The organism is Bacillus sp. COPE52 (assembly GCF_003355115.1).
GTDB classification, from domain to species: Bacteria; Bacillota; Bacilli; order Bacillales; family Bacillaceae_G; genus Bacillus_A; species Bacillus_A toyonensis.
In genome coordinates this window covers 3893639-3951309 of record NZ_CP031292.1, presented here as the reverse complement: position 1 = coordinate 3951309, position 57671 = coordinate 3893639, and the positions used below count along the sequence as shown (strand labels likewise).

Sequence of the window (57671 nt, the reverse complement as noted above, 5' to 3'; positions counted from 1 at the left end):
GAATGACAACATTTTCTTCTTCTAAAATACGCAATGCTTCCCTTAAAGTAGCTCTACTTACGCCAAGTTCTTTCGCTAAATCAAACTCTGATGGCAGCTTTTGTCTTTCTTTGTAAGCCCCATCTTTAATTTTTTCTTTGATGTGATCAATCACCCGTAAATATAGGTGACGACTATCGGATTTTACTGACATAAGACTCCCCCGCATTTCAATTATTCGACCTCTGATGTAAGACTTCTTTTCTCTTTTTTCAACTTACAACATAGTAAACATGACTAATCACTAAAAATAAACACAATTGTCGAATAAATATTAATAATTTTTTTAGATAAAATTTTCACTCTTTACTGCATAAAAAAAACTTTGCACCATAAACATTCCTCTTTTCGAGAAAAAGTTCGGCACAAAGATCCCTTACATCCTTTGTTACACACTTTTCCCCTCATAGTCTAGCAATTCATGGTTGCCAGGTAGAAACTTATGGACCTTATCTCCAAGATTATATGAGGCAGTGATTCTTTTCGAAGTAATCTTACCACTTGCTCTCATACGTGTCAACAAAATTTAACATTTTTCTACAATGAATATCGAACATTTATAAAAAGGCACACTCATAGCATTCGTATTCTAAAGAATCGACTTGAATGTAAGCCCTTTCTTTCTTGTTGAATATAGTATATAACAAAAACAGTATATAAAAAAGCCTAATTGCAAAAACAATTAGGCTTTTTTTAAGAACTTTTTTCTTGTACATCATTAATGAGCACTTCTCTCGGTTTACTACCCTCATATGGACCTACTACACCGTTCATTTCCATTGCATCAATTAGACGAGCAGCTCGCGTATAACCTACTCTAAATCTACGTTGCAACATAGAAACAGACGCTGTTTGCATTTCCACTATGAGCTGAACTGCTTCATCGTATAATTCATCTTCAACTTGCTGCTTTGTCTCAGGGACATCTTGTGGAATCATATCCTCTTGATATTGTGCTTTTTGCTGCCCAATAACATATTCTACAACTCTCTCAACTTCATCATCTGATAAAAATGCACCTTGTACACGAACAGGCTTTGATGCACCAATTGGTATAAATAGCATATCTCCACGACCTAGCAGCTTCTCTGCGCCACCACCATCAAGAATTGTACGAGAATCCGTTTGAGAAGATACAGCGAATGCAATACGTGATGGAATATTCGCTTTAATAACACCTGTAATAACGTCAACCGATGGGCGCTGCGTTGCAATAATTAAATGAATACCAGCCGCACGAGCCATTTGTGCCAAGCGCATTATCGCATCCTCTACATCCGACGAAGCAACCATCATTAAATCTGCTAACTCATCCACAATTACTACAATATACGGTAATTCAGGTTGTTTCGCTTCCGATTGATTATTATGCGCTTTAATATAATCGTTATACCCTTCAATATTCCGCGTACCACTATGAGCAAACAACTCATAACGGCGTTCCATCTCACTTACAACCTTTTTCAAAGCTTGCGATGCTTTTTTCGGATCAGTTACAACTGGTGTTAATAAATGGGGCACACCATTATATACATTTAACTCTACCATTTTCGGATCGATCATCATTAATTTTACTTCATGCGGTTTTGCACGCATTAAAATACTAACTATAATCCCGTTAATACACACACTTTTCCCACTACCTGTCGCACCGGCTACTAGTAAATGGGGCATTTTATTTAAACGGGCCAATACAGCTTCACCTGTAATATCTCGTCCAAGACCAATTAACAACTTCTCTTCTGGATGATTATTAGCCTTAGAGTCCAGCACTTCCCTAAGTGTTACCATAGAAACTTCTGAGTTCGGAACTTCAATCCCTACAGCTGATTTCCCGGGAATAGGCGCTTCAATACGAATGTCTTTCGCAGCTAAAGCAAGCGCTAAATCATCACTTAAACTAACAATTTTACTTACCTTTACTCCCATATCAGGATACACTTCATACTTCGTAACTGCAGGACCTCTGTGTACTTTTGTCACTTTCGCTTTCACACCAAAACTTTGGAATGTACGTTCCAATTTACGAGCATTTTCATAAATTTCCGCATTTTCATTTGTAACTTGCTTATTTTTTGGGAACTTTAATATATCAAGCGAAGGAAGCTTATAATCTTTATTTTCAACATTTGAAAATTGCATCGGTGGGGCACTTGTTTCCGCCTCTAAAGATTCCACAATTTTTTCTCCACGCTTTTTCTTAGGCTCTTCAATAGGTGGAGCTTCTTCAATAAACGGTGAAGTAATTGGATCTGTTACATGTTCTTCTTCCATCCGTTTATCCTCTTCTTCATTTACAGGATAATTCTCAGTGAAATTTGAAATAATGGGGGGATCAATTTGCATCTCTTCCATCGGCTCAATCACTTCTTCTTGCTCCACAGCACGTGCGTGTCTTGAACTTCTTGTTGTTTTTTTCTTTTCTGTTTGTTCAGCAATCCTTTTTGATCGCCAATCTTTATAATCCCCTTGCATAACTTGAAATTGACTTCTAAGAATTCTACCCACCGGGGCAAGAACTTCTCCAATATGCTTATTTGTTATACAAAGTATTCCAAGAATAACTAAAATAATTCCAATGATATAGGCTCCTACTTCATCAAATAAGAAGTAACATGTTGCGAACATGAGCGCACCAAACATCCCACCGCCTAAGTGAACGCTATCTGGCCCTTTTTTCATTTCAAGAAAGAAGTTATCTTTCGTACTCACAATAACAGAAGTATTTTGCACTGCTCCATCTTTCGTAAGAAGGTTAAATAATGTAATATGACTGAACATTAATATCGCCAATACAATTAAATAAAAACCGATTAACCGTTTATTTAAAAGGTTCGGCCATCCACGTTTTATAACAAACGAAACCGATAAAGCTATTACACCTAACACACCAATTATGTACCACTCACCAAAGAAGAAGCGAAAAAATAACACAAACGATTTCCCTACAACGCCTAGCTGTAAAATCGTAATGATTGAAAGTGCAAAAAGAGCCAAACCGACGATTTCATAATATAGAGTTGGCTTTATCGTACGTCTTGCCTTTGCCTTCGTCCCTCTTTGCTTTTGTTTTGCCATTTCTTCACCTCGTGTTCTACATATAAATAAGGACAACCTCTAAAAAAACTCTACTTATATGTCTGTTTTCTCTATTCTTTCAGGTCTTTATCTCTTCTATTTTTACACTTCTTGTAAAATGTTAAATAAACAGAAGAAAGCAGCCCCCTACTCATGGCTGCTCAACCGTCTTGTTTTTTATATTATACCATAGCTTCTGAACAAAATCCTTCTTTTTGCTAAAAGGTTATTTTCTGACCAGGCTCATACTCTAAGTAGTGAAATGGATTCGTACTTAACACACGCACAATAGAATAACACCCATGTTCTTCTTCAGAAACCATTAATTCAACACCATGTATATTTACAACTTTTTGACTTTCACATTGCGAATAATCGGCAGGGTATACAAGTTGCTCTGGCATAATTGTATATAGAATCATTGTAGCATCGTTCCTTCTGCATTATCATCTGCGCGAGCCTCTATTAATTCGTTTAGTTTTTGAAGTGCACTCCCAATGCCACCCACATCATCAATAAGACCATACTTCACTGCATCTCCACCAATTACATTCGTCCCAATATCTCGGGTCAAATTCCCTTTCGCAAACATAAGTTCTTTAAAACGATCTTCCGTTACTTTCGAATGTTTCGTCACAAATCGAATGACTCTTTCTTGCATTTTATCCAAATACTCAAATGTTTGCGGCACACCTATAACAAGACCGGTTAAACGAATTGGGTGAATCGTCATCGTCGCTGTTTCTGCAATAAATGAATAATCAGTCGAAACTGCAATTGGTACACCAATCGAATGCCCTCCGCCTAAAACAAGAGATACCGTCGGTTTCGAAAGCGAAGCTACCATCTCAGAAATTGCTAGCCCTGCTTCAACGTCTCCTCCAACTGTGTTTAATATTAAAAGCAAACCTTCAATTTTCGGATTTTGCTCAATCGCGACAATTTGCGGGATAATGTGCTCATATTTTGTTGTTTTATTTTGCGGTGGCAACTGAACATGACCTTCCACCTGTCCAATGATTGTTAAACAATGAATACGTGATTCATTCATTTGCGGCACATTCGTTTGTCCAAGCTGTTGAATTTTCTCCACTATTGAAGCTTCTTTCGGAGCTTCTTTCGGAACTTCTTTCGGCCCAGCTTCTTTTTCTTCATTTGTATAACGATCACGTTCTGTCATATCGCATCCCCTTTCACTCGTATATAACTATTATTTCTTAAGTTATAAATTTCATTCGATAGGGTTTAAAAAGAAAAAAGATCACCCGTAAAGGTGATCTTTTTTACACTTCCATAATAATCGGTAAAATCATAGGTTTTCTCTTTGTCTCTTCGTACAAGAACTGCCCTAATAATTCACGAATATTTTGTTTTAACATAGACCATTCAATTGAATATTCTTTAATTGATTGCTCAACAATCATGCGTACAATCTCTGTAGATCGCTCAATTAATGCTTCTGATTCACGAACATATACAAAACCACGTGAAATGATTTCTGGACCAGAGATAATTTTCTTTTCATCTTTACCAAGTGTTACAACAACTACTAATATTCCATCTTGAGATAACATCTTTCTATCTCGAAGAACGATATTACCAACGTCACCTACACCTAATCCATCAATTAAGACATTACCAGCTTGCACTTTACCAACTAAGTTTGCTTCATTATCACCAAAAGCAATTACATCGCCTTTTTCTACGATAAAAATATTTTCTCTTGTAATACCTACATCTTCAGCTAAATATGCATGTGCTTTTTGCATACGAAACTCACCATGTACGGGTACAAAATACTTAGGTTTCATTAAATTTAACATTAGTTTTAATTCTTCTTGACTACCATGACCTGAAACGTGAACTTTTCTTTCACCGTAATAAATAACTTCAGCTCCAGCTCTAAATAACAAATCAATAATTTTCGATACAGATATTTCATTCCCCGGAATTGGAGAAGCTGCAATAATAACAGTATCACCTTTACGAATTGAAATTTGTTTATGAGCTTGCTTCGCCATTCTAGAAAGTGCTGCCATCGGTTCCCCTTGACTACCTGTCGTTAAAATAGCTACCTTTTTCTCTGGGAAGTTGTCTACTTCTTGTAATGAAATAACCATACCTTCTGGAACATCTAAATAACCAAGACGTCTTGCAATGTCTACTACTTTCACCATACTACGTCCTACTACCGCTACTTTTCTTCCTGTTTCGGCAGCCGCGTCAAATACTTGTTGAATACGATGTACGTTCGATGCAAATGAAGCAACGATAATACGACCTTCTGCACCGTAGAACACTTTAGAAATTTCTACACCAACTTCTTTTTCCGAACCTGTATAGCCTGGACGCTCAGCGTTTGTACTATCAGATAATAAGCAAAGTACGCCTTCATTTCCGATTTGTGCCATTTTCCCAAGATCTGCTCCATTATTTCCAATTGGAGTTTGATCAAATTTAAAGTCTCCTGTATACACTACAGCACCTTTTGATGTATGGAAACAAACACCAACAGAATCCGGAATACTATGTGTCGTTCCAAAGAATGACACTGTTGTAGTATTAAACTCTACTGTTGAATTTGAATCGATTGTTTTTAAGTCCACACGGCCTAACATGCCCGCTTCACCAAGTTTTTCTTGTATAAGTCCTACCGTTAATTTCGTTGCATACACTGGAATAGATAATTTACGAAGTACATAAACAATTCCACCAATATGATCTTCATGACCGTGAGTAATAAATAAACCTTTTACTCGCTCTTGATTTTCCACTAAGTATGTAATATCAGGAATAACGATATCAATCCCAAACATTTCATCTCCTGGGAACATTAATCCTGCATCTACAATAAAGATTTCAGAATCAATTTCAACACAGTACATGTTTTTCCCGATTTCACCTACTCCACCAAGAGCAAATACTTTAACAGACTCATTCTCTTTTCTCTTCATGTTGTTGCCTGGTTTAAAAATCTTGCAAACACTGATTTCACTAAAATTGTAGAGACACCAGGGGAAACTCTACAACCACCATATATTCACCGTCCAAGACGAATGTCCTTACCGTTATGCGATATCATGTCCTTGTATATTTTTTAAACCAGGTTTCACCTCTCTTTCATTATATAAATCAAATATCTTATTCGATATGATATGAAAATTTAATTAAATTATAATTTCTTCCAATTTTGCTAAGCATACCCGTACTAAGCTACTTAGCCATATTATACCTGATACAAGAAATAGAACACAAGTTAAATTATATGAAAGACTATATAAGAAGCTAAATTGAGGTTGTAATTTGCGAGGTTTTTTTCCACATACTACCTATTATTTTTTCTACTTATATAAGATATTAATGGAAAAATATACATGTGTGTTCTGTATATAAACATAAAACGCTATTCACTAAAAACACATGCTCTCTATAATCAATTTCTAACCAATATTATGCCGTCCCCTTCTTATTACACCTCGTTAACTATGCTATTTTTACCACTCACGTATATTTAATCTAAATAAAAATGACCTAGTTTCACACTAGGTCATTTCTTATTAACGAGGAATAGATTGCATTACAGATTGTAACGTTACTCTTTCTTCTTCTGTTAATGGAAGAAGCGGTAAACGTACAGAACCTACATCTAATCCAACCATTTGTAACGCTGTTTTTACTGGCGTTGGGCTTGGCGCCATAAATAATGAATCCGTTACTCTTACAAGTAATTGATGTAATTTTTGCGCCTTCTTAAACTCTCCCGCTTGGAATGCTGTAATCATTTCTTGCATTTCATTTCCGATAACATGAGATGCTACTGAAACGATACCTTTCGCTCCAACCGCCATAGCCGGTAACGTTAAACCGTCATCACCGCTGTATACTGCAAAGTCGTCCGCTGTTTTTTCAATGATTGCTGTCATTGTTAGTACATCGCCGCCTGCATCTTTAATCGCAACAATGTTTTCTATTTCTGATAAACGAACAACTGTATCAACGGAGATTTGTACAATAGATCGTCCTGGAACGTTATATAGCATAACCGGAAGTGGCGTGCTTTCAGCAATCGTTTTAAAGTGCTGATACATTCCTTCTTGACTCGGTTTGTTATAATACGGCGCTACTAGCATAACTGCATCAACACCAACTTCTGTTGCCTTTTTAGTTAAGTCAACAGAGGCATGTGTATTATTGCTACCTGTTCCAGCGATTACGGGCACCCTTTTATCGACAACAGATACGACATGGCGATATAACGCTACTTTTTCTTCTGAAGTTAATGTAGGAGATTCACCTGTCGTTCCTCCTACCACGATTGCTGTTGTACCGTTATCAATTAAATAATTTACCAATTTCGTTGTCTTTGCAAAATCGATATTCTCATTTATATCAAACGGTGTTACCATCGCAGTTGCAATTGTCCCAAAATCTATCATGGTCTCACTCCTTATTGTTCCAGTTGCTTTTCTTTTGAAAGCTCAAACGCACTATGTAATGCATTTACAGCCTCCACTAAATCAGTTTCTTTTACAAGAACCCAAATTGTCGTATGACTATCTGCCGATTGCAGAATTTGAATACCTTTTTCTGCTAAAGCTGTAACGATTTTCGCAGTAACCCCTGGGATTCCTGCCATTCCAGCTCCAACGATAGATACTTTGGCACAATGCTCTGTCACAATTGGCTCATATCCAAGTTGTTTCAACACTTCGACAGCACGAGCTGATACATTATCATTTACTGTGTAAGCTACACCAGTAGGAGAAATGTTAATTAAATCAACACTAATGCCTTCGTTTGCCATTTCTTTAAATACATGTTGTTGCAAATCATATGCCGTTTCTTTTGCAAGTACTTTAATTTGCGTTACGTTTGATACGTGGGCAATACCTGTAACAGGACGTTCTTCTACATCCTGCCCTTTTGTAGCACCATCGTATGCTGCAATAAGCGTACCTTCGCTATCAGAATACGTAGAACGTACACGAAGCGGTACTTTTGCATGCATCGCAATTTCAACCGCACGTGGATGAACGACTTTTGCACCTTGGTAAGCCATATTACAAATTTCGTTATACGTTACCGTTTGAAGATGACGTGCATCTTTTACAATACGAGGATCCGCAGTCATAACACCTTCTACATCTGTGAAGATATCAATAAATTCAGCATGAAGCGCAACACCTAATGCTGAAGCTGAAGTATCGCTACCTCCGCGTCCAAGTGTTGTCGTATCACCTTTTTTCGTTTGCCCTTGGAATCCTGTAACGACGATTACATCTAGATTTTCTAATTCTTCATGTATACGATCGCAATTCATTTCAACGATTTTTGCATTCGTAAAGTCATCATTTGTTACAAAACCAGCTTGTGCACCATTTAATGCCGCTGCTTTTATACCGTTCTCATTCAACATATTAGAGAAAACAATTGCAGAGATTAACTCTCCACATGATAATAATAAATCTTGCTCACGTTTAGAAATAGTAGATTCCTCTTGATTTACAAGACTTAATAACGTATCCGTTGCATACGGTTCACCTTTACGGCCCATAGCAGATACGACAGTAACTACTTTATATCCAGCAGCTAACGATTTTTTTATATGATGAAGCGCATGCTTACGTCCATTTTCATCACGTACTGATGTGCCACCAAATTTTTGAACAATTATTTTCATATTTTGCACCTTCTCTTAGCCGTTTACACTAATTGTAATTTTACTAAGCGCTCTGCAATTTGAACAGAATTCCATGCAGCGCCTTTTAATAAGTTATCAGATACGACCCAAAGATGGAATCCTTTATCGTTATTTAAATCTTTACGGATTCTTCCAACGAATACTTCGTTTTTACCTACTGCAGTAGCTGGCATTGGATATAACTGCTCTTCTGGATTATCTTGCAGAACAATACCTTCTGCATTTGCAAGTAAGCTCTTTAATTCTGCTACTGTTACGCCTTCTTTTTCTACTTCGATGTAAACAGACTCAGAATGCCCTGATACAACTGGTAAACGTACGCATGTTGCCGCTACTTCTAATTCAGGCATATGCATAATTTTTTTCGTTTCATTAATCATTTTCATTTCTTCAAATGTAAATCCATTATCTTGGAACTTATCAATCTGTGGAATCGCATTAAAAGCAATTTGGTAATGTTTTTTATCACCTGATACAGGTAAAACATTCGCCTTAGCTTCTTCGCCATTTAAGATTGCTTGTGATTGTTCATGAAGTTCTTCAATCGCTGCCGCACCAGCACCTGATACAGCTTGATATGTGGAAACGATTACTCGTTTTAAACCATATTGCTGACGAACTGGCTCAAGAGCTACTACCATTTGAATTGTAGAACAGTTTGGATTTGCAATAATACCATTATGTTCTTTTAAGTCGTTTTCATTTACTTCAGGTACAACAAGTGGCACGTTTTCTGTCATACGGAATGCACTTGTATTATCAACAACAATCGCACCGCGCTTTGCTGCTTCTGGCGCTAATTGTTTCGATACAGATCCACCAGCACTAAATAGTGCGATATCTACTCCTTCAAAACTTTCAGGAGTCGCCTCTTGAACTGTAAATTCTTCGCCTTTAAATACAAGTTTCTTACCTGCAGATCGTTTAGATGAAAGTAACGTTAATTTCCCGATTGGAAATTCTCGTTTCTCTAAAGTATTTAACATTTGTTCACCAACTGCGCCGGTTGCTCCAACTACAGCGACATGAAAAGTTTTTTGCTTTTCCATCACTATGCCCCTTTCTAGATACCAATCCTTCTATAACTTAGAATTAGAAGGAGTATACAATACCCCTTCTAATCTTAATAACGTTAATTTTATCATATTCTACAGTAAGAATGATGGTTTCATCAAAAATTGTCCGTTTTTTTTCGTTTTTTAATTCATATATCTGAATTTTTCTACGACAACCGGTTGCAATTGTTTTCCTTGTAGCGCTTCTAATACTGTATCTTCCAGTAGCTCCATACGAGCTACCATTGAGTTCGGTTTTTTCTCTGGTGCGTCTTGGCCGAATGGGACGAAGTAGATGTTTTTTGTGGCCATTAGGCGCATGAGATTTACCCCGTTTAATCCTAAAGCATCATTCGTCGAAACCGCCAATACGACAGGCTTACCATTTCTCAGCGTCGCTTTTGCTGCCATTAATACTGGAGAATCTGTCATTGCATTTGCAAATTTACTCATCGAATTTCCTGTTAGTGGTGCAATTACCATACAGTCTAATGGAATTTTAGGTCCTAGCGGTTCTGCGCCAACGATTGAATTAATTGCTTTAAATCCTGTTGTTTCTTCAATCTTTTTAATCCACTCTGCTCCCTCACCAAATCTCGTATTTGTTGATTGAACAGTGTAAGAAACAACGGGACGTACTTCTGCTCCCTCAGCAATTAATTTCTCTAAATGAGGCATCACTTCTTCATACGTACAATGTGAACCTGTAAAACCAAATCCAATTCTTTTCCCTTTTAAATTCATTCCCCATTCTCCTTTCTTGCTATTACGTCTTCTGCTAATAACTGAGAAAGAACGTTCGCTAAAATTTGTCCTGCTGTTTTCGGAGCAACAATCCCTGGCAATCCAGGTGCTAATAGCGCTTTAACTCCTCTTTTTTCTGCGTATCTAAAGTCGGTACCACCTGGTTTAGAAGCTAAATCAATTACTAACGTATGAGCTGGCATTTTTGAAATAACATTCGCTGTCACAACGAGATGTGGAATTGTGTTAATCACAATATCCATATTTCCTACTTCTTTCTCAATGTTTTGCATATGAAAAGGAGAAAACATCATCTCTGTAATACGTGCAATATGTTCCGATCGTCTTGCTCCAACTTTGACGTGGGCTCCTAATGATTGAAATGCTCTGGCAACACTCATCCCTGTTCTACCAAATCCTAAAACCATTACATTGGACCCATGAATTGTATAGTCGGTATGTTGAATTACCATCATTAATGTGCCTTCTACAGTCGGAATAGAATTGTAGATTGCCACATCATCACGATCAAATAATTTAACAAGTTTTCGGTTTGTAGTAGATACGAGATTTTCCAAGTAAGGCGTACCAATACCTGAATATATAGTAAAGTGTTCTGGTGTATTTTCAATTTGTTCTTTCGTTATAGAAACTTTTTCATTTGAAAAAATAGTATCTACTTCTCCTTTGGCATTTGTACCTGCAACTGGCAAAATGATTGCATCTACAGAAGTAAAATCTAAATTTTGTATACTTTCTTTTGCTGCCCCTGTGAAGCCATGATCCAACTGATCAAACCCTATCAATGAAAGTTTCGCATCCAATTCAACTAGTTTACGAATTACTTCTAGCTGCCTTGCATCTCCTCCTATGACAGCAATATGCATCTCAGTCAACATTCCCTAATTCACCTTCTTTTTCTGTCATTTATAAGAAAAGTGCCTACTTTTTCTTTTTCCTCCACATCATATGTAATGTACGAGTTTGAGGTGATTGAAAAACAAAAAGCACATATGATTTATCAGCTTTATATATACAAAAAAAAGACGGCCGAAATGGCCATCTTTCACTCCGAATTTGAATGTTCAGATATATCACAAAGTATCATGTCATGCCCCACTTTCTTAATATCTCTCCATTCCACCCTTACCTCTTGTTGTCCTTTTTTAAAACCTCCCCATTTTGTAACAGGTATGATAAGCGCTTGTATTTGTCCATCGCTCTCATTAATTTCTAAATCTAGATGCCCTAAAATCCCCATTTTTTCCGCTCTTTCTAAATCTACAATTTCTTTACCACTTAATTCACTTAATCGCATACACTCTCCCCCTACCGAATTTTCAATTTAAGTTATCCATTATTAGTACCTATTCTGTATGTCTAAAAAAAATAACCGTATCTCATTTAAAAGAGATACGGTTATTTTCGAGTACATCACAAAAATCAATTATAGTTTTATTCCTTTTGGAAGTTTTCCATCTGGACTAATAAGTGCAGCAGAGAATTCATCCGTAAACATATTGCGGATTAACTCATCTACATTTTGTTTTGTTACAGTGTTTACACTTTCAATAATCTCATCAAGTGAACGATGCTTACGAAGCAGCAATTCATTTTTACCGTTACGGCTCATACGACTATTCGTACTTTCTAAACTTAACATTAAGTTTCCTTTTAATTGCTCTTTACTATTCATAAGCTCTTTTTCTGTAATACCTGTATTTTTCAATGTTTCTAGTGTTTCTTGCATCGTTTCATACAGTGTATCTAATTGTTGGCTACCTGTTCCACCGTACAGTGTTAACATACCTGTATCTTCATAAGAAGAGTGGTAAGAAAATACCGAGTAAGCTAACCCACGTTGCTCACGTACTTCTTGGAATAAACGGCTACTCATACTACCGCCTAAAACGTTATTTAATACGATTAAGTTATAAATATCTTCGTGTCCCATTTGTAAGCCTTTATATCCTAAACATAAATGAGCTTGTTCTGTTTCTTTTTTACGTGCTACCTTATTAAAATGGAAAATTGGGCTATGTACTTGTTCACGGTTTGTTGTTCCTTCATAACTACCGAAATATTGCTCTACTGTTTGTAAAAATGCTTCATCAATATTTCCTGCAACTGAAACAACTACATTTTCAGGTGTATAATGATCTTTTATATATTGACGTAGTGTATCACCTGTAAACGTATCAAGCGTTTCTTCTGTTCCTAAAATAGGATATCCAAGCGGATGCGTTTCATATGTCGCTTTCGTTAACATATCATGCACAATATCATCTGGAGCGTCTTCGTACATTTTAATTTCTTCACATACGACATTCTTCTCTTTTTTCAGTTCTTCCTCATCAAATGTTGAATTAAAGAACATATCTGCTAAAACATCTAAAGCATATTTAGCATGCTCATCTAACACTTTTGCATAGTAACATGTATATTCTTTTGAAGTAAAAGCATTTACTTGCCCACCAATGCTATCAAATGATTCCGCAATTTCGCGCGCACTACGTGTTTCCGTCCCTTTAAAGAACATATGCTCTAAAAAGTGGGAAACCCCGTTATTTTTTTCATTTTCATTTCTTGATCCTGCATGGATCCAAATACCAATCGCAACCGATCTTACAGTTGGTATGTTCTCCATAACTATTCTTACACCATTTTTACAAGTATATTTTTTAATCAAAAACTTTCCTCCTACTACCAGTTTCTCTAAATTAACGCTATTATTTAATGATAACAAGTTTAAGGATGAATGTCATGCAAATGTATTTAATCCACACGTTTTTCATCCAGTAATTCTGTTATATTCCCCACTCTATATCCTTGTTCCTTCAATTTTGTAATCATTGTATCTAATGCTTCTGCTGTAGATGAAGTAGGGTGCATTAATACAATGGCACCTGAATGTATTTTTCTCATTACTCTCTGCAATAATACGTCTGGCTCTGGTCGCTTCCAATCAATTGTATCTACTGTCCACATAATCGTTCCCATTTGGAAATCATCTGCAATTTGTACGACTTCATCTCGAAAACTTCCACTAGGCGGGGCAAACCATCTTACTTTTTGATTCGTGGCTGCTTCTATCATTCGATTTGTTTTTTGTAACTGTTCTCGTATTTCATCAGACGATAATGTTTTCATATTAGGATGTGTGTAAGAGTGATTTCCAACTTCTTGATTTGCATCGACAATCATTTTTGCAAATCGTAAATTTTCTTTCACCCAACGTCCTTCCAAAAAGAAAGTTGCCTTCACATCATGTTTTTTCAATATCTCTAATATACGAGGCAAATACTCATTTCCCCATGCCACATTTATTGTTAATCCAACCATCTTTTTATTTGGATGTCCCCTATAAATTGGGGCTGGTGATAAATCTGCTAAATGGACACTCGGTGATACTTCCTTGAATTCAAGATGTTTTTGATCAAATTTCTTTAGCTTCTTCATATTGTTATAGGATGCTTCAATATCGACTTGTCTTCCATTATATCCAGGTGTTGCTTTCCATATCTTATCAATGATCGCATTTTGAGGTGCAATCTCATATTGTTTTGCATGTTTTTGAATTTCTTCATACAAGTTATCCTGTGCAAAAACGGAATAAGAGCCTAAACTGACATATAAAAAAAATACACATATGTATGCCAATATACGAACTTTCATATAAACCCTCCCATTAACTAAATAAAAAATATTTTTCTTCTTATCTTTGTTAATTTGAGCGTTATAATGAAAACTATACCTATACTGACATAAAAATATGTGTACATCATGTTTTTTACATAACAAAAAAGCCAGTTGAACTGGCTTTTACTTATTGCTGCTCTTGTTTGTTTTCTTCTTTAGCAGCTTCTTTTTCTTGCTCTTCTTTTAGCAATACTTTTCTAGATAGATTTACGCGACCTTGCTTGTCAATCTCGATAACTTTAACTGTAATTACATCACCGATTTTCACAACGTCTTCTACTTTACCTACACGCTCAAGTGCAAGTTCAGAAATGTGAACTAATCCATCTTTACCGCTGAATAATTCAACGAAAGCACCGAATTTCTCAACACGTTTCACTTTTCCTTCGTAGATTTCACCTACTTGTACTTCGCGAACGATATCTTCGATAATTTTCTTAGCTTTGTCATTCATTTCTTGATTTATTGAAGAAATAAATACTGTACCATCTTGCTCGATGTCAATTTTAACTCCAGTTTCTTCAATAATTTTATTAATTTGTTTACCGCTCGGTCCAATAACGTCACGGATTTTATCTGGGTTAATTGTCATTGTAATAATCTTTGGAGCGTAAGCTGATAATTCAGTACGTGGCTCTGCAATAACAGATAGCATATGATTTAGAATGTGCACACGACCAACTTTCGCTTGTTGTAATGCCTCTTCTAAAATTTCACGAGATAAACCATCGATTTTAATGTCCATTTGCAGTGCAGTTACACCTTGTGCTGTACCTGCTACTTTAAAGTCCATATCACCTAAATGATCTTCCATACCTTGAATATCAGATAAAATTGTGTAATGCTCACCAGATTTAACTAGGCCCATTGCAATACCAGCAACTGGAGCTTTAAGTGGAACACCAGCATCCATCATTGCTAAAGTACTACCACAAATACTTGCCTGTGAAGTAGAACCATTTGATTCTAACACTTCAGATACAAGACGTACTGTATATGGGAAATCTTTTTCAGATGGAATTACAGGCTCAAGAGCACGTTCTCCTAGTGCACCGTGACCAATTTCACGACGACCTGGTCCACGCATCGGTCTTGTTTCACCAACACTAAACGATGGGAAATTGTAATGGTGCATGAATCTTTTTGATTCTTCTACACCAAGACCATCTAAAATTTGCACATCGCCTAAAGCGCCTAATGTACAAATACTTAATGCTTGTGTTTGTCCACGTGTGAATAAACCAGAACCGTGTGTACGAGATAAAATACCAACCTCTGATGCTAAAGGACGAATTTCATCACCTTTACGGCCATCTGGGCGGATTTTTTCAACTGTAATAAGACGACGTACTTCTTCTTTTACAATTTTATATAAAATCTCATTTACTTGTCCTAATGTGTCAGCGTCAGCTTCCTCAGCTTCGTAATGCTCAATTACACGCTTTTTCACTACGTTGATTGCATCTTCACGTGCATGTTTCTCATGTACTTGAATTGCAGAATGCATATCCTTCTCAGCCATCTCACGTACAGCTTGGTTAAGATCAGCATCAACTTCATATAGTTTTATTTCTAATTTCGCTTTACCTACAGCTTGTACAATCTCTTCTTGGAATGCAATTAGACGTTTAATTTCGTCATGTCCAAACATAATTGCTTCTAACATTGTTTCCTCAGGTACTTGATCTGCTCCTGCTTCAACCATGTTAATTGCATCTTTTGTACCAGCTACAACAAGGTGAATATCACTTTGTTCTTGCTGTTCTACTGTTGGATTAATAACGAATTCGCCATTAATACGACCAACTGTTGCACCAGCGATTGGACCTTCAAATGGAATATCTGAAATTGATAACGCTAATGAAGAACCAAGCATAGCTGCCATTTCAGAAGAACAATCTTGATCAACACTCATTACAATGCTGACAACTTGTACTTCGTTACGGAAACCATCTGCGAAAAGCGGACGAATTGGACGGTCGATTAAACGACTTGCCAAAATTGCTTTTTCACTTGGACGACCTTCACGTTTAATAAAACCGCCTGGAATTTTTCCGACTGCATATAAACGCTCTTCATAGTTTACTGTAAGTGGGAAGAAATCTACATTTTTAGCCTCTTTTGATGCAGTTGCTGTAGATAGAACCGCTGTATCGCCATATCTTACTAATACTGCCCCGTTCGCTTGTTTTGCAAGCTGACCAGTTTCAACTGTTAGCTGGCGACCAGCTAAATCTATCGAGAAGACTTGCTTTTCTTGACTCATTTAAGTACCCCTCTCAATTTAAAGTATTCAATTCTTCTATGTAAATGGATAGTATATCACAATATTCTACCTCTAGTATTGCCGAAAATTAAGTAAGCTATAAAGCGTAGAAGATATATTTTTACCTAACAAAAAAGCGGGAATATTCCCGCTTCTTTGACTATCGACGTAAGCCAAGCTTTGTGATTAATTCACGGTAACGTGTGATATCGCTATTACGAAGGTAAGTTAGTAAGTTACGACGTTTACCAACCATCTTTAATAGACCACGACGTGAATGATGATCTTTCTTGTGAGTACGTAAGTGCTCGTTTAGAGTGTTAATTTGCTCCGTTAGGACAGCAATTTGAACCTCTGGAGAACCAGTATCAGTCTCATGAGTTCTAAATTGTGCAATGATTTCATTTTTACGTTCTTGTGTTAAAGCCATCCTATTTCACCTCCTATTAATTAAACCCCCAATTACCGAGCAAGCGTCGGTGAGTCGCAATGCCAAGCAATGGTTGTCATAAAGTACATAACATAGAATACTACTTTTCATTTGAAAAAGCAAGTATATTCTTTTCACTCGCAAAATATTCTTGTGCTGTTTTCTTATCTTTTGCGATTTGTTCAACTAGCTCATCAATACCATTGAATTTCTTCTCTTCTCTTATACGCATATGCCACTCAACTGTAACACTTTGATCATATATGTCTTTGGTGAATTCAAATAAGTGTACTTCAATAGATAATTGACGCTCATTTTCTTTAAAAGTTGGTTTATATCCAATATTACATACACCATCGTACCATTCATCGTGAACTTTTAATCTCACTGCATAAACACCTACAGGTGGCAATAAATACTCATCACTTAAACCTACATTAGCGGTTGGAAAACCAATTTGTCGTCCACGTTTATCGCCATGTACAACCGTTCCTCCCACTGTATAGGCTCTACCTAAAATAGATGGAATTTGTTCCATTTCACCATTTCGAATTAACTTTCGTAATGCTGTAGAACTTACCTTCTCTTCTTGAAATTCAACTTTTTCAATCACAGTTTGTGTAAACTCCCCTCTTGCATGAAATGGTAAAGTCTCCATCTTCCCTTTTCCTAAACGTCCATATGAATAATCAAACCCTGCTACTACATGCTTTACATTTAAACCAATAATATAATCATCTACAAATTGCTGTGGCAATAAACCTGCAAACGATTCATCAAATTTAATAACATATAATATATCGATTCCTAAGTTTTCGACTATTTTTTCTTTATCACGCATCGGTGTAATATACTCCACATGCGCTTCCTTTTTCCCTAAAATAACAGATGGATGGGGATGAAATGTCATAACTGCACTTTTATATCCGCGTTCATCCGCTATTTGTTTCGCAGTTCGAATCACACACTGATGCCCTAAATGAATGCCATCAAAAAATCCTAATGCCATTACAGTAGGTGGTAATTCTAATTTATTTTGTTCATGTGGATGAGTTAAATGAATAAGTTTCACGCTTGAATTCACCTTTTTCTGTAATAATCCTTCCAATAATTCATTATAGCTTTAGTTCTTGATTATTCACAAGTACTTTCATTGGCTTTAGCATACCAGGGTGTTTTGGATGATGCTCATAAATCGCTAAGCAACGGTCATTTTTATCAAATACTGTAATGAATGGTGCTGTTATTTCTAATTCATTCTTTAAGAACATACCATTTTTTATTTTTTCTGCTTGCTTTTCATCTACAACCATTTTTGGGAATTTACTTAATGCTTCATCAATTGAAATGAAGATAGACTCTACTGTTCCATTTTGCACGTTTTCTTCAATTTCTTCAAATGATATGCAATCTTCTAGTAAAAATTCACCAGATGCCGTTCTTACAAGATGGGACATGTGTGATGGAAAACCTAGTTTTTCACCAATCATTACTGCTAGCGTTCTTACATATGTCCCTTTACTACACGTTACACGGAAACGGAATGAAATGTTTTCCCCTTCAAACATTTCACGGTCATCAAGTAATACGAATTCATGAATTGTAATGGTACGAACTGGACGTTCAACTTCTTGTCCCGCTCTTGCATATTCATATAATTTTTTTCCGTTAACTTTTACAGCTGAAAACATTGGAGGCGTTTGTTCAATCGTACCTGTTAATGCTGCGAGAACTCCTTCTACTTCCTTACGAGTAATACTACGATCTACATTTGTCGTTTTAACAACTTCACCAGAAGCATCTTCAGTTGTTGTTGAAAATCCTAATGTTACTTCACCTTCATATGTTTTTGTTTCACTCGTTAAAAACTGTGCAATCTTCGTTGCTCGTCCAACACAAATCGGTAATACCCCTGTTACATCTGGATCTAATGTTCCCGTATGACCAATTCGTTTCTCACGTAATATCTTTCTTAATTTAAATACACAATCATGTGATGTCATGCCTTTTGGCTTATGTAATAATACTACACCTTCCATATATGTTCACCTCATCATAATTCTTTCATAATAATTATCCAAACTTATTTTTCATTGAAAAAATGGATAGACAAATGTCTATCCATTATTCTTCACGTTTACCGTCTTTATTAATTTCATGTAAAAGTGTATCAATTCGATGACCATATCCAATAGACTCATCAAATTCGAAAGAAATTTCCGGTGTTTTACGAAGACGAATACGTTGGCCGATTTCTGAACGAATGAAGCCTTTTGCCTTCGCTAAACCTTTTAATGTACTTTCTTTCTGTTCATCGTCACCTAAAACAGAAATATACACTTTAGCGATTTGTAAATCTCCACTCACTTGCACATCTGTTACTGTAACAAATCCGACACGTGGATCTTTAATTTTACGACTGATAATGTCGCCTAATTCTTTTTTCATTTGCTCGCCTACACGGTTTGCACGTAATTTCATAACTCTTCACCTCATTCAGTACCATTCCAATTGTGTTATCGTACGTTCAATTTCAGGAAATGAATCGATGTACTCAAGTACACGATTCATTTCTTTTTCACAGATAACACGATTTGAGGATACGGAAACAATTGCAATTTCTGTACGTTGCCATACATCTTGATGCCCTACTTCTGAAACAGCTACGTTATAACGCTGCTTCACACGAGTGAGCACCCTTTGCAAAATTGCTCGTTTCTCTTTTAAAGAATGCACATCGTAAATCATACACTCGAATGAGAGTGAAGCGATAATCATCGCTTCACTTCTTCCATAATGTATGCTTCAATGATGTCCCCTTCTTTAAGATCATTATATCTCTCAATTGTAATACCACACTCATAGTTTTGTGCAACTTCTTTTACGTCGTCTTTGAAACGTTTTAACGTATCAAGTTGTCCTTCGAAGATTACTACGCCATCACGGATAATACGAACGCCACTATCACGTGTGATTTTACCGTCTATTACGTAACAACCTGCAATTGTTCCAACTTTTGTTACTTTGAACGTTTGGCGTACTTCCGCTTGACCGATTACTTTTTCTTCGAATTCTGGATCCAGCATCCCTTGCATTGCTGATTCGATTTCTTCGATTACTTTATAGATAATACGGTGTAAACGAACATCAACGTTCTCTAATTCAGCTGTACGCTTCGCATTCACATCAGGGCGTACGTTAAATCCAATTACAATTGCATTAGATGCAGAAGCTAAAATAATATCAGATTCTGTAATCGCACCTACACCAGTGTGAATGATTTTTACTTTTACGCCTTCAACATCGATCTTACGAAGTGATGCAGCCATTGCTTCAACAGAACCTTGTACGTCTGCTTTCACAATTAAGTTAATTTCTTTTACATCGCCCTCTTGGATTTGTTGGAATAAATCTTCAAGGCTTAATTTAGATTTTTCACCACGTTGAGCAACTAACGCTTCTTGTGCACGTGATTCACCGATTTGACGAGCTTTCTTCTCATCAGCGAATGCCATGAAACGATCTCCCGCTTGTGGTACTTCATTTAAACCTGTAATTTCAACAGGAGTTGATGGACCAGCAACTTTTACTCGACGACCAATATCACTTACCATTGCACGAACACGACCGAATGATGTTCCAACAACAATTGGATCTCCAACTCGAAGTGTACCGTTTTGAACAAGTAATGTCGCGATAGTTCCTTTACCTTTATCAAGCTGCGCTTCAATTACAGTACCAGTTGCATAGCGATTTGGATTTGCTTTATATTCTTCTACTTCACTCACAAGAAGAATCATTTCTAGCAAGTTGTCAATTCCCTCGCCTTGAATTGCAGAGATTGGTACGAAAATTGTGTCTCCGCCCCATGCTTCTGGAACCAATTCATATTCTGTTAATTCTTGCATTACGCGATCAGGATTTGCCGCTGGTTTATCCATTTTATTCACAGCAACAATAATTGGTACTCCAGCTGCTTTCGCATGGCTAATTGCTTCCACTGTTTGTGGCATAACACCGTCATCAGCTGCAACAACAAGAATTGTAATATCCGTTACTTGTGCCCCACGAGCACGCATCGTTGTAAATGCTGCGTGACCAGGCGTATCTAAGAATGTAATTTTCTTATCGTTTACTTCAACTTGGTATGCACCAATATGCTGAGTAATCCCACCAGCTTCGCCAGCAGTTACTTTTGAATTACGAATAGAGTCAAGTAAAGTTGTTTTACCATGGTCAACGTGTCCCATAATTGTAACAACAGCTGGACGCTCTTTTAAATTTTCTTCATCATCTTGCTCATCGATGAATGTTTCGAATTCAGTTTCACTTACAACTACTTCTTCTTCTACTTCAATACCGTAATCAGTAGCAATTAACTCAATTGTATCTTTATCTAAGTCTTGGTTAATTGTTGCCATAATTCCTAGCATGAAGAGCTTCTTAATAATTTCAGACGGCTCTTTGCTTAATTTTTTAGCAAGCTCACCCACTGTAAGGCTTCCAGAGAAAGTAATTTTATCTGGTGTTTCTACAATTTGCGTTTGTTGTCTTCCAGCAAAGTTATCTTGACGCTTGTCTTCGTTATCTTTGCCTTTTTTCTTCTTCTTATTACTGTTCTTTTTACTGCGAACAACTTTCTCTTCTACTTCAAACTCATCTGCAACAGAAGGTTTTTCTTCTTGGTACTCATTATCTAATTTGTTTACTACTTCATCGTCTAACATTGTCATATGATTCGAAACCTCGATATTCATTTCTTTTAGTTTTGTCATAAGATCTTTACTTGAGATATTATGTTGTTTTGCATATTCATGCACTCGAATTTTACTCATACCTTCACCCCCGGTAATTTGTATCGAGCATGCTACGCAGCTTTTTCGCAAAGCCTTCATCTAACACAGCTACAACGACTCGCTCATCTCTCCCAATCGCATGCCCTAATTGTTGTCGATTTTCGACCTTTCTCATTGGTACGTTGTAATACGTCGTTTTATCCGTCATGCGTTTTGTTGTATTCACTGACGCATCTTCAGATAGCAACACAAGCTTTGCTTTGCCACTTCGTACTTCTTTTAAAACAAGTTCTTCACCCGAAATAATTTTCCGAGCCCGGTTTGCTAGTCCTAAAAACGATTTCCAATCGGACACTTATTTCGACTCCTTCTCAACAAGCTCAAGAAGCTCTTCGTATAGAGAACCGTCGATTTTCGCTTTTAGATGATGTTCCAAAACATTTTTCTTTTGAGCTTGAAGAATACTTTCTTTATCTTTCGATAAATAAGCACCTCGTCCTGATTTCTTTCCAGTTAAATCAATGGACACTTCTCCCTCTTTGGAACGAACAATGCGAACGAGCTCTCGTTTTGATTTCATTTCTTGCGTTGCAACACATTTTCGTAACGGAACTTTTCGATTGCTCATACTCAACACCTCTATTCGATTTCGTCTTCAACTGAATCGAATCCGAATGCGATTACGCTATCTTCTTCTGTTACAATACCTAGTTGTTTCGCATCAGACTCACTCTTAATATCAATTTTCCAACCTGTTAATTTAGCTGCAAGACGCGCGTTTTGTCCACGCTTACCGATAGCTAATGAAAGTTGGTGGTCTGGAACAACAACAGTTGTTGCTTTTTCTTCTTCATCTACAAGTACTTTAACAACTTGTGATGGGCTTAAAGCATTTGCAACATATTCTACTGGATCATTTGACCAGCGAACGATGTCAATCTTTTCACCTTTTAATTCATCTACAATGCGTTGTACACGTTGTCCTTTCGGTCCTACACAAGAGCCTACTGGATCAACATCAATGTTCTCTGCATGTACAGAAATTTTAGAACGATCGCCTGCTTCACGTGCCACAGAACGAATTTCAACAGTTCCATCATAAATCTCAGGAACTTCCATTTCGAATAAACGTTTTAAAAGACCAGGATGTGTACGTGATACGTAAATTTGTGGTCCCTTCGTTGTTTTTTCTACTTTCGTAATGAATACGCGAATGCGATCATGTGGTTTGTATTGTTCGTTTGGCATTTGCTCACTTACAGGTAATAAAGCTTCTACTTTCCCTAAGCTTACATAGATGAAACGAGCATCTTGACGTTGTACAATACCAACCATGATGTCCTCTTCACGGTCACTAAACTCCGAGTAAATAACACCACGCTCTGCTTCACGCACTCGTTGTGTTACAACCTGTTTTGCAGTTTGTGCTGCAATGCGGCCGAAATCTTTTGGTGTTACTTCAATTTCTAGTACGTCACCATCTTGATAGTTTGGATTAATTTGTCTTGCTTCTTCAACAGAAATTTCAAGACGTGGATCAAACACATTATCAACAACGTCTTTACGTGCTAAAACTTGAATTGTTCCCACTTCTGGGTTAAAGCTCACACGAACGTTTTGTGCTTGGTTAAAATTGCGTTTATAAGCAGAGATTAATGCTGCTTCAATCGCATCAATAATAATATCTTTGCTAATTCCTTTTTCTGACTCTAATACGAGCAAGGCATCTAACAACTCAGTGCTCATGAAGATCCCCCTTCTAACTAAAACGTAACAGCAAGTCGCGCATTTGCAACTTTATCCATTGGAATTTGGATTTCTTTTTTACGTGTTTTAATTGTTAATAATAGTGTAATTGTAGTACCATCGTAGGAAAGTAGCTTTCCTTCAAACATTTTTTCACCATCAATCGGCTCATATGTTTTAATTGCCACTTGTTTTCCTACCGCTTGCTGGAAGTCTTTCTCTTTCTTTAATGGGCGTTCTGCTCCAGGAGATGATACATCCAAAAAGTAAAGATGAGGAATTGGATCCTCTTTATCTAAAGCTTCGCTTAAACGTTCACTTACCGCACCGCATTCTTCAATGTCGACTCCCTTTTCAGAATCGATGAATACGCGTAAGAACCAGTCCTGTCCTTCTTTCACATACTCTACATCTACAAGTTCAAGATTTAACTCTTCAACGATCGGCTGCGCAAATGCTTCTACAACTTCTGTGACTTTCTTATCCATAAACAGCCTCCTTCCTGCCGCCATGTACCATTTACAAGAAAAGATTCCGTCCATAAAAACGGTCTATCTTATTCTTTCTCGTTAGCTAACAAAAGCCCCTGCCGTTAAGCAGGGAATATCTGTCTTAGTATTACCAAATTTAAGAAGTAAAACTTGTAACAAAATATGTATATACGACAGAAATTTCTTACCTCTCTACATCAATAAAACGTAGATAGTAACACGAAAGAGTGGGTTTCCCCACTCTTTTTTTCACACAATATACATGACATGGTTATCTCGGTTAATAGTATACCATAGCAAATACTGATTTGCAAAGACTTTTCCTACCTGCTAGAACAGTGATAATTGGTTTTGATCAGGTAGATCACCTAAGCAACCTTGACTATCTAAATACTCAATAATCGTTTTAGAAACCTTACTGCGCTGCTGTAAATCTTCTTTTGATAAGAAATCTCCATTTTTACGAGCTTCTACGATACTTAAAGCTGCGTTTGTACCAAGACCAGGCACCGCATTAAATGGAGGAATTAATGAGTCTCCATCAATAATGAATTCTGTTGCATGCGAGCGATATAAATCAACCTTTTGGAATGAGTATCCACGCTCACACATTTCAAGTGTCATTTCTAGTACCGTTAATAAACTCTTCTCTTTCGGCGCTGCATCTAATCCTTTTTGCGCAATTTCATCAATCTTTACACGTATAGATGCTGAACCTTTTGCCATCGCCTCTACATCAAAGTCATCTGCACGAACCGTAAAGTATGCCGCATAGAATAAAAGTGCAAAATGTACTTTAAAATATGCGATACGTACAGCCATAAGTACGTAAGCAGCCGCATGGGCTTTAGGGAACATGTATTTAATCTTCTTACATGAATCAATATACCAACCTGGTACATTATTACTTTTCATGTCCTCTTCCCATTCTTCCGGTACACCTTTACCTTTACGAACCGACTCCATAATTTTGAAGGCTAATGATGGATCTAAACCTTGATAGATTAAATATACCATGATGTCATCACGACAACCGATAACTTCACTCAGCGTACATGTACCGTTATAAATTAACTCGTTTGCATTACCGAGCCATACATCCGTACCATGTGATAGTCCAGAGATTTGGACTAACTCTGAGAATGTCGTTGGTTTTGTCTCTTCTAACATTTGTCTTACGAATTTCGTACCGAATTCCGGTATACCAAGTGTACCTGTTTTACAGTTAATTTGTTCTTCCGTTACTCCTAATGATTCCGGACCTGAGAAAATTTTCATTACTTCCGGATCATCTGTTGGGATTGTTTTCGGATCAATACCACTTAAATCTTGTAACATACGAATAACTGTCGGATCATCGTGTCCTAGTATATCAAGTTTCAATAAATTATCATGAATTGAGTGGAAATCAAAGTGTGTCGTTCTCCACTCAGCCCCTATTGAATCTGCCGGATACTGTATTGGTGAGAAATCAAAGATGTCCATGTAATCTGGCACAACGATAATACCACCTGGATGCTGTCCAGTTGTACGTTTTACACCGGTACACCCTGCTACTAAGCGGTCAATTTCTGCATTTCGTATCGTTAAATTATGATCATTTGCATAACCTTTTACATATCCATAAGCCGTTTTTTCTGCAACTGTACCAATCGTTCCTGCACGATATACATAATCTTCACCGAACAGTATTTTCGTATAGTTATGGGCACGTGGTTGGTATTCGCCGGAGAAGTTCAAATCGATATCGGGTACCTTATCTCCTTTAAATCCAAGGAACGTTTCGAACGGAATATCATGTCCATCTTTTACATATGAAACATTACATGTTGGACATTCTTTATCTGGTAAATCAAAACCAGAACCTACCGAGCCGTCATTAAAGAATTCTGATTGCTTACACTTCGGACATACATAATGTGGTGGTAATGGATTTACTTCTGTAATTTCCATCATCGTTGCAACGAATGATGAACCTACAGATCCACGCGAACCTACTAAATATCCGTCTACTAACGATTTTTTCACCAGCTTATGTGAAATTAAATAAATTACAGCAAATCCATGTCCGATAATACTTTTTAATTCTTTTTCCAATCGGGCTTCTACGATTTCTGGTAGCTCTTCCCCATAAATGCTACGCGCCATTTTATAACTCATATCACGCGTTTCATCATCAGCACCTTCAATTTTCGGTGTGTATAAATCATCTTTTACTGGATGAACATCACCAATTAATGACGCAACCTTTTGTGTATTCGTTACTACAATTTCTTTCGCTTTGTCTTCACCTAAAAATGAAAAACACTCTAACATCTCATCTGTTGTACGGAAATGTACCGGCGGTAATGAATGTCGATTTAACGGATTTGCTCCGCCCTGCGAACTCACTAAAATTTTACGATACATAGCATCCTCTTGATCTAAATAATGCACGTTCCCTGTAGCGACAACCGGTTTATCTAACGTCTCACCCAGTTTTACTAAGTTAGAAATAATTGTTTTTAATTGTCCTTCATCTCGAACAAGTTCACGTTCTACTAAATGACGTAACACCTCTGGAGGCATTACTTCAATGTAATCATAGAATTGCGCAATTTCTTCTACTTCTTCAGGTGCTTTTTGCATCATTGCCTCAAACACTTCACCTTTATCACAAGCCGTTCCTACTAAAATTCCTTCACGATATTTTTTTAATAGTGACCTTGGTACACGTGGCACACGGTAAAAATAATTCAGGTGAGAATATGAAACAAGTTTATATAAATTTTTCAATCCAACATCTGATGTAGCAAGTAATGTCATATGACTTGGACGCCCACGTTTATACGCATCCCCTTGTCCCATACTATCATTTAATTGATCATGATATTCAAATCCCTTTTCAATTACATCTTTTAGCATTTTCACAAGTAAGTATCCCGTTGCTTCAGTATCATAAATCGCACGGTGATGTTGCGTTAATTCAATATCAAGCTTTTTACACATCGTATTTAATCGATGGTTTTTCATTTCCGGAAATAAGAACCGCGCAAGTTCTAACGTATCAATAACAGGGTTATTCGTTTTTGCTAGCCCTGCCTTTTTAAAACCTACGTTAATAAAGCCCATATCAAAGCTTGCGTTATGAGCAACAAGTGTATGGTCACCCATCCATTCCTCAAACTTTTTAAACACTTCGTCCACTTCTGGTGCATCAGTTAACATATCATCTGTAATACCTGTTAATTCAATAATCGTCGCAGATAATGGTTGATGCGGATTTGCGAAAGATTCAAAACGATCAATGATTTCGCCACCTTTTATCTTTACGGCAGCTAACTCAATGACTGTATCGTATACAGCTGATAAACCTGTCGTCTCAACGTCGAAAACAACATACGTTTCCTCTGCAAGTAAACGATGCGCTTCGTTATATGCGATCGGTACACCATCATTAACTAAATTTGCCTCTACACCGTATATAACTTTAACCCCAGCCTTTTTACCCGCAGAGTATGCTTCTGGGAAAGACTGAGCAACAGCATGGTCTGTAACTGCAATAGCCTCATGTCCCCATTTACCAGCTTGAGCAACAAGCCTAGAGACAGGCGTAACAGCATCCATTTGACTCATTGGGGTATGAAGGTGAAGCTCTACACGTTTTTCACCTTCTGGCGCCTTATCTTTACGAGATGGTCCTGTTATTTCATTAATATCGTTTGCAATCATTACTAAATCTCGAACAAATGTATCATTTTGAACAGAACCACGTGCTTTCACCCACATTCCTTTTCTCAAGGATTGCAGCATTGGAATATCTTCTTTGTCACGCGAAAACATTTTGATCATAATAGAATCCGTATAGTCCGTTATTTTTAAAGTTAATAACGTACGCCCACTACGAAGCTCTTTTGTTTCTACATGGAATACATACCCTTGAACCGTTTTTCTTCGTTCTTCATCTTGAATTTCTCGCATCGGTGTAATCTCTTCATCTGGCTTAATAAGATATCCGAGTACAACCGGTCCTTCATGCACAACGCTACTTTCTTCAGCTTGCTTCTTCGCCATTTCTTCCATAGCTTGTATTACACGCTCACGGTCTTCTTGCTGAGTTTGCTCACGAAACTTTTGCATTTCTTCTGCATTTTGCTTTATATGTGTGTCTAACTGAAAACGTGGGAATCCAAAAGCTTCGTATTGATCACCTACTGGTTTCGTAACATTTTTCTTTAAAGCAGTAGATTCTAACTCGTTATTCACATTTATTAACAACTTCACTCCATTTACCTGAGGTAGTTGCTTCTTTAAGTAAGCAAACATAGGTGAAAATGTAATTCGCTCCGTACAAAGCGGCCAATATGCCTTCACTTCTTCTTCTGTAAATTGTTTATTCTCTGCTTGTAATGCAAATGTTGTTCTTGCAATATGAGAAAATGATTGCTTAAGCTTCACTTCTAGCAATTCATATAATTCTGTCGGCAAAATACGTGGCACTTGTAAGTCAAAATGCCAACCTTTATTCGCTTTATCAATAACTAGCTTTTCAATACCACCGCCCTGTAAATATTGATTTATAAGGTCTTCTGGTATTTGCAACTGCTGGAGCAAAATTTGAAATCGCTCTTGTTGTTCATTTGTTAATGACATAAGCACTCTCCTTCCATTTGCTATTATAAATTGAAACGTACTACAAAGAAAGATGTCTCCCTTCTTCTTTTACAAAATACGTTTACAAAGAAAGAGAAGGTACCTCATTACGAGGTACCTCTTCTTATTTTAAAATATTAGCAATATATGTTTGAAGTTCTTCTACTTTCACTTCTTCAGACTCGCCTGTAGCACGTACTTTCACTTCTACAATACCTTCATCTGCTTTTTTACCAACCGTAACGCGAACTGGAAGGCCAAATAAATCTGCATCTGCAAATTTAACACCTGCACGTTCTGCACGATCATCTAGTAATACTTCATATCCTTGCTCTTGTAATGAGTTGTAAATATTTTCACCCATTTCACGTTGTGCATCAGATTTCATATTTACTGGAATTACATGCACATGGAACGGTGCTACAGCTTTTGGCCAAACTAAGCCGTTCTCATCATTAAACTGCTCTGCAATTGCTGCCACTGTACGAGATACACCGATACCGTAACAACCCATAATAAGTGCTTGTGTTTTCCCGTTTTCATCTAGGAATGTTGCGTTCATCGCTTCACTATAGCGAGTTCCTAATTTAAATACATGACCAACTTCAATTCCGCGTGCGAAAAGAATTGTTCCGTTTCCATCTGGAGATTGGTCTCCTTCTTGGATGAAGCGTAAATCTGTATATTGACTTACTTTAAAGTCACGTTCTGGATTTACATTTACATAATGGAACCCTTCTTCATTCGCTCCTGAACATCCGTTTACAATTGATGCTACAGCATGGTCAGCAATAATTTCGATATCACCTGTTACACCAATCGGTCCTAATGAACCAACTTCACAATTTAATAATTCTTTTACTTCTTCATGAGAAGCAAGCTCAACAACTGAAGCGCCGTATACATTTTTCACTTTTACATCGTTTACTTCATGATCACCACGAACAAGTACAACTACTAATTTCTCGTCTACTTTAAATACCATAGACTTAATACACTGTTCTGCTTCAATGTTTAAGAATGCAGATACTTCTTCAATTGCTTTTTGATCTGGCGTTGCTACTTTTTCAAGTGCCTTTTCTGCTTCGTCACTCTTCGTATACGTAGCTACAACAGGAGCCATTTCGATGTTCGCTGCATAATTGGATGTATCCGAGTATGCAATAGTATCTTCACCAACATCAGATAATACCATAAATTCATGTGTATCTTTTCCGCCCATTGCTCCAGAGTCAGCAATAACCGCACGGAAATTTAAGCCACAACGAGCAAAAATGTTAGAGTATGCTTTATATAAGCGATCATACACTTCATCTAAGCTCTCCTGCGTAGCGTGGAAAGAATAGGCATCTTTCATTAGAAACTCTCTTCCACGTAATAAACCGAAACGAGGTCTTTGTTCGTCACGGAACTTTGTTTGAATTTGGTATAGCGTTAACGGTAATTTTTTATATGATTTTACTTCATCACGTACAAGATCAGTAATTACTTCTTCATGTGTCGCCCCTAAAGCAAATTCACGAGCGTTACGATCTTTCATACGCATTAATTCAGATCCGTAAGAATACCAACGGCCTGATTCTTGCCATAATTCTGCAGCTTGCATCGCTGGCATTAATAATTCTACAGCTCCTGCGCGTTCCATTTCTTCTCGAACGATACGTTCTACTTTGTGTAGTACTTTTAAACCAAATGGTAGAAAACTATAAATACCAGAAGCATTTTGACGCATAAAACCTGCGCGAAGTAATAATTGATGACTCTTAATTTCAGCATCAGCTGGAACTTCACGTAATGTAGGACTGAATACCATACTTTGTTTCATTTATTCGCACCTCTTCATTTTACTCTTACACGCAGTAAAACCCCTCACCTCGGGTTAGGTGAGGGATTTTATTCTACGAGCTCTATTTCATTATAAGTTTCACTTTATTTTACAAGAAAAACTTACGAATGTCATTCCATGTTACAACTAACATTAGTAACATTAATAATGCAAAACCAATAAAGTGGACCATTCCTTCTTTTTGACGGTCAATCGGTTTTCCTCGTAACGCTTCGATTAAGAAGAAGAATAAACGTCCACCGTCTAAAGCAGGGACTGGTAATAGATTAAATAAACCAAGGTTTATACTTAAAACTGCCGCTAAACTTAGCACACGCGTAAATCCATAATCTACGACTTGATCTGTTAGATTATAAATTCCTACTGGACCTGACAACTCATTAATAGAAAATTGACCAGTTACTAATTTCACAAGAGACTCAAAAATTAGTTTCGTCCATTCGTACGTTTGTTCAAATCCTGATTTAATCGAACCCATCACTGTTTTCTCTACAGGAGAGTAAACACCAATTCTACCAACTTCTTCTTTACCTTCTTTATCGAGTGTTGGAGTTACTTTTACATTAAGCTGTTCATTATCACGCTTTACTTGTAACGTAATTTCTTTATTCGGGTTTTCACGTACAATGGCAACAACATCTTTCCATGTACTTGTACTTTTCCCATCAATTGCTTGAATTGTATCGTTTTCTTTTAATCCAGCTTGCTGCGCTGCACTATTTTCCATTATTTTTCCGACCATTGGTTTGTCAATGGGAACCCCTTGTACAAATCCAAGAATCACAAAAATAACAAATGCTAAAATGAAGTTCATTGCAGGACCCGCAAAGATTGTTAAAGCACGTTGACCCAATTTTTTAGAGCCAAATTGCCTGTTATACGGAGCAATTTGAATTTCTTCTCCAGCAGTAATGATACGAGCCTTTTCATTCACTCGGAATGTTTGAAGCTCTTCCTCATACTCTTCATAGCCTGAAATCGTTAGATTATGCTCTAAATCGGCTTGTTCGACTTCAATAACACGAACATTTGGATATTTTTCATATCCATCAAAAACTAATTTCACAGCTTCGTCTTTTTCATTTAGCACAAGGCCAACCTTTTTCCCTGGCTTTAACTCAACTGTGTCCGCATCCTCGCCAGCCATTCTTACATAGCCACCAAGGGGCAGTAATCGAATCGTATACACCGTTTCATTCTTTTCAAATGAGAATATTTTCGGACCAAAACCAATCGCAAACTCGCGGCATAAAATGCCTGCTCTTTTCGCGAAATATAGATGCCCTAGCTCATGGAAAAATACGAGTGCACCGAAAATTAATATAAAGGCAATCGCTGTATTCAATTCCATAACCACCTTTGCTAAATTTGTTCCATCACAAACCGTCTTGTGGCTGCATCAATTTCCAGAATTTCCTCTAAGCTCGGACGTGCAATGACATTGTGATGGTTCATTGCTTTTTCAATGAGGCCTTCCACTGTTAAGAAACCAATTCTCTTTTGTAAAAAAGCTTCAACAGCTACTTCATTTGCAGCGTTCATTACAGCTGGCATACTTCCACCTGTTTTCCCAGCCTCATACGCAAAACGTAGACAACGGAAACGTTCTTGGTTCATTTTTTCAAAATGCAATGTTCCCATTTCCCATAAGTTTAACTGTTTTGTATCTGAAAGAGGTAATCTATCAGGATATGTAAGCGCGTATTGAATTGGTACTCGCATATCAGGTGAGCCAAGCTGCGCCATTACACTACGATCTTCAAATTCAACCATAGAATGAATAATACTTTCTTTATGTAAAACAACATCAATTTGCTCATAAGGGATACCAAAAAGCCAATGTGCTTCAATTACTTCTAGTCCCTTATTCATCATTGTAGCAGAATCAATTGTAATTTTCGAACCCATTGACCAGTTTGGATGTCGAAGCGCATCTTCTACGGTCACATGATGCAATTCATCTCTCGTTTTATCACGGAAACTTCCACCAGAAGCCGTTATAATGAGTCGAGAAATTCTTTTTTCATTTTCGCCATTCAAGCATTGAAAAATAGCTGAATGTTCACTATCTACCGGAAGTAACGAAACATTATGTTTTCGCGCCGCTTCCATTACTAGATGCCCTGCAGTTACTAACGTTTCTTTATTTGCAATTCCAATTGTTTTTTTCGCCTCAATTGCACGAAGTGTTGGTAACAACCCTACGCTACCTACAACGGCATTTACTAAAATCTCCGCATCTGGATGTAATGCTACTTCTAAAAGACCTTCACTACCATACACAACTTTTGTATTACCAGAAACAGCTTGTAATTTTATAACATCTTCTGCTCTTTGCACAGAAACGATTTGCGGAGAAAATTCTTGAATTACTTTTACTGCGTAGTCAATATTTTTCCCTACAGAAAAAGCAACGAGACGGAATTGGTCTGGGTGCGAGCGTAACACATCTAAAGTTTGTGTACCAATTGATCCGCTTGCACCTAATAAACTAATGTTTTTCATGACTCCAACCCCTCGTTCATTTATTAATTGTATTGCAATAAGAAGTAGAGAATTGGTAACACAAATAACCAACTATCTGTTCGATCTAATATACCACCATGTCCAGGTAAAATTGTACCTGAATCTTTTACGCCATAATGACGTTTAAATGCAGATTGTACTAAATCACCAATTTGTCCAAAAATAGAAATGATAATTGTCAGCACAATTAAAATTACTACATTCGATTCAACTGGGAAGAACACGTTGTATACAAGTGCCACAATAATTCCACAAACGATGCCACCTACTGAACCTTCAATCGTTTTATTTGGACTAATTTCTGGCCATAATTTTCTTTTTCCTAATGCTTTTCCTACGAAATATGCACCTGAATCAGTAGCCCATATAACAAATAATGCGCAAAACACATATTTAATTCCTAATATTCTCGTTTCATTCAGATATAAGAATCCCATTGCAACATATGTTGTTGCCATAAGTAAAAATGAAGCATTATCAAAAGTAAATGTATTCTTAGAAAGGACTGTATATGATAAAAGTAATAAAACAATCACAAACGTAATTTCTAATTTACCTAATCCAATCCACCTAAATAGTTCTGATGCACTACTTGGAACTAAAATAGTCCATAATAATACCGCAGCTAAAACTGTTGGTACTGAAATAAGCGTAAGCTTATTCATTCGAATTAACTCATATAAACCTATAGAAGCAAGTGCATACACTAAAACCGTAAAAGGCACGCCACCGTAAATTACGATGGGAATGAATAGCGCGGCAGCAACCACTCCAGTAATAATTCTCTGTTTCACTACCAAACCCTCTCTTTCTACACGCCTCCGAATCTGCGCCCTCTATGTTGAAAGTCTGTAATCGCACTAAGCAAATGTTCTTCCGTAAAGTCTGGCCAATACACATCCGTAAACCAAAATTCCGAATATGCAATTTGCCATAACATGAAATTACTAATACGTAGCTCTCCGCTTGTACGAATTAACAACTCTGGATCAGGTAAAGAACCCGTCATTAAGTAGGAAGAAATCATTTCTTCACTTATCTCTTCAGCACGAAATTTTCCTTCCTCACTATCTTTCATCATATGTTGCACAGCAGAAACGATTTCATCTCGACTTCCATAGTTTAACGCGAAATTGAGAATTAATCCCGTATTCTCTTGCGTATCTTCCATGGCTTTTTCCATCGCTCTGCGTGTATGCGTAGGAAGACGATCTTTTTGCCCTATTACTCGGACTTGTACGTTTTCTTCAATCAATTCTGGTAAAAATGTACCTAGAAATTCTTCTGGAAGCCTCATTAAATAGTCAACTTCCTTTTTCGGTCTTTTCCAGTTCTCAGTTGAAAAAGCATAAAGAGTTAACACTTTCACATTAAGCTTACTTGCAAATTTTGTGATTTTCTTTACAACTTGCATACCTTCATGATGTCCCGCAATACGAGGCATAGCTCTCCTCTTTGCCCATCTTCCATTACCATCCATAATGATGGCAATATGTTCTGGTATATACCCTTTTTTCACTTCTTCAACGAGATGATCAAACGATGCGTCCTTTTTACTTTTAAAAAAAGGAAAGTTTTTAAACATCATTCATACCCTCCAGCAAGCAGACATATGCCTAAAAGTGTAAAAAGACCCCCTTAAGAAGAGGGTCATATTTGCGAAGTTATCGCTATTACACTTCCATGATTTCTTTTTCTTTGTTTTTTGCGATTTCGTCAACTTTTGCAATATATTTATCTGTTTCTTTTTGGATATCTTCAGTATATCCTCTTAAATCATCTTCCGTAATCTCGCCAGCTTTTTCAAGCTTCTTAAGATCATCGTTACCGTCACGACGTACGTTACGAACCGCAACTTTTGCTTCTTCAGCATATTTTTTCACAACTTTTACAAGATCACGACGACGCTCTTCTGTTAATGCAGGGAATGCAATACGAATTACAGTTCCGTCATTAGAAGGGTTTAAGCCTAAATCTGCTTTTAAAATTGCTTTTTCAATATCACCGATAGAAGTTTTATCATACGGTTGAATTACAAGCAAACGTGCTTCTGGAACTGTAATGTTCGCTAATTGAACAACTGGTGTTGGTGCACCATAGTAATCAACTTGTACCTTATCTAATACAGACGAGCTTGCACGACCAGCGCGAACTGTTGCTAATTCACGAGAATAAGCAGCAACTGCTTTTTCCATTTTTTCATTTGAAGACTTCAATACTTGTTGTCCCATAATTATTTCCCCCTTACAACTGTTCCGATATTTTCGCCTAAAACGGCACGTTTAATATTACCTTTTTCCATAACCGAGAATACAATTAATGGAATATCATTATCCATACATAGAGAAGAAGCTGTAGAATCCATTACACCTAAACCTTCTTTTAATACATCTAAGTAAGTAAGCGTTTCGTACTTCGTAGCAGTTGGATCAATAGATGGATCTGCACTATATACGCCATCCACATTATTTTTCGCCATTAAAATAACGTCCGCTTCGATTTCCGCTGCACGTAATGCTGCTGTCGTATCTGTAGAGAAGTATGGGTTACCAGTACCTGCGGCAAAGATAACAACACGTTTTTTCTCTAAGTGACGAATTGCTTTACGACGAATGTAAGGCTCTGCCACTTGACGCATCTCAATTGAAGTTTGAACGCGAGTTTGAATTCCAATATTCTCTAAACTATCTTGAAGAGCTAGTGAATTCATAACTGTCGCTAACATGCCCATGTAATCTGCTCCTGCACGATCCATGCCCATTTCGCTTCCAATTTTCCCACGCCAAATGTTACCGCCACCAACAACAACAGCAACCTCTACATCAAGTTCTGCAATTTCTTTCACTTGTTCCGCAACTGACTTGATAACAGCTGGGTTAATTCCAAATCCTTGCTCGCCAGCTAAAGCTTCTCCGCTCAGCTTTAAAACGACACGATTATATTTCGGTTTACTCATAATGAACCTCCAATTGCTTACATCTTTATTTTAAAAAAGGGAACACAATGTGTTCCCTAATCTGTATTAGTTGTTACCTTTTACTTGGTTCATTACTTCTTCAGCAAAGTTGTCTTCGCGTTTTTCGATACCTTCACCAACAGCGTAGCGAACGAATCCTTTTAATGTTCCGCCTTTAGACTCAACGAATTGACGAACTTTCATATCAGGGTTTTTAACGAATGCTTGGTCAAGTAAGCAAATTTCTTCGAAGAATTTGCCAAGACGGCCTTCTACCATTTTTGCAACGATTTTTTCAGGCTTGCCTTCGTTTAAAGCTTGTTGTGTTAATACTTGACGCTCATGCTCAACTTCTTCAGCTGTTACAGCATCACGGTCAATGTATTTAGGGTTAACTGCTGCAATGTGCATTGCTACATCTTTAGCAGCTGCTTCGTCAGTAGAACCTTCAAGAACTGTTAATACACCAATACGTCCACCCATGTGTAGGTAAGCGCCGAATGCATCAGCATCCGTTTTTGATACGATTTCGAAACGACGAAGTGTAAGTTTTTCACCAATTTTAGCAATTGCTTCATTGATGTGCTCTTCTACTGTTTTACCGCCTTCAATTGTTTGAGCCATAGCTTCTTCAACATTAGCTGGTTTGTTAGCTAATAAGTGAGCAGCTAATTCTTTAATTAAAGCTTGGAAACCTTCGTTTTTCGCAACAAAATCAGTTTCAGAGTTTAATTCTAAGATTAAACCGTCGTTACCGTTTGTTTCGATGAAAGTTAAACCTTCAGCAGCGATGCGGTCAGCTTTTTTAGCAGCTTTTGCAATACCTTTTTCACGTAAGAAGTCAATTGCTTTCTCCATGTCGCCGTTTGTTTCAGTTAAAGCCTTTTTGCAGTCCATCATACCTGCGCCTGTTTTTTCACGAAGTTCTTTTACCATTTGTGCAGTGATTGCCATGTTTTTCATCCTCCTAAAATATGTATTTATACCTTTTAAAAAGGTTTTTATACCTTAAAAAAGGTGATAAAAGGCCGAACCCCTTATCACCTTTCCAAATTTGTTACGCAGTAACAGTTTCTTCACCTTGTTTTGCTTCAAGGATCGCGTCTGCCATTTTAGATGTAAGAAGTTTTACAGCACGAATTGCATCATCGTTTGCTGGGATAACGTGATCGATTTCGTCTGGATCACAGTTTGTATCAACGATACCGATGATTGGAATGTGTAATTTGCGTGCTTCAGCAACTGCAATACGCTCTTTACGAGGGTCTACTACGAATAATGCACTTGGAAGACCTTTCATATCTTTAATACCGCCTAAGAATTTCTCAAGACGCTCTAACTCTTTTTTAAGTTGAACAACTTCTTTCTTAGGAAGTACTTCGAAAGTACCATCTTCTTGCATTCTTTCGATGTCTTTAAGGCGCTTGATACGCTTTTGGATTGTTTGGAAGTTTGTTAAAGTTCCACCTAACCAACGTTGGTTAACGAAGTACATACCAGCACGAGTTGCTTCTTCTTTAATAGCTTCTTGTGCTTGTTTTTTAGTACCTACGAATAAAATGTCTCCGCCTTCAGCAGCGATGTCGCGCATCGTTCTGTAAGCTTCCTCAACTTTTTTCACAGTTTTTTGTAAGTCGATGATGTAGATACCGTTACGCTCTGTGAAAATGTAACGCTTCATTTTTGGGTTCCAACGACGTGTTTGATGTCCGAAATGAACACCAGCTTCAAGCAATTGCTTCATAGAAATTACTGACATAATATAGTTCCTCCTAAATGGTTTTTGATATCCTCCGTTTACTTCATCTCTAAGCGAAACTACAACCGTAGCACCAACACTTAAATCAGTAAACGTGTGTACTTTGTACTGACACCACTGCTTACTATATCATACTGAAATATTACAATCAAGTCGAAAATGCGAACAATGTAAAACTTTCTTTATTCACACTCGAATTCTAGTATTACCAACCTGTATTTCTTTTAAGCGAAAAAATAAAATTCAATTCATAGTTTTCCAAAGAACACGATTATGGCGCTTTTCACAAACAACATCAATCTCTTATATACAAAAAACTCTCCTCATTTGAGGAGAGTTTTTATAAATTAGTTTGTTTTTAATTTAGCAAGTTCATGTAAAAATTTGTCGTTTAATACTTTAATGTATGTTCCTTTCATACCTAAAGAACGAGACTCGATTACACCAGCACTTTCTAATTTACGTAGTGCATTTACAATCACAGAACGAGTGATTCCTACACGATCAGCAATTTTACTTGCAACAAGTAGACCTTCTGTTCCGTTTAACTCTTCGAAAATGTGCTCAATTGCTTCTAACTCACTGTAAGATAATGAGCTAATCGCCATTTGAACAACAGCTTTACTACGTGCTTCCTCTTCGATTTCTTCTGCTTTTTCACGTAAGATTTCCATACCTACTACAGTTGAACTGTATTCAGCAAGGATTAAATCATCATCTAAGAACTCTTGACCAAGACGAGCTAACACTAATGTACCTAGACGCTCACCGCCACCAACGATTGGTACGATTGTAGTTAAACCTTGACCGAATAATTCTCTATTTTCTACTGGGAATGCTGTGTAAGCACTGTTTACATCTAAGTTTGAAGATGTTTCCGTTACATTGAATAAGCTTTGCGTATATTCTTCTGGGAATTGACGCTCTGCAAGCATTTGTTTCATACGCTCGTTCTCGATTTGTTGGTGAATTGCATAACCTAGTAATTTACCACGACGACTTACTACGAATACGTTCGCTTCGATTACTTCACACATTGTGTCAGACATTTCTCTAAAGTTTACAGGCTTTCCTGCTGCGCTCTGTAATAACGCATTTAATTTTCTTGTTTTTGCTAATAATTCCATTTCAAAAGTTCCTCCTACATGTTACTCACATATTTTTTCATCACTTGGAAACTAGGGCGAGTCACCTGATGACACTATTACAAAATAAACTGGCTCACATCTTTATTTTTAGCAATTGTTGCTAATTTCTCCTCAACGTATTGAGGTGTTATCGTTATTTTCTCTAACGTAATTTCAGATGCTTCAAACGATAAATCTTCAAGGAGCTTCTCCATAATCGTATGGAGTCTTCTTGCTCCAATATTATCTGTATCCTGATTAACTTGATAAGCAATCTCAGCAATCTTACGAATAGCTTCGTCTGAAAATTCAATTTCTATACCTTCAGTCGCTAATAATGCCATATACTGTTTAATTAACGCATTGTCAGGCTCGATTAATATTTTAACAAAATCATCTGTCGATAATTTCGTTAATTCTACTCGAATCGGAAATCTCCCTTGCAATTCCGGAATTAAATCCGACGGTTTAGACATATGAAACGCTCCTGCTGCAACGAATAAAATATAATCCGTTTTTACTGATCCATATTTTGTCGCAACATTCGATCCTTCTACAATTGGTAAAATGTCACGTTGCACACCTTCACGTGATACATCTACGCTATTCGACTGCTTACCAGCAATTTTGTCAATTTCATCGATAAAAATAATCCCGAGCTGTTCAGCACGATAAACAGCCTCTTGTGTAACTTCATCCATATCAATTAAGCGCTGTGCTTCCTCATTTGTCAAGAGTTTTCTTGCTTCTTTTACAGAAAGTTTACGTTTTTTCGTTTTTTTCGGCATAAAACTTCCTAATGCATCTTGGAAATTCATTCCCATTTGTTCCATACCAGTTCCTTGTAACATATCAAACATTGAAGACTGTTGCTCAGTCACTTCAATCGATACAATTTCATCTTCAAGAAGTCCTGCAGCAAGCTTTCTTTCCACGTCTTGACGTTTCTTTTCGATTTCAACATCTTCTTGCTCATCGGATGTTTGATTCGAATTTTGAGCACCGCCAAAAAGCATTTCTAATGGATTTTTAAATCCAGATTGCTTCTCCGGACTTGGCACTAAAATTTCAACAAGACGTTGGTTCGCTTGCTCTTCTGCTTTATCTTGAACTTTAACTACCATTTCTTCTTTCACGATGCGTACTGACGTTTCTACAAGGTCACGTACCATCGACTCTACATCTCTCCCTACATATCCAACTTCTGTGAATTTAGTAGCTTCAACCTTAATAAAAGGTGCTCCAACGAGTTTCGCCATTCGTCGTGCCACCTCTGTTTTACCAACACCTGTCGGTCCAATCATTAAAATATTTTTAGGTGCAATTTCATCACGTAAATTTTCAGCTAGTTTACTGCGACGATATCGATTTCTCAAAGCTACAGCAACCGCTTTCTTTGCATCTTTTTGACCGATGATGTATTGATCTAATTTTTCCACAATTTGGCGCGGAGTAAAATGTAAATGCATATAAAATGCCTCCCTTACGATTCTACAATTCTTCAACAATTATGTTGTGGTTCGTATAAACACAAATATCGCCTGCAATTTCTAGACTCGCTTTCGCAATCTGCTTCGCAGTTAAATGTTCACTTGCATATTGTTTTAAAGCACGACCTGCAGAAAGTGCATAATTTCCACCAGATCCAATTGCTAAAATACCATCATCCGGTTCAATTACTTCTCCTGTGCCCGAAACAAGGAGCATAGTTGTTTTATCCATGACAATGAGCATCGCTTCTAACTGACGCAGCATTTTATCCCCACGCCATTGTTTCGCCATTTCAACTGCAGCACGCTGCAAGTTCCCGTTATACTCTTCTAATTTCCCTTCAAACATTTCAAAAAGAGTAAATGCGTCCGCAACTGAACCTGCAAAACCAGCTAAAACTTTCCCTTGGAAAAGTCTACGAACTTTACGAGCTGTATGTTTCATTACAACAGCATTCCCCATCGTTACCTGGCCATCTCCAGCCATTGCACATTCTCCATTATGATGAACTGCAAATATCGTTGTAGCGTGGAAATTTCCCATAGAAAAAACTCCTTTATATGTTTTTATAGCTTTAAAAGCAATTTATGCCCGCGGGTGATGCTTCATGTAAACAGAACGCAATCTTTCTTTAGAGACATGCGTATAAATTTGTGTCGTCGACAAATTTTCATGACCTAACAGCTCCTGTACAGTACGTAAATCTGCCCCTTCATCTAACATGTGTGTAGCAAATGTATGCCTTAACATATGGGGACTTATCCGCATTGTCAATGAAGCCTTCTTAATGAGTTCGTTTAATACATAGCGCACACCACGACTTGTTAGCGGCGTACCTTTCGCATTTAAAAATACCATATGAGATTGTTCTTCAGTCTTGTTAGCTAACTGTTTTCTCCCGTTCTCCATATAAGTAATTAAAGCATCTTGTGCATAACTTCCGAACGGAATATACCTTTGTTTTTTTCCTTTTCCCATCACTAAAATTGTTCCCACTGCAAAGTCAATATCGGTAAGTTGTAGGTTGACACATTCACTCACACGGATCCCCGTCGCATACATCAACTCTAATAAAGCTTGATTCCTTTGACCTAGCGGCGTTTCCGTATCAGAAACTTCAAATAATTCCTCTAATTCTTCAGCATATAAAAACTTTGGGATTGACAATTCTTTTTTGGGGAGTGACGCAAGTGCAAACGGGTTATCTTTCCGATAACCTTCACGCATTAAAAAACGATATAAACTTCGTAAGCTTGACACTTTTCTTGCGACAGATTTACGGGCTAACTTTTCATCGTGCAACGTCGTTAAGTACAAACGAACATCCGCGTATGTAACATCTAAAAAAGAGGATATGCCTTCTCGCTCCATAAATTGCACAAAATGTTCTAAATCATTTTGATAACTTGCAATTGTATATTTTGAATAATTTCTTTCAATTTGTAAATATCCAACGAATAATTGTAACAATTTCTTCACATTCACATAACTCACCTCAATAAAGGCTACTAAATCGTATCACAACTTAGTAGCCTTTGCAAGAAATTTAACTAAATATTTACAAAATTTCGAATTGTTTCTAAAGCGCGTGTAGCATACGCTTCATTTCGTTCTGCCTTCTTTTTGATCTTCTTCTCTAACGGTGCAAATAGACCGAAGTTTGCATTCATAGGCTGGAAGTTTTTCGCATTTGTCGCAGTAATATAATTTGCCATACTTCCCATTGCAGTTACAGGTGGTAATACAACTGGCTCTTCGCCTTTTACAAGTCGAGCAGCGTTAATACCTGCTAATAACCCTGATGCCGCCGATTCAACATATCCCTCTACTCCAGTCATTTGACCAGCAAAGAATAAATCATCACGTTGTTTATATTGATACGTCGGACGAAGTAAATTAGGTGAATTAATAAACGTATTACGATGCATTACACCGTAGCGTACAATTTCTGCGTTCTCCAGTCCTGGAATTAACTGTAACACTTCTTTTTGTGGTCCCCACTTTAAATGCGTTTGGAAACCTACGATATTGTATAACGTTCCCGCTGCATCATCTTGACGTAACTGAACAACAGCATATGGCGTTTTCCCTGTTTTCGGATCTTCTAATCCAACAGGTTTCATTGGTCCAAATACTAGCGTCTGTCTTCCTCTGCTTGCCATAACTTCCACTGGCATACAACCTTCAAAGAAAATTTCCTTTTCAAATTCTTTTAAAGGTACTGTCTCAGCAGCAATTAAAGCCTCATAAAAACGATCAAATTCTTCTTCTGTCATAGGACAGTTTAAATATGCCGCTTCTCCTTTATCATAACGAGACTTTAAATATACTTTGTTCATATCAATGCTGTCTTTTTCAACGATTGGTGCTGCTGCATCGTAGAAATAGAAATAATCTTCACCTGTTAGTTCTTTTAATTGTGCAGCAAGATCAGGAGATGTAAGTGGACCTGTTGCAATAATTGTTGGTCCTTCTGGAATTTCAGTAAGCTCTTCATTCACTACAGTTACATTCGGATGATTCTTTACGTATTCAGTCACTTTAGCTGCAAACTCATGACGGTCAACCGCTAAAGCTCCTCCAGCTGGTACAGAGCACTCATCAGCTGCACGAATAATGACAGAATCCATTAAACGCATTTCTTCTTTAATAACTCCAACGGCATTTGTTAATGTGTTTGCACGTAATGAGTTACTGCACACTAATTCAGCAAACTTATCTGTGTGATGAGCTGGCGTTTGCCTTACTGGTCTCATTTCATATAATTTTACTTGGACACCACGTTTTGCAATTTGGTAAGCTGCTTCACTTCCTGCAAGACCTGCGCCAATGACGTTTACTACTTGTGTTGTCATATATATATCACCTTTCCTTTTCTTCCCGAAAAAAATGTGAGCAGTTACGCTCACATTTGTTGTTCTTCTTCATAATCACACGAAATACATTGTACTTGCACGCCTTTTTTCAACTTCTTCTCTACAAGCATCCCTTCACACTTCGGACATTTACGGCCAATCGGCTTATCCCAAGATACAAAGTCGCATTCTGGATACGTACCGCATCCGTAGAAAAGACGTTTCTTTTTGTTACTACGACGTTCAATAATTTGTCCTTCTTCACACTTCGGACAAATTACACCGATTTCTTTCACAATCGGTTTTGTATTACGACAATCAGGGAAATTCGAGCAAGCCATAAACTTCCCATATTTACCCATTTTAAAGACCATTGGATGACCACATAATTCACAGTCTTCCCCAGCTGGTTCATCTTTAATTTCCACTTCACGCATTTCTTTTTCCGCTTTTTCTAAGCGCGGTTCAAATCCTACGTAGAAATCATCAACAATTTTCACCCAATTCGCATTTCCTTCTTCCACTTCATCAAGGCTTTGCTCCATGTTAGCTGTGAATTCAATGTTAATAATTTCTGGGAAAAACTCTAAAATAAGTTCGATTACTATTCCACCCAATTCAGTTGGAACGAAACGTTTATTATCTAAAGCAACATAACCGCGTTTTTGAATTGTTTCAAGTGTCGGCACATAAGTGGATGGTCTTCCAATCCCAAGTTCTTCAAGTGTTCTTACTAAACGAGCCTCTGTATAACGTGGCGGTGGCTGGGTATAGTGTTGTTTCGGCTCTATATCTTTTGAAAATACCGTTTCTCCCACTTCTAACGGTGGCAACATCTTATCCTTTTCTTCCGCACCATCATCTTTTGACTCAACATACACTTTCATAAACCCCGGGAACTTTACAACCGAGCCACTTGCACGGAACTGAACATTGTTATTAATGAGTTTCGCTGTAACAGTATCCATTATAGCAGACGCCATTTGACTTGCAACAAATCGCTCCCAAATCAATTTATACAACCGAAGTTGGTCACGACCTAAGAAACTTTTTAGTTCCTCTGGCTTTCTCATTACCGAAGTAGGACGAATTGCCTCATGCGCATCTTGTGCATTTGATTTTTTCGTTTCTTTCTTCTTCTCTGTTCCTATGTATTCCGCACCATACGCCTCAGTAATGTAAGTACGAGCCTCTGTTTGAGCTGTTTCTGAGATACGCGTTGAGTCAGTTCTCATATACGTTATAAGACCCACAGTCCCTTGTTTCCCAAGATCTATCCCTTCATACAGTTGCTGTGCAAGCATCATTGTTTTCTTTGCTCGCATATTTAACTTACGTGCTGCTTCTTGTTGCAAGGAAGATGTTGTAAACGGTAAAGCAGGATTACGTTTTCGCTCTTTTCTCGTTACATTTTCAACTGAAAACGCATTATCTTTCATCTGTTCAATTATTTCATTCACTTGCGTTTCATTCGTTAATTGAACCTTTTCACCATCTACACCGTAAAAGCTTGCTTCAAATGTATCTTTCCCTTTTACAAACTCTGTTTTAATTGTCCAGAATTCTTCAGGCTCAAAGTTTTGAATCTCCCTTTCACGTTCGATAATTAAACGAACTGCTACAGATTGTACACGACCTGCACTTAATCCTTTTTTTACTTTCTTCCATAATAAAGGACTAATATTGTAACCAACTAGACGATCAAGTATACGTCTTGCTTGTTGTGCATCTACTAAATCCATATTAATTGCACGAGGATGTTTAAATGATTCTTTTATTGCATCTTTTGTAATTTCATTGAAGACAACTCGACAATCTGATTCAACATCCACATTTAACGTATTCGCTAAATGCCAAGCAATTGCTTCTCCTTCACGGTCTGGATCGGCCGCGAGATAGACTTTCTTTGCTTTTTTTGCCGCTGATTTTAAATCTTTTAAAACGGGACCTTTACCACGAATGGTAATATACTTCGGGGTGAAGTTGTTCTTTACTTCTATCCCCATTTGGCTTTTAGGTAAATCGCGAACATGTCCCATGGACGCAACGACTTTGTATTTTTTCCCTAAATATTTCTCAATGGTCTTCGCCTTAGAAGGCGACTCCACGATTACGAGGTAATCTGACATGCTAGTGCCTCCTTAAGAGGTGGATTCAAGTCTTCATTAATCTTATTGATTTCTCTTGTTTTTGTCAATCAAGAATGAATATACCATACAGTGCCAATCTACCATTTGTCAATAATTGTTTAATAAAAACATAAAAATATAAGGTTAATTTATTATTTCTTCAAAGATATCCTCTGCATTTCGTACTAGTTTTGCACCTTGTTGAATAAGCTGATTCGTTCCCGATGCACTATCAATAAATATTGGTCCAGGAAGCGCAAATACCTCTCTATTTTGCTCTAATGCAAGGTCTGCCGTAATAAGTGACCCACTTCTTGATTTTGCTTCTACAACTAAAACCCCTTTACTTATCCCGCTAATAATTCGATTTCTTTTTGGAAAATACCATTTTTTCGGTGCATAGTGCGGAGGATACTCTGTTAATAGCAATATATATTCCTCCCACTTTTCATATAAACGTCTATTCTCTTTCGGATACATATAAGATAATCCGTGTCCCAATATCGCAATAGTCGGACGATGTTTCTTTACTGTAACTTCATGAGATATTGTATCTATCCCTTTTGCAAATCCGCTCACAATAAGCCATTCTCTTTCTAATAAAGGATGTAAAATAAACTCCATACTCTCATGACTGTATAACGACGGTTCTCTCGTTCCAACAACCGCTAATTTATTTACTTTATTTAGAAAATTCTTCTCTCCTTTTCCATATAAAACAAAAGGAGGGTCTTGTATTTCACGTAATAATTGCGGGTAATTTTCATCCCATATAGTCACATAAAAGATTTGATTTCTCTCTAAATAAGATATATATTGCAAAAGGTTTGAATTTTGGAGGAAATGTACTAGTTCTGCAGATTTTTTCGGGGATATTCCAGTGTAGTTTTCTATTTGTTTTTGGTTAAAATTGTATATTACCTTCAATTCTGGATCGACATATAGCAGCCTCTCCATCGCCTTCCAATGATCCGCTAACACGTAATGCAGATGTAATAATCGCTCTCTTTTCATCCTAATTCTCCTTACCCATAATTTTTATTATGTAAACAGAAAAATTGTAAAAAGACACCCTCAAATAAGAAGGTGCCTTTCAAAAAGATTAATAGTTTTTACAAGTTTCAAATAATCCCTTTTCTTTTAAAACAGAGATTAACGTTTCACCCATAACAGCTGGTGTTTCAGCCACTTTAATACCACAAGCTTCCATTGTTTTAATCTTTTCAGCAGCAGTTCCTTTGCCGCCAGAAATGATTGCCCCCGCATGACCCATACGTTTGCCTTCAGGCGCTGTTTGGCCACCAATGAAGCCTACAACTGGTTTTGTCATATTAGCTTTTACCCATTCAGCTGCTTCTTCTTCTGCTGTACCTCCGATTTCACCAATCATAATTACAGCATGTGTTTCTTCATCTTCATTAAATGCTTTTAACGCATCAATAAAGTCTGTACCGTTAACAGGGTCCCCACCGATACCTACAGCAGTAGATTGGCCAATACCTTCTTGTGTTAACTGGTGTACAGCTTCATATGTTAATGTACCAGAACGAGATACGATACCTACATGACCTTTTTTGTGAATGTATCCTGGCATAATACCGATTTTACATTCATCAGGTGTAATGACACCTGGACAGTTTGGTCCAAGTAAACGTGTATGTTTACCAGCCATATATCTCTTTACGTTAACCATATCTAATACAGGAATTCCTTCAGTAATACATACTACTAAATCAATCTTCGCATCAACTGCTTCCATAATTGCATCAGCAGCAAAAGCGGGTGGAACGTATACAACTGAAGCGTTTGCGCCTGTTGCTTTCACAGCATCTTCTACTGTATCAAATACTGGTACACCTTCAATATCAGTGCCGCCTTTACCAGGTGTTACACCACCGACAATTTTCGTACCGTATTCAATCATTTGTTTTGTATGGAATAATCCTTGAGAACCAGTAATACCTTGAACAATAACTTTTGTATCTTTATTAACTAATACGCTCATTTTTCTCCCCCGCTTTCTATTAGCCCACTAGTGAAACAATTTTCTGTGCACCGTCTGCCATAGATTCTGCTGCAACAATATTTAAGCCAGACTCATTTAAAATTTTCTTACCTAATTCTACGTTTGTACCTTCAAGACGTACAACTAAAGGTAATTCAAGACCTACTTGCTTCGTTGCTTCAATAACACCTTCTGCGATAACATCACACTTCATAATGCCACCAAAAATGTTAACGAAGATACCTTTTACATTTTTGTCAGAAAGGATAATTTTGAATGCTTCTGTTACTTTTTCAGCCGTTGCACCGCCACCAACATCTAAGAAGTTAGCTGGGTCACCATGGTAATGTTTAATGATATCCATTGTAGCCATCGCTAAACCTGCACCATTTACCATACAACCGATATTTCCATCTAAAGGAATGTAGTTTAAGTCATATTTAGATGCTTCAACTTCTTTTGAATCTTCTTCATCAAGATCACGCAGCTCTAAAATGTCTTTATGACGATATAATGCATTAGAATCAAAGTTTAATTTTGCATCTAACGCCATTACTTTACCGTCACCTGTTGTAACAAGTGGATTAATTTCAGCGATAGAGCAATCTTTTTCAATAAACGCACGATATAAGCCCATCATAAACTTCACAGCTTGTCCTACAAGCTCTTTTGGAATATTGATGTTAAATGCGATTCGACGCGCTTGGAAACCTTGTAAACCTACTGCTGGATCAATATATTCTTTAAAGATTTTTTCAGGTGTTTTTTCTGCTACTTCTTCAATTTCTGTTCCACCTTCTTCAGATGCCATTAAAACAACTTGAGAAGTTGCACGATCTAACACTAGACCTACATAATATTCTTTCTTAATATCGCAACCTTCTTCGATAAGTAAGCGTTTTACTTCCTTACCTTCAGGACCTGTTTGATGCGTTACAAGTGTAGTTCCTAAAATGCTTTCTGCATATGTACGAACTTCTTCTAAATTTTTCGCAACTTTTACACCGCCAGCTTTGCCGCGTCCACCAGCGTGAATTTGCGCTTTAACTACACATACATCCGTTCCTAATTCTTTCGCTGCTTCTACAGCTTCTTCTACTGTAAATGCAACTTTCCCGTTCGGAACGCTAACCCCATAGCTTTTAAGGACTGCCTTACCTTGGTACTCATGGATATTCATGGTCCCATCCTCCCCTGTTTTCCTGTTTTACTCGAAAAGTTTTTTAATGTTTAAAAAACATTACATTGCCATTGTATAAGATGATTGGCACGCTGTCTACAATAAAGTGTCAGAAAACTGAAATCGCTTTATTCTTTTCCGAAAATAATAATGTTCATATACCAAAATAAAAAAATAAGCTGTATATTCACAGCTTATTTTTGAATCATATCTTTAATTGGCGCAAATGATTTCCGGTGTTCCTCTAATACTCCATGCGCTTCAATCGCTTCTAAATGCTGTTTCGTTCCATACCCCATATGTTGTCCAAATCCATATGCAGGATACTTTTCCCCAAGCTCTTTCATCATACGATCTCTCGTCACCTTCGCAATAATAGATGCAGCTGAAATAGAAACACTTTTCGCATCACCTTTAATAATGGATGTTTGTGGAATTGATGTAGGAAGCTTCATCGCATCAATTAATAAATATTGTGGTGTACAAGATAAATTCGCAACAGCATCTAACATCGCTTGTTTCGTCGCTTGATAAATATTTATCTCATCTATGACTTGCGGTGATACAATTCCAACTCCAATCGCAATTGCTTGTGCTTTTATTTCATCATAAAAACGCTCTCGCTTCGCTTCACTCAGCTTTTTTGAGTCATCTAACCCTGGAATATAAAAATTATCTGGAAGAACGACAGCTGCCGTCACAACGGGCCCAGCTAATGGTCCACGCCCTACTTCATCAATGCCAGCAATATATGTGATTCCTTTTTCACGTAACGCATTTTCATACTTAGACATTTCTAGAAATTTTTCTTTTTCCTTTTGTGCTAACTCTTTTTGTTTGTACCACTTCAAAATAAGTTTTTGAATGCCCTTTCGTTCATCTTTCATTAACATTTGAAAGCGATCATCTTCTTCACTCATAATTTCTTGCAGTAAATTCTCCGCTTCTTGTATTGTCATTTTTTGCATATAAGTACACTCCTTTATAAACGTATACAAAAAGAAAAGACGCACAAACGCACGTCTTATACTTCTTCTATTTTCTCTACCTCTTCTACTTGCTCCACAAACTCTTCTGGTGTTTCAAACGTCATTTTACCAAGTTTTCCACCGCGAAGTTCACGAAGTACCAGTTCAGATGTTTTATCATAATCAATCATTCCGCCGCCCATTAAACAGCCTCTGTATTTTCCAATTGCATCAAATAACTCTACAATATCTTCTGGAATTTCATCTAAATTATATCGCTCTTTTAAACGTTCTGGATAGTGTTTCTCCATAAAACGTAATGCATAAACAGCTACATCTTGTAAATTTAAAATTGAATCTTTAATTGCACCCGTTGTCGCTAAACGAAGACCCACTAATTGATCTTCAAATTTAGGCCACAGAATACCTGGTGTATCTAACAGTTCCATTTCTTTCCCAACTTTAATCCATTGTTGAGCTGTTGTCACACCTGGACGATCTCCTGTTTTAGCAATGTTTTTCTTCGCCAATTTATTAATTAACGTAGATTTACCAACATTCGGTATACCGACAATTAAAGCACGAATTGCTCTCGGTCTAATCCCTTTCGCAACCATCTTATCAAACTTCTCTTTAACAAGCACTTTACAAGCCGCAGTAATTTCCTTCATACCTTGTCCAGCTTGCGCATTAATTGAAATTGCCATATGCCCTTTTTCTTTAAAATATGCAATCCATTCTTTCGTTAGACGATCATCTGCCATATCCGCTTTATTTAAAACAACAAGCCTTGGCTTATGTGTAATAATCTCATCAATCATCGGGTTTCTAGATGATAATGGTAATCGAGCATCTACAAGTTCAATTACAACATCAATTAATTTTAATTTTTCTGTTACTTGGCGTCTAGCCTTAGCCATATGCCCTGGAAACCATTGAATTACCATGTTGCCACCTTCTTTTTCATTTATTTCACAATACGTGCATCTTTTAACGGCCAATATAGCATATTGGCTTTACCAAGTACTTGATCCATTGAAATCGTACCAATCGAACGGCTATCTTTACTAAAACGACGATTATCCCCTAAAACAAATAATTGATCTTTTGGAACAGTTTTCTTTCCCGTCATTTCTTCAAGAGTAAAATCATATGTAAGCGGTCCATCAGCAAGCTGTTTTTTCTGCTTATCTAAATACGGCTCCTCATAAACCTTTCCGTTAACATATAGTTTGTCATTCCGATACTCTATTTCATCGCCTGGCAGGCCAATAATACGCTTTATATAATCTTTATCTTCCGTTGCACGGAATACGATAATATCGAAGCGTTTTGGGTCTCCTATGTGATAACCAATTTTATTTACAATCATTCGATCTCGATCATGTAAAGTTGGCGCCATTGATACCCCATCTACGAGAATTGGTGCAAAGAAAAACTGTCTAATAACACCAGCTAGTACAACAGCAATCAAAATTGCTTTGATCCATTCCCAAAGTGAACTCGTCTCTTTTTTCATGTATTTCCCCTCCACGGTTATGTAAGCTGCTCGTATTATACCAAAATTTTATATAGATTGGAAAAAGGGAGCTTGCGCATTTACAAGCTCCCATACATGTCTTATCGAATTTCTTTAATACGTGCTTTTTTACCGCGAAGGTTACGTAAGTAGTATAACTTAGCACGACGTACTTTACCACGGCGAAGTACTTCGATGTTCGCGATTCTTGGCGTGTGAACTGGGAATGTACGCTCAACACCTACACCGTAAGAAATCTTACGAACTGTGAATGTTTCACTGATTCCGCCACCACGACGTTTGATTACAACACCTTCGAAAAGCTGAATTCTTTCACGAGTTCCCTCAACTACTTTTACGTGTACACGTAAAGTGTCTCCAGGACGGAATGAAGGAAGGTCAGTTTTTAATTGGCCTTTTGTAATTTCTGCGATTAATTGTTGCATATTAAATTCTCTCCTTTAAACAGATGCTCTTATAAAGTCTTATTAAATTACAGCGGAACATCGTTAATACGGCTACTGATTTCAGTAGCACAAATGTTATAATAGCATATTGCTAGGACTGTTGCAATAGAAAATATATGAAGCCCTTATTGTTCTTCTTTAATCTGTTCCAACCATTTCTTTTCTTGCTTAGATAATTCTCTTTCTTCCAATAAATCCGGTCTACGTGTGTACGTACGACGCAAAGATTCTTTATGGCGCCATTCATCAATATTTTTATGATTTCCTGACATTAAAACATCTGGTACCTTCATACCACGAAAATCAGCAGGACGTGTATAATGTGGATGTTCCAATAACCCTGTACTAAACGAATCTTCCACTTGTGAAGCATGATTTCCTAGTACTCCTGGCAGGAGACGTACTACACTATCAGTAATAACCATAGAGGCTAATTCTCCACCTGTTAATACGTAGTCACCAATAGAAATCTCATCAGTTACGAGATGCTCACGAATCCGTTCATCATACCCTTCATAATGCCCACATACAAAGATTAAATGTTCTTCCTCTGCAAGCTCTTCCGCTTTCTTCTGAGTAAATCTTTCCCCTTGCGGACACATTAAGACAACTCTCGGCTTACGCTCTGTTTCTTTCGTTAAATCTTCCACCGCATCAAAAATAGGCTGAGGAGTAAGCACCATACCAGCACCTCCGCCGTAAGGATAATCGTCTACACTATTATGCTTACTCGTTGTATAATCACGAAAGTTAACAACACGAAGGCTTACCGCTTCTTTTTCTTGCGCCTTCTTTAAGATGGAAGACCCAAATACACCGGTAAACATGTCTGGAAACAACGTTAAAATATCAATTTTCATTATAGTAGCCCTTCCATTACATGAATGGTTACTAATTTATTTTCAATATTAACTTGAAGTACAACATCATCAATGTAAGGAATTAAAAGATCTTGGCCCTTTGGACGTTTAATTACCCAAACATCATTTGCACCAGGAGATAGAATCTCTTTAATCGTTCCTAACGCTTCTCCTTCTTCCGTAACAACACTGCAACCAATAATTTCATGATAGTAGTATTCACCTTCAGCAAGTTCGCCTAACTGCTCTTCTGGTACTTTTATTAAAGAACCTTTAAACTTTTCTGCTTCATCTACATTGTTGTATCCTTCAAATGTTAATAAATCAAATGTCTTATGTTGACGATGAGAAGTTACCTTCACCGGAAGGAAGTCTGTACTTTTCTCATTCGATATGTATAGAGTGTTTCCTACTTTATATCGCTCTTCCGGAAAATCAGTACGAGAAATAACACGAATTTCTCCTCTTACGCCATGAGTATTTACAATTTTCCCTACATTAAACCATTTTGTCATAAATAGTATGTCACCCCTGGTTTCTATATAAATTAAGCATCTCCATTTCACATATGGAACATGCAACTTCTCTTTAAATGTTAAAAAAGGGAGAGGATGTAACTCCTCGCCCTTTTTACGTTTATTGAATTTCCAGTGTTACTTTTTCATCATTATGATGTCCCACTGAATACAAGAGCATTCGAATCGCTTTCGCAACTCTCCCTTGCTTACCAATGACTTTTCCAACATCCTCAGGATGTACAGTTAATCGATACTTTATCTCTCCGTTGTAAAGTTCCTGTGTAACTTTTACATCTTCAGGATGATCGACAAGAGGCTTGACAATCGTCTCGACTAACTTCTTCATAGTCATTGCCTCAATTACTTACCTTGTTTAGATAAGTGGAATTTCTCCATGATACCTTGGTTAGAGAATAAGTTACGAACTGTATCAGATGGTTTAGCACCGTTTCCTAACCATTTTAATGCTGCTTCTTCGTTGATCTTAACTTCAGCTGGTTGAGCAACCGGATTATAAGTACCGATTTCCTCAATGAAACGTCCGTCACGAGGAGAACGAGAATCTGCAACAACTACACGATAGAAAGGAGTTTTTTTAGCTCCCATACGTTTTAAACGAATTTTAACTGCCATTTTATAAAGCACCTCCGAATTTATTTCACACAGATAATTATATTAGCAAAAAGACTATTGCTTTGTAAAGTATTTTTTCTTAACAGAGCCATCTTTTTTTCTTACATGAATGGAAACTTCATTCCACCTAGTCCTTTTTTCTTACCTTTTTGCATTCCAGTCATCGTTTTCATCATTTTCTTCATATCATCGAATTGCTTGATTAGACGATTGATTTCTTGTACGGTTGTACCGCTACCTTTGGCAATGCGTTTTTTTCGACTAGCGTTAATTATTTCCGGTTGTTCACGTTCTAATTTAGTCATAGAACGAATAATTGCCTCAATATGCCCAATTTGCTTTTCATCAACTTGCGCATTTTTCAGCCCTTTAATTTTATTTGCACCAGGAAGCATCCCTAACAATTCGTCAAGTGGTCCAAGTTGACGCACTTGTCCAAGTTGTTCTAGGAAATCGTCAAGTGTAAACGAAAGCGTACGCATTTTTTGCTCAAGTTCTTTTGCTTTCTCTTCATCAACTGTAGCTTGCGCTTTTTCAATTAATGTTAAGACGTCGCCCATCCCTAAAATGCGGGATGCCATACGTTCTGGATGGAACGCTTCAATCGCATCTAGTTTTTCACCCATACCAGCAAATTTAATTGGTGTATTTGTTACAGCCTTAATAGATAATGCCGCACCACCGCGCGTATCACCATCTAGTTTCGTTAATACAACACCCGTTAACCCTAACTGATCATGGAAACTTTGTGCAACATTTACCGCGTCTTGTCCTGTCATCGCATCGACAACAAGGAAAATTTCATCCGGATTCGCAACTTCTTTCACTTTCGCTAATTCATCCATTAGTTCTTCATCAATATGCAGGCGACCTGCTGTATCGATTAAAACATAATCGTGATGATCTTCTTTTGCCTTTGCAATCGCTTGTTTCGCAATTTCAACAGGACTTACTTGATCTCCTAAAGAGAAAACAGGCATGTCCAATTGCTTCCCTAATGTTTCAAGCTGTTTAATCGCTGCTGGACGGTAAATATCCGCTGCAACAAGCATCGGTTTACGATTATGCTTTTTACGAAGCAAATTCGCAAGCTTACCTGTTGTCGTCGTTTTACCCGCACCTTGCAGACCAACCATCATTATAACAGTCGGTGGCTTATTAGCAACAGCAATTTTGCTTTGCTCTCCGCCCATAAGTTCTGTAAGTTCTTCCTGTACAACTTTAATTACTTGTTGTCCAGGTGTCAAACTTTTCATTACATCTTGTCCGACAGCACGCTCAGACACACGCTTTACAAAATCTTTTACTACTTTAAAGTTAACATCCGCTTCTAAAAGAGCTAGACGAACTTCTCTCATCATTTCTTTCACATCGGCTTCAGAAACTTTTCCTTTGCCGCGGATTTTTTGCATTGTCTGTTGAAGTCGGTCGGCTAATCCTTCAAATGCCATATTGCCGCCCTCCTAATCTAATTTTTCGATAGCTTCAACAACTTGTTTCATTTCTTCATTCACATGCTCTTCTTCGCTGATTAGCTGTTTTAGCTTTGCAACAAGTCGCTGTCGCTCTTGAAACTTTTGAAGTAATACTAATTTATCTTCATATTCTTCAAGCATCGCTTCAGTCCGTTTAATGTTATCATACACGGCTTGGCGACTTACATCAAATTCTTCCGCAATTTCACCAAGAGATAAATCATCTAGATAATAAAGCGACATATAACTTCTTTGTTTTTGCGTTAACAACGATTGATAAAAATCAAATAAATAGTTCATTCTCGTTGTTTTCTCGAGCATGTTGGATCATCCTTTGTTAAGTGATTTCCCTTTACATCAATTAGTTTACATGGAGTATAAAAGAGTGTCAAGTTTTTTTCTTAACATCACTTATTTTTTATGGAAAAAGAAGCGGTAATACCGCTTCTTTCATTTATACTTCTTCTGTTTCTACTAAATTTGCAAATAGACCATACACATATTGTTCTGGATCAAACTGCTGCAGATCATCCATTTGCTCTCCTAAGCCAACAAATTTCACCGGTACATCCATTTCGTTACGAATTGCTAATACGATACCACCTTTAGCAGTTCCATCTAACTTCGTTAAAACAATACCAGTAACATTCGTTGCTTCACGGAATGTTTTCGCTTGACTTAAACCGTTTTGACCTGTTGTTGCATCAATAACTAGTAACACTTCATGAGGAGCTCCTGGTACTTCACGCTCAATTACACGCTTCACTTTCTCTAACTCTTTCATTAAGTTCACCTTATTTTGCAAACGTCCTGCTGTATCACATAGTAATACATCTACTTTACGCGCTTTTGCAGCTTGTACAGCGTCATACATTACCGCTGCAGGGTCAGAACCAGACCCTTGTTTAATGACTTCTACACCAACGCGATCGCCCCATACTTCTAATTGTTCAATCGCGCCAGCACGGAACGTATCTCCTGCTGCCAATAGGACTGACTTACCTTCTGATTTAAATCTATGTGCCAGTTTACCAATTGTCGTCGTTTTCCCTACACCGTTAACACCTACAAATAAAACAACTGTTAATTGATCTTCTTGCATATTGATTTCATTACTAAAGTCGCTGTCACCTTTATAAATGCCAACTAACTTTTCCGAAATAACAGCTTGTACTTCTTTTGGGTCCTGAATATTTCGGCGCTGCACTTCTTCTTTCAACTGATCAATTAATTCCATTACAGTCGAAACCCCTACGTCTGCGCCGATTAAAATCTCTTCTAACTCTTCAAAGAAATCTTCATCTACTTTACGGTAACGATAGACTAAATCATTTACTTTATCCGCAAATGAATTTCTCGTTTTTTCCAATCCGTGTTTAAATTTCTCTGTTACTGTATCCGTTTGTTTTGAAATTTTTTCTTTAAGTTTTTTTAAAAAGCTCATGCTTCCCATCCTTCCTATTTACTCGCCACAAGTTCTTCCCCGTCATCTAAACGAACAGAAACAAGCTTAGATACACCTGATTCTTGCATCGTTACACCATACAATACATCAGACTCTTCCATTGTACCTTTCCTGTGTGTAATTACAATAAACTGCGTCTCATCACTAAATTTCTTTAAATATTGCGCAAAACGAGCAACATTCGCTTCGTCTAGAGCCGCTTCTACTTCGTCTAGTACACAGAATGGTACTGGGCGTACTTTTAAAATACCAAATAAAAGCGCTATTGCCGTTAAAGCACGTTCTCCACCTGACAGTAAACCTAAGTTCTGCAATTTCTTTCCTGGTGGTTGTGCAACAATATCAATACCAGTATTTAATATGTCTCCAGGATCCGTCATTACTAAATCCGCTCTACCGCCTCCGAATAATTCAGTAAATACAGATTGAAACTCCGTTCGAATCCCTTCAAAAGTAGTAGAAAAACGTTTCTTCATTTCTTCATCCATCTCAGTAATAAGTTGGTGCAATGTCGCTTTCGCTTCTTCTAAATCATCTCGTTGCTCTAGTAAGAACGTATGACGTTGTGCTACTCGCTCGTATTCATCAATTGCACCCAAGTTTACTGTACCTAACTCTTCTATGGATAGTTTTATTAATTTCACCTTTTTACGCGCATCTTCTGCAGGCATCGTCATTGTATACTTCAGTTTTGCTGCTTCAAATGAAATCGTATATGTTTCACGTAAATGTTGCAATCTATTTTCCAACTCAACATCAAGTCGGTTAATTTTCACTTCTTGATCTTTCAACAACTCAAGAATATATTTATGTTTGCCTAACGTTTCCTTCACATTGCGTTCTAAATGCTCCACTCTCTCTTGTAATGATATACGTTGTTCACGGCGAGAGCGAATTAATTCTGAAGTTTGATTACGATCATATGCTTTTTTCTCAATCATATTCGTAATTTGTTCTTCACCACTTGAATTAGATGTCATTTCTTGCTTTAAGAATGCTAAATCTTCTTTTGTTTTTACAAGTGTTGTATCAGTTTCTTCTTTTTCCTTCGTTAATCGTTCAACTTTTTCTTTTTGATTAGACAAACGTTGTTGTTGTTCAGCCGCTTGTACTTTCAGCTCAGTCATTTCCTTCTGAACTTTTTCTTTTGAAGAATGTTGCTCACTTTTTTGTTTCGTTAACGCGACGATTTTGCTATCTAATTCCGAAATCTCT

Annotated in this window: 55 protein-coding genes and 1 riboswitch (2 of these 56 running past the window's edge); all 55 genes read right to left on the bottom strand. The window is 37.3% G+C overall.

What is annotated here, in order from left to right:
- Window positions 1-193, bottom strand: the beginning of a protein-coding gene (locus DPQ31_RS19855) for a GntR family transcriptional regulator (RefSeq protein WP_000114182.1). Its footprint begins 533 nt before the window's first position; 193 of the gene's 726 nt are visible here — the first part of the coding sequence; its start codon is at window positions 191-193; its stop codon lies off the left edge, out of view.
- A 233-nt stretch (window positions 194-426) separates the two neighbouring features.
- Window positions 427-528: riboswitch (purine riboswitch) on the bottom strand.
- A 204-nt stretch (window positions 529-732) separates the two neighbouring features.
- A complete protein-coding gene (locus tag DPQ31_RS19850; RefSeq protein ID WP_199632589.1) occupies window positions 733-3117 on the bottom strand; it encodes a DNA translocase FtsK in 2385 nt (794 codons plus the stop codon).
- A 218-nt stretch (window positions 3118-3335) separates the two neighbouring features.
- Window positions 3336-3539, bottom strand: coding sequence for a YlzJ-like family protein (locus DPQ31_RS19845; protein WP_000605018.1), 204 nt, complete (start codon window positions 3537-3539; stop codon window positions 3336-3338).
- Window positions 3536-4297 carry a ClpP family protease gene (locus DPQ31_RS19840; RefSeq protein WP_208730912.1) on the bottom strand — a complete coding sequence of 254 codons (762 nt, stop codon included), beginning with the start codon at window positions 4295-4297 and terminating at the stop codon, window positions 3536-3538. The genes DPQ31_RS19845 and DPQ31_RS19840 overlap by 4 nt, the downstream gene beginning before the upstream one ends.
- A 103-nt stretch (window positions 4298-4400) precedes the next feature.
- Window positions 4401-6071: a ribonuclease J gene (locus tag DPQ31_RS19835; protein WP_000823093.1), complete on the bottom strand. Its 1671-nt coding sequence runs from the start codon at window positions 6069-6071 to the stop codon at window positions 4401-4403.
- 603 nt (window positions 6072-6674) lie between these two features.
- Complete coding sequence (dapA, locus tag DPQ31_RS19830; protein ID WP_208730911.1) at window positions 6675-7553, bottom strand: 4-hydroxy-tetrahydrodipicolinate synthase; 879 nt, start codon at window positions 7551-7553, stop codon at window positions 6675-6677.
- A gap of 11 nt (window positions 7554-7564) precedes the next feature.
- On the bottom strand, window positions 7565-8797 hold the full coding sequence (gene dapG / locus DPQ31_RS19825; protein WP_000692465.1) for an aspartate kinase: 1233 nt from the start codon (window positions 8795-8797) through the stop codon (window positions 7565-7567).
- 23 nt (window positions 8798-8820) lie between these two features.
- Entirely contained in the window at window positions 8821-9867 is a 1047-nt protein-coding gene (asd, locus tag DPQ31_RS19820; protein WP_000414844.1) for an aspartate-semialdehyde dehydrogenase, read from the bottom strand.
- 150 nt (window positions 9868-10017) lie between these two features.
- Complete coding sequence (dpaB, locus tag DPQ31_RS19815) at window positions 10018-10617, bottom strand: dipicolinate synthase subunit B (protein ID WP_001049477.1); 600 nt, start codon at window positions 10615-10617, stop codon at window positions 10018-10020.
- Entirely contained in the window at window positions 10614-11516 is a 903-nt protein-coding gene (dpaA, locus tag DPQ31_RS19810; RefSeq protein WP_000954741.1) for a dipicolinic acid synthetase subunit A, read from the bottom strand. Before dpaA ends, dpaB begins: the two co-directional genes overlap by 4 nt.
- A 167-nt stretch (window positions 11517-11683) precedes the next feature.
- A complete protein-coding gene (locus DPQ31_RS19805) occupies window positions 11684-11935 on the bottom strand; it encodes a YlmC/YmxH family sporulation protein (RefSeq protein ID WP_097956968.1) in 252 nt (83 codons plus the stop codon).
- 129 nt (window positions 11936-12064) lie between these two features.
- Window positions 12065-13306 carry a M16 family metallopeptidase gene (locus tag DPQ31_RS19800; protein ID WP_097956967.1) on the bottom strand — a complete coding sequence of 414 codons (1242 nt, stop codon included), beginning with the start codon at window positions 13304-13306 and terminating at the stop codon, window positions 12065-12067.
- Between the two features lie 86 nt (window positions 13307-13392).
- Window positions 13393-14292: a polysaccharide deacetylase family protein gene (locus tag DPQ31_RS19795; RefSeq protein WP_000868234.1), complete on the bottom strand. Its 900-nt coding sequence runs from the start codon at window positions 14290-14292 to the stop codon at window positions 13393-13395.
- Window positions 14293-14443: 151 nt separating this feature from the next.
- Window positions 14444-16582: a polyribonucleotide nucleotidyltransferase gene (pnp, locus tag DPQ31_RS19790; protein ID WP_000076735.1), complete on the bottom strand. Its 2139-nt coding sequence runs from the start codon at window positions 16580-16582 to the stop codon at window positions 14444-14446.
- Window positions 16583-16742: 160 nt separating this feature from the next.
- Window positions 16743-17012 carry a 30S ribosomal protein S15 gene (rpsO, locus tag DPQ31_RS19785; RefSeq protein WP_001229392.1) on the bottom strand — a complete coding sequence of 90 codons (270 nt, stop codon included), beginning with the start codon at window positions 17010-17012 and terminating at the stop codon, window positions 16743-16745.
- 100 nt (window positions 17013-17112) lie between these two features.
- The gene (gene ribF / locus DPQ31_RS19780; protein ID WP_208730910.1) at window positions 17113-18084 is read right to left on the bottom strand and encodes a bifunctional riboflavin kinase/FAD synthetase; all 972 of its coding nucleotides are present in this window, start codon (window positions 18082-18084) and stop codon (window positions 17113-17115) included.
- Between the two features lie 43 nt (window positions 18085-18127).
- A complete protein-coding gene (gene truB, locus DPQ31_RS19775) occupies window positions 18128-19051 on the bottom strand; it encodes a tRNA pseudouridine(55) synthase TruB (protein ID WP_097956965.1) in 924 nt (307 codons plus the stop codon).
- A gap of 85 nt (window positions 19052-19136) precedes the next feature.
- The gene (gene rbfA, locus DPQ31_RS19770; protein ID WP_000776439.1) at window positions 19137-19493 is read right to left on the bottom strand and encodes a 30S ribosome-binding factor RbfA; all 357 of its coding nucleotides are present in this window, start codon (window positions 19491-19493) and stop codon (window positions 19137-19139) included.
- 15 nt (window positions 19494-19508) lie between these two features.
- Window positions 19509-19790 (bottom strand): DUF503 domain-containing protein, encoded by a 282-nt coding sequence (locus DPQ31_RS19765; protein ID WP_000582364.1) that lies wholly within the window; start codon window positions 19788-19790, stop codon window positions 19509-19511.
- Window positions 19787-21847 (bottom strand): translation initiation factor IF-2, encoded by a 2061-nt coding sequence (gene infB / locus DPQ31_RS19760; protein ID WP_000036352.1) that lies wholly within the window; start codon window positions 21845-21847, stop codon window positions 19787-19789. The genes DPQ31_RS19765 and infB overlap by 4 nt, the downstream gene beginning before the upstream one ends.
- 4 nt (window positions 21848-21851) lie before the next feature.
- Window positions 21852-22163: a YlxQ family RNA-binding protein gene (locus DPQ31_RS19755; protein ID WP_001286525.1), complete on the bottom strand. Its 312-nt coding sequence runs from the start codon at window positions 22161-22163 to the stop codon at window positions 21852-21854.
- Window positions 22164-22436 carry an RNase P modulator RnpM gene (gene rnpM / locus DPQ31_RS19750; protein ID WP_000071127.1) on the bottom strand — a complete coding sequence of 91 codons (273 nt, stop codon included), beginning with the start codon at window positions 22434-22436 and terminating at the stop codon, window positions 22164-22166.
- An 11-nt stretch (window positions 22437-22447) separates the two neighbouring features.
- Entirely contained in the window at window positions 22448-23554 is a 1107-nt protein-coding gene (gene nusA / locus DPQ31_RS19745) for a transcription termination factor NusA (RefSeq protein WP_000102596.1), read from the bottom strand.
- A 17-nt stretch (window positions 23555-23571) separates the two neighbouring features.
- Window positions 23572-24042 carry a ribosome maturation factor RimP gene (gene rimP, locus DPQ31_RS19740; protein WP_000359095.1) on the bottom strand — a complete coding sequence of 157 codons (471 nt, stop codon included), beginning with the start codon at window positions 24040-24042 and terminating at the stop codon, window positions 23572-23574.
- A 333-nt stretch (window positions 24043-24375) separates the two neighbouring features.
- Window positions 24376-28677, bottom strand: coding sequence for a PolC-type DNA polymerase III (locus DPQ31_RS19735; RefSeq protein ID WP_000060011.1), 4302 nt, complete (start codon window positions 28675-28677; stop codon window positions 24376-24378).
- A 124-nt stretch (window positions 28678-28801) separates the two neighbouring features.
- On the bottom strand, window positions 28802-30502 hold the full coding sequence (locus DPQ31_RS19730) for a proline--tRNA ligase (protein ID WP_000814324.1): 1701 nt from the start codon (window positions 30500-30502) through the stop codon (window positions 28802-28804).
- A gap of 109 nt (window positions 30503-30611) precedes the next feature.
- A complete protein-coding gene (gene rseP, locus DPQ31_RS19725; protein ID WP_001090232.1) occupies window positions 30612-31868 on the bottom strand; it encodes an RIP metalloprotease RseP in 1257 nt (418 codons plus the stop codon).
- A gap of 17 nt (window positions 31869-31885) precedes the next feature.
- The gene (dxr, locus tag DPQ31_RS19720; RefSeq protein WP_208730909.1) at window positions 31886-33028 is read right to left on the bottom strand and encodes a 1-deoxy-D-xylulose-5-phosphate reductoisomerase; all 1143 of its coding nucleotides are present in this window, start codon (window positions 33026-33028) and stop codon (window positions 31886-31888) included.
- 23 nt (window positions 33029-33051) lie between these two features.
- Window positions 33052-33843, bottom strand: coding sequence for a phosphatidate cytidylyltransferase (cdsA, locus tag DPQ31_RS19715; protein WP_000813595.1), 792 nt, complete (start codon window positions 33841-33843; stop codon window positions 33052-33054).
- Window positions 33844-33860: 17 nt separating this feature from the next.
- The gene (gene uppS / locus DPQ31_RS19710) at window positions 33861-34637 is read right to left on the bottom strand and encodes an undecaprenyl pyrophosphate synthase (protein ID WP_208730908.1); all 777 of its coding nucleotides are present in this window, start codon (window positions 34635-34637) and stop codon (window positions 33861-33863) included.
- A gap of 85 nt (window positions 34638-34722) precedes the next feature.
- Window positions 34723-35280, bottom strand: coding sequence for a ribosome recycling factor (gene frr / locus DPQ31_RS19705; RefSeq protein ID WP_000531505.1), 558 nt, complete (start codon window positions 35278-35280; stop codon window positions 34723-34725).
- Between the two features lie 2 nt (window positions 35281-35282).
- Window positions 35283-36005, bottom strand: a complete 723-nt coding sequence (gene pyrH, locus DPQ31_RS19700; RefSeq protein ID WP_000042662.1) for a UMP kinase — start codon at window positions 36003-36005, stop codon at window positions 35283-35285.
- 66 nt (window positions 36006-36071) lie between these two features.
- On the bottom strand, window positions 36072-36959 hold the full coding sequence (gene tsf, locus DPQ31_RS19695) for a translation elongation factor Ts (protein ID WP_001018579.1): 888 nt from the start codon (window positions 36957-36959) through the stop codon (window positions 36072-36074).
- 103 nt (window positions 36960-37062) lie between these two features.
- Window positions 37063-37764 carry a 30S ribosomal protein S2 gene (gene rpsB / locus DPQ31_RS19690; RefSeq protein ID WP_000111485.1) on the bottom strand — a complete coding sequence of 234 codons (702 nt, stop codon included), beginning with the start codon at window positions 37762-37764 and terminating at the stop codon, window positions 37063-37065.
- A 347-nt stretch (window positions 37765-38111) separates the two neighbouring features.
- Window positions 38112-38891, bottom strand: coding sequence for a GTP-sensing pleiotropic transcriptional regulator CodY (gene codY / locus DPQ31_RS19685; protein ID WP_000421291.1), 780 nt, complete (start codon window positions 38889-38891; stop codon window positions 38112-38114).
- A gap of 77 nt (window positions 38892-38968) precedes the next feature.
- A complete protein-coding gene (hslU, locus tag DPQ31_RS19680) occupies window positions 38969-40360 on the bottom strand; it encodes an ATP-dependent protease ATPase subunit HslU (RefSeq protein WP_000550076.1) in 1392 nt (463 codons plus the stop codon).
- A 22-nt stretch (window positions 40361-40382) separates the two neighbouring features.
- On the bottom strand, window positions 40383-40925 hold the full coding sequence (hslV, locus tag DPQ31_RS19675; protein WP_000526274.1) for an ATP-dependent protease proteolytic subunit HslV: 543 nt from the start codon (window positions 40923-40925) through the stop codon (window positions 40383-40385).
- 42 nt (window positions 40926-40967) lie between these two features.
- Window positions 40968-41867 carry a tyrosine recombinase XerC gene (xerC, locus tag DPQ31_RS19670; protein WP_001101240.1) on the bottom strand — a complete coding sequence of 300 codons (900 nt, stop codon included), beginning with the start codon at window positions 41865-41867 and terminating at the stop codon, window positions 40968-40970.
- Window positions 41868-41932: 65 nt separating this feature from the next.
- A complete protein-coding gene (trmFO, locus tag DPQ31_RS19665) occupies window positions 41933-43237 on the bottom strand; it encodes an FADH(2)-oxidizing methylenetetrahydrofolate--tRNA-(uracil(54)-C(5))-methyltransferase TrmFO (protein ID WP_098821829.1) in 1305 nt (434 codons plus the stop codon).
- Between the two features lie 50 nt (window positions 43238-43287).
- Window positions 43288-45366: a type I DNA topoisomerase gene (gene topA / locus DPQ31_RS19660; RefSeq protein WP_001286961.1), complete on the bottom strand. Its 2079-nt coding sequence runs from the start codon at window positions 45364-45366 to the stop codon at window positions 43288-43290.
- Between the two features lie 144 nt (window positions 45367-45510).
- Window positions 45511-46380: a DNA-processing protein DprA gene (gene dprA / locus DPQ31_RS19655; RefSeq protein ID WP_097956961.1), complete on the bottom strand. Its 870-nt coding sequence runs from the start codon at window positions 46378-46380 to the stop codon at window positions 45511-45513.
- A gap of 88 nt (window positions 46381-46468) precedes the next feature.
- On the bottom strand, window positions 46469-47371 hold the full coding sequence (gene sucD, locus DPQ31_RS19650) for a succinate--CoA ligase subunit alpha (RefSeq protein WP_000115185.1): 903 nt from the start codon (window positions 47369-47371) through the stop codon (window positions 46469-46471).
- A 19-nt stretch (window positions 47372-47390) separates the two neighbouring features.
- Window positions 47391-48551, bottom strand: a complete 1161-nt coding sequence (sucC, locus tag DPQ31_RS19645) for an ADP-forming succinate--CoA ligase subunit beta (protein WP_001020779.1) — start codon at window positions 48549-48551, stop codon at window positions 47391-47393.
- Between the two features lie 194 nt (window positions 48552-48745).
- Window positions 48746-49519, bottom strand: coding sequence for a ribonuclease HII (locus DPQ31_RS19640; RefSeq protein ID WP_001171133.1), 774 nt, complete (start codon window positions 49517-49519; stop codon window positions 48746-48748).
- Between the two features lie 56 nt (window positions 49520-49575).
- Window positions 49576-50466: a ribosome biogenesis GTPase YlqF gene (gene ylqF / locus DPQ31_RS19635; protein ID WP_000236689.1), complete on the bottom strand. Its 891-nt coding sequence runs from the start codon at window positions 50464-50466 to the stop codon at window positions 49576-49578.
- Window positions 50467-50486: 20 nt separating this feature from the next.
- On the bottom strand, window positions 50487-51038 hold the full coding sequence (gene lepB / locus DPQ31_RS19630) for a signal peptidase I (protein WP_000712442.1): 552 nt from the start codon (window positions 51036-51038) through the stop codon (window positions 50487-50489).
- Between the two features lie 101 nt (window positions 51039-51139).
- Window positions 51140-51484: a 50S ribosomal protein L19 gene (gene rplS, locus DPQ31_RS19625; RefSeq protein WP_001186517.1), complete on the bottom strand. Its 345-nt coding sequence runs from the start codon at window positions 51482-51484 to the stop codon at window positions 51140-51142.
- A gap of 146 nt (window positions 51485-51630) precedes the next feature.
- Complete coding sequence (gene trmD, locus DPQ31_RS19620; protein WP_000686907.1) at window positions 51631-52365, bottom strand: tRNA (guanosine(37)-N1)-methyltransferase TrmD; 735 nt, start codon at window positions 52363-52365, stop codon at window positions 51631-51633.
- A complete protein-coding gene (gene rimM / locus DPQ31_RS19615; RefSeq protein ID WP_000170280.1) occupies window positions 52365-52880 on the bottom strand; it encodes a ribosome maturation factor RimM in 516 nt (171 codons plus the stop codon). Before rimM ends, trmD begins: the two co-directional genes overlap by 1 nt.
- A gap of 121 nt (window positions 52881-53001) precedes the next feature.
- On the bottom strand, window positions 53002-53229 hold the full coding sequence (locus DPQ31_RS19610) for a KH domain-containing protein (RefSeq protein ID WP_000737399.1): 228 nt from the start codon (window positions 53227-53229) through the stop codon (window positions 53002-53004).
- 14 nt (window positions 53230-53243) lie between these two features.
- Entirely contained in the window at window positions 53244-53516 is a 273-nt protein-coding gene (rpsP, locus tag DPQ31_RS19605) for a 30S ribosomal protein S16 (protein WP_000268750.1), read from the bottom strand.
- 101 nt (window positions 53517-53617) lie between these two features.
- Window positions 53618-54967, bottom strand: coding sequence for a signal recognition particle protein (gene ffh, locus DPQ31_RS19600; protein ID WP_000863463.1), 1350 nt, complete (start codon window positions 54965-54967; stop codon window positions 53618-53620).
- Between the two features lie 12 nt (window positions 54968-54979).
- Complete coding sequence (locus DPQ31_RS19595; protein WP_000891061.1) at window positions 54980-55312, bottom strand: putative DNA-binding protein; 333 nt, start codon at window positions 55310-55312, stop codon at window positions 54980-54982.
- A 133-nt stretch (window positions 55313-55445) separates the two neighbouring features.
- Window positions 55446-56435 carry a signal recognition particle-docking protein FtsY gene (gene ftsY, locus DPQ31_RS19590; protein ID WP_000008927.1) on the bottom strand — a complete coding sequence of 330 codons (990 nt, stop codon included), beginning with the start codon at window positions 56433-56435 and terminating at the stop codon, window positions 55446-55448.
- Window positions 56436-56449: 14 nt separating this feature from the next.
- A protein-coding gene (smc, locus tag DPQ31_RS19585; protein ID WP_208730906.1) for a chromosome segregation protein SMC crosses the window boundary here: on the bottom strand, window positions 56450-57671 show its final stretch. Its footprint extends 2348 nt past the window's final position; only the last 1222 of its 3570 coding nucleotides appear in the window; the start codon falls outside the window, past its right edge; the stop codon is at window positions 56450-56452.

Excerpts from the sequence above, each read along its gene's own strand:
- ftsY (WP_000008927.1), bottom strand. The coding sequence starts at position 56,435 with ATGAGCTTTTTAAAAAAACTTAAAGAAAAAATTTCAAAACAAACGGAT.
- hslV (WP_000526274.1), bottom strand. The coding sequence starts at position 40,925 with ATGGGAAATTTCCACGCTACAACGATATTTGCAGTTCATCATAATGGA.
- dprA (WP_097956961.1), bottom strand. The coding sequence starts at position 46,380 with ATGAAAAGAGAGCGATTATTACATCTGCATTACGTGTTAGCGGATCAT.
- DPQ31_RS19805 (WP_097956968.1), bottom strand. The coding sequence starts at position 11,935 with ATGCGATTAAGTGAATTAAGTGGTAAAGAAATTGTAGATTTAGAAAGA.
- rpsO (WP_001229392.1), bottom strand. The coding sequence starts at position 17,012 with ATGGCTTTAACACAAGAACGTAAAAATGAAATCATTGCACAATTTAGA.
- DPQ31_RS19595 (WP_000891061.1), bottom strand. The coding sequence starts at position 55,312 with ATGCTCGAGAAAACAACGAGAATGAACTATTTATTTGATTTTTATCAA.
- dpaB (WP_001049477.1), bottom strand. The coding sequence starts at position 10,617 with ATGAATTTAAAAGGGAAAAGAATTGGATTTGGTTTTACAGGTTCACAT.
- dpaA (WP_000954741.1), bottom strand. The coding sequence starts at position 11,516 with ATGTTGACTGAGATGCATATTGCTGTCATAGGAGGAGATGCAAGGCAG.
- dxr (WP_208730909.1), bottom strand. The coding sequence starts at position 33,028 with ATGAAAAACATTAGTTTATTAGGTGCAAGCGGATCAATTGGTACACAA.
- dapA (WP_208730911.1), bottom strand. The coding sequence starts at position 7,553 with ATGATAGATTTTGGGACAATTGCAACTGCGATGGTAACACCGTTTGAT.
- DPQ31_RS19850 (WP_199632589.1), bottom strand. The coding sequence starts at position 3,117 with ATGGCAAAACAAAAGCAAAGAGGGACGAAGGCAAAGGCAAGACGTACG.
- codY (WP_000421291.1), bottom strand. The coding sequence starts at position 38,891 with ATGGAATTATTAGCAAAAACAAGAAAATTAAATGCGTTATTACAGAGC.
- rpsP (WP_000268750.1), bottom strand. The coding sequence starts at position 53,516 with ATGGCAGTTAAAATTCGTTTAAAACGTATGGGAGCTAAAAAAACTCCT.
- pyrH (WP_000042662.1), bottom strand. The coding sequence starts at position 36,005 with ATGAGTAAACCGAAATATAATCGTGTCGTTTTAAAGCTGAGCGGAGAA.
- DPQ31_RS19730 (WP_000814324.1), bottom strand. The coding sequence starts at position 30,502 with ATGAAACAAAGTATGGTATTCAGTCCTACATTACGTGAAGTTCCAGCT.
- truB (WP_097956965.1), bottom strand. The coding sequence starts at position 19,051 with ATGGAAGGTGTAGTATTATTACATAAGCCAAAAGGCATGACATCACAT.
- hslU (WP_000550076.1), bottom strand. The coding sequence starts at position 40,360 with ATGCATTTACATTTTACTCCGCGCCAAATTGTGGAAAAATTAGATCAA.
- DPQ31_RS19640 (WP_001171133.1), bottom strand. The coding sequence starts at position 49,519 with ATGCAAAAAATGACAATACAAGAAGCGGAGAATTTACTGCAAGAAATT.
- DPQ31_RS19735 (WP_000060011.1), bottom strand. The coding sequence starts at position 28,677 with ATGTCATTAACAAATGAACAACAAGAGCGATTTCAAATTTTGCTCCAG.
- rimM (WP_000170280.1), bottom strand. The coding sequence starts at position 52,880 with ATGACAAAATGGTTTAATGTAGGGAAAATTGTAAATACTCATGGCGTA.
- DPQ31_RS19840 (WP_208730912.1), bottom strand. The coding sequence starts at position 4,297 with ATGACAGAACGTGATCGTTATACAAATGAAGAAAAAGAAGCTGGGCCG.
- pnp (WP_000076735.1), bottom strand. The coding sequence starts at position 16,582 with ATGAGTCAAGAAAAGCAAGTCTTCTCGATAGATTTAGCTGGTCGCCAG.
- rbfA (WP_000776439.1), bottom strand. The coding sequence starts at position 19,493 with ATGAAATTACGTGCAAACCGTGTAGGCGAGCAAATGAAAAAAGAATTA.
- ylqF (WP_000236689.1), bottom strand. The coding sequence starts at position 50,466 with ATGGTAATTCAATGGTTTCCAGGGCATATGGCTAAGGCTAGACGCCAA.
- DPQ31_RS19765 (WP_000582364.1), bottom strand. The coding sequence starts at position 19,790 with ATGATTATCGCTTCACTCTCATTCGAGTGTATGATTTACGATGTGCAT.
- nusA (WP_000102596.1), bottom strand. The coding sequence starts at position 23,554 with ATGAGCACTGAGTTGTTAGATGCCTTGCTCGTATTAGAGTCAGAAAAA.
- infB (WP_000036352.1), bottom strand. The coding sequence starts at position 21,847 with ATGAGTAAAATTCGAGTGCATGAATATGCAAAACAACATAATATCTCA.
- uppS (WP_208730908.1), bottom strand. The coding sequence starts at position 34,637 with ATGATGTTTAAAAACTTTCCTTTTTTTAAAAGTAAAAAGGACGCATCG.
- rplS (WP_001186517.1), bottom strand. The coding sequence starts at position 51,484 with ATGCAACAATTAATCGCAGAAATTACAAAAGGCCAATTAAAAACTGAC.
- DPQ31_RS19845 (WP_000605018.1), bottom strand. The coding sequence starts at position 3,539 with ATGATTCTATATACAATTATGCCAGAGCAACTTGTATACCCTGCCGAT.
- DPQ31_RS19795 (WP_000868234.1), bottom strand. The coding sequence starts at position 14,292 with ATGAAAGTTCGTATATTGGCATACATATGTGTATTTTTTTTATATGTC.
- DPQ31_RS19610 (WP_000737399.1), bottom strand. The coding sequence starts at position 53,229 with ATGAAGAAGTTAGTCGAGACGATTGTCAAGCCTCTTGTCGATCATCCT.
- rimP (WP_000359095.1), bottom strand. The coding sequence starts at position 24,042 with ATGGATAAGAAAGTCACAGAAGTTGTAGAAGCATTTGCGCAGCCGATC.
- dapG (WP_000692465.1), bottom strand. The coding sequence starts at position 8,797 with ATGAAAATAATTGTTCAAAAATTTGGTGGCACATCAGTACGTGATGAA.
- ffh (WP_000863463.1), bottom strand. The coding sequence starts at position 54,967 with ATGGCATTTGAAGGATTAGCCGACCGACTTCAACAGACAATGCAAAAA.
- DPQ31_RS19835 (WP_000823093.1), bottom strand. The coding sequence starts at position 6,071 with ATGAAGAGAAAAGAGAATGAGTCTGTTAAAGTATTTGCTCTTGGTGGA.
- tsf (WP_001018579.1), bottom strand. The coding sequence starts at position 36,959 with ATGGCAATCACTGCACAAATGGTAAAAGAACTTCGTGAAAAAACAGGC.
- trmD (WP_000686907.1), bottom strand. The coding sequence starts at position 52,365 with ATGAAAATTGATATTTTAACGTTGTTTCCAGACATGTTTACCGGTGTA.
- lepB (WP_000712442.1), bottom strand. The coding sequence starts at position 51,038 with ATGAAAAAAGAGACGAGTTCACTTTGGGAATGGATCAAAGCAATTTTG.
- rpsB (WP_000111485.1), bottom strand. The coding sequence starts at position 37,764 with ATGTCAGTAATTTCTATGAAGCAATTGCTTGAAGCTGGTGTTCATTTC.
- trmFO (WP_098821829.1), bottom strand. The coding sequence starts at position 43,237 with ATGACAACACAAGTAGTAAACGTCATTGGCGCAGGTCTTGCAGGAAGT.
- asd (WP_000414844.1), bottom strand. The coding sequence starts at position 9,867 with ATGGAAAAGCAAAAAACTTTTCATGTCGCTGTAGTTGGAGCAACCGGC.
- topA (WP_001286961.1), bottom strand. The coding sequence starts at position 45,366 with ATGTCAGATTACCTCGTAATCGTGGAGTCGCCTTCTAAGGCGAAGACC.
- sucD (WP_000115185.1), bottom strand. The coding sequence starts at position 47,371 with ATGAGCGTATTAGTTAATAAAGATACAAAAGTTATTGTTCAAGGTATT.
- sucC (WP_001020779.1), bottom strand. The coding sequence starts at position 48,551 with ATGAATATCCATGAGTACCAAGGTAAGGCAGTCCTTAAAAGCTATGGG.
- rnpM (WP_000071127.1), bottom strand. The coding sequence starts at position 22,436 with ATGAGCAATCGAAAAGTTCCGTTACGAAAATGTGTTGCAACGCAAGAA.
- frr (WP_000531505.1), bottom strand. The coding sequence starts at position 35,280 with ATGGGACAACAAGTATTGAAGTCTTCAAATGAAAAAATGGAAAAAGCA.